48 protein-coding genes and 1 tRNA gene (1 of these 49 running past the window's edge) are annotated in these 57,671 nt (G+C 62.4%); 22 read left to right on the forward strand and 27 right to left on the reverse strand.

The annotated features are described in order from the left end of the window. From AC27VE_RS11290 to AC27VE_RS11315, 6 genes are all read right to left on the reverse strand, one after another. On the reverse strand, nt 1-3,462 hold a 3,462-nt coding region (locus AC27VE_RS11290; protein ID WP_488703876.1), incomplete at its 3' end, for a retention module-containing protein. 84 nt (nt 3,463-3,546) lie between these two features. Further along, nucleotides 3,547-4,203, reverse strand: a complete 657-nt coding sequence (locus tag AC27VE_RS11295) for a helix-turn-helix transcriptional regulator (RefSeq protein WP_315141199.1) — start codon at nt 4,201-4,203, stop codon at nt 3,547-3,549. 19 nt (nt 4,204-4,222) lie between these two features. Beyond that, nucleotides 4,223-5,644, reverse strand: coding sequence for an HlyD family type I secretion periplasmic adaptor subunit (locus AC27VE_RS11300; RefSeq protein WP_006227000.1), 1,422 nt, complete (start codon nt 5,642-5,644; stop codon nt 4,223-4,225). A gap of 7 nt (nt 5,645-5,651) precedes the next feature. After that, a complete protein-coding gene (locus tag AC27VE_RS11305; protein ID WP_488703877.1) occupies nt 5,652-7,817 on the reverse strand; it encodes a type I secretion system permease/ATPase in 2,166 nt (721 codons plus the stop codon). Further along, nucleotides 7,801-8,013, reverse strand: coding sequence for a hypothetical protein (locus tag AC27VE_RS11310; protein ID WP_006226998.1), 213 nt, complete (start codon nt 8,011-8,013; stop codon nt 7,801-7,803). Before AC27VE_RS11310 ends, AC27VE_RS11305 begins: the two co-directional genes overlap by 17 nt. 26 nt (nt 8,014-8,039) lie before the next feature. Then, complete coding sequence (locus AC27VE_RS11315) at nt 8,040-9,545, reverse strand: TolC family outer membrane protein (protein WP_488703878.1); 1,506 nt, start codon at nt 9,543-9,545, stop codon at nt 8,040-8,042. 515 nt (nt 9,546-10,060) lie between these two features. Here AC27VE_RS11315 and leuC point away from each other — a divergent pair. The 9 genes from leuC (at nt 10,061) to AC27VE_RS11360 (ending at nt 19,685) form a co-directional block, all read left to right on the forward strand. Then, on the forward strand, nt 10,061-11,464 hold the full coding sequence (leuC, locus tag AC27VE_RS11320) for a 3-isopropylmalate dehydratase large subunit (RefSeq protein WP_488703879.1): 1,404 nt from the start codon (nt 10,061-10,063) through the stop codon (nt 11,462-11,464). Nucleotides 11,465-11,490: 26 nt separating this feature from the next. Beyond that, nucleotides 11,491-12,141 (forward strand): 3-isopropylmalate dehydratase small subunit, encoded by a 651-nt coding sequence (gene leuD / locus AC27VE_RS11325; protein WP_006226995.1) that lies wholly within the window; start codon nt 11,491-11,493, stop codon nt 12,139-12,141. Nucleotides 12,142-12,172: 31 nt separating this feature from the next. Next, nucleotides 12,173-13,249 (forward strand): 3-isopropylmalate dehydrogenase, encoded by a 1,077-nt coding sequence (leuB, locus tag AC27VE_RS11330; protein ID WP_006226994.1) that lies wholly within the window; start codon nt 12,173-12,175, stop codon nt 13,247-13,249. 232 nt (nt 13,250-13,481) lie between these two features. Continuing rightward, nucleotides 13,482-14,612 (forward strand): aspartate-semialdehyde dehydrogenase, encoded by a 1,131-nt coding sequence (asd, locus tag AC27VE_RS11335; protein ID WP_006226993.1) that lies wholly within the window; start codon nt 13,482-13,484, stop codon nt 14,610-14,612. A 257-nt stretch (nt 14,613-14,869) separates the two neighbouring features. Next, nucleotides 14,870-16,768 (forward strand): type IV pilus assembly protein FimV, encoded by a 1,899-nt coding sequence (locus AC27VE_RS11340; RefSeq protein WP_488703880.1) that lies wholly within the window; start codon nt 14,870-14,872, stop codon nt 16,766-16,768. Nucleotides 16,769-16,771: 3 nt separating this feature from the next. Further along, a complete protein-coding gene (gene truA / locus AC27VE_RS11345) occupies nt 16,772-17,581 on the forward strand; it encodes a tRNA pseudouridine(38-40) synthase TruA (protein WP_488703881.1) in 810 nt (269 codons plus the stop codon). A 53-nt stretch (nt 17,582-17,634) separates the two neighbouring features. Further along, nucleotides 17,635-18,732, forward strand: a complete 1,098-nt coding sequence (locus AC27VE_RS11350; RefSeq protein ID WP_488703882.1) for a TRAP transporter substrate-binding protein — start codon at nt 17,635-17,637, stop codon at nt 18,730-18,732. Between the two features lie 66 nt (nt 18,733-18,798). Then, entirely contained in the window at nt 18,799-19,476 is a 678-nt protein-coding gene (locus AC27VE_RS11355; protein ID WP_488703883.1) for a phosphoribosylanthranilate isomerase, read from the forward strand. 132 nt (nt 19,477-19,608) lie between these two features. Then, a tRNA-Val gene (locus AC27VE_RS11360) sits at nt 19,609-19,685 on the forward strand. A gap of 446 nt (nt 19,686-20,131) precedes the next feature. Here the strand turns inward: AC27VE_RS11360 and AC27VE_RS11365 are convergent. The 5 genes from AC27VE_RS11365 to AC27VE_RS11385 form a co-directional block, all read right to left on the reverse strand. Further along, nucleotides 20,132-20,473 carry a tyrosine-type recombinase/integrase gene (locus AC27VE_RS11365; protein WP_488703884.1) on the reverse strand — a complete coding sequence of 114 codons (342 nt, stop codon included), beginning with the start codon at nt 20,471-20,473 and terminating at the stop codon, nt 20,132-20,134. Nucleotides 20,474-20,574: 101 nt separating this feature from the next. Further along, nucleotides 20,575-21,662 (reverse strand): IS3 family transposase gene (locus AC27VE_RS11370; RefSeq protein WP_488703885.1). Its coding sequence is split into 2 segments (ribosomal slippage): nt 20,575-21,410 and nt 21,410-21,662, totalling 1,089 coding nucleotides; the frame shifts between segments, so codons are not numbered across the junction. 250 nt (nt 21,663-21,912) lie between these two features. After that, nucleotides 21,913-23,082 (reverse strand): DNA adenine methylase, encoded by a 1,170-nt coding sequence (locus AC27VE_RS11375; RefSeq protein ID WP_488703886.1) that lies wholly within the window; start codon nt 23,080-23,082, stop codon nt 21,913-21,915. Next, nucleotides 23,079-24,350, reverse strand: a complete 1,272-nt coding sequence (locus AC27VE_RS11380; protein WP_488703887.1) for a hypothetical protein — start codon at nt 24,348-24,350, stop codon at nt 23,079-23,081. Before AC27VE_RS11380 ends, AC27VE_RS11375 begins: the two co-directional genes overlap by 4 nt. Continuing rightward, nucleotides 24,347-25,894 carry a DGQHR domain-containing protein gene (locus AC27VE_RS11385; protein ID WP_488703888.1) on the reverse strand — a complete coding sequence of 516 codons (1,548 nt, stop codon included), beginning with the start codon at nt 25,892-25,894 and terminating at the stop codon, nt 24,347-24,349. The genes AC27VE_RS11380 and AC27VE_RS11385 overlap by 4 nt, the downstream gene beginning before the upstream one ends. A 1,481-nt stretch (nt 25,895-27,375) precedes the next feature. Between AC27VE_RS11385 and AC27VE_RS11390 the strand changes: the two genes are divergently transcribed. The 3 genes from AC27VE_RS11390 (at nt 27,376) to AC27VE_RS11400 (ending at nt 29,698) form a co-directional block, all read left to right on the forward strand. Further along, nucleotides 27,376-28,092, forward strand: a complete 717-nt coding sequence (locus AC27VE_RS11390; RefSeq protein WP_488703889.1) for a tetratricopeptide repeat protein — start codon at nt 27,376-27,378, stop codon at nt 28,090-28,092. Between the two features lie 62 nt (nt 28,093-28,154). Next, nucleotides 28,155-28,520 carry a YbaN family protein gene (locus AC27VE_RS11395; protein WP_202803407.1) on the forward strand — a complete coding sequence of 122 codons (366 nt, stop codon included), beginning with the start codon at nt 28,155-28,157 and terminating at the stop codon, nt 28,518-28,520. Nucleotides 28,521-28,711: 191 nt separating this feature from the next. Continuing rightward, the gene (locus tag AC27VE_RS11400; RefSeq protein WP_488703890.1) at nt 28,712-29,698 is read left to right on the forward strand and encodes an alpha/beta hydrolase; all 987 of its coding nucleotides are present in this window, start codon (nt 28,712-28,714) and stop codon (nt 29,696-29,698) included. Here the strand turns inward: AC27VE_RS11400 and AC27VE_RS11405 are convergent. From AC27VE_RS11405 to AC27VE_RS11420, 4 genes are all read right to left on the reverse strand, one after another. Next, nucleotides 29,661-31,442 (reverse strand): IlvD/Edd family dehydratase, encoded by a 1,782-nt coding sequence (locus AC27VE_RS11405; RefSeq protein ID WP_427959923.1) that lies wholly within the window; start codon nt 31,440-31,442, stop codon nt 29,661-29,663. The genes AC27VE_RS11400 and AC27VE_RS11405 overlap by 38 nt on opposite strands. 30 nt (nt 31,443-31,472) lie before the next feature. Continuing rightward, nucleotides 31,473-32,489 carry a TRAP transporter substrate-binding protein gene (locus tag AC27VE_RS11410; RefSeq protein WP_280027937.1) on the reverse strand — a complete coding sequence of 339 codons (1,017 nt, stop codon included), beginning with the start codon at nt 32,487-32,489 and terminating at the stop codon, nt 31,473-31,475. Nucleotides 32,490-32,519: 30 nt separating this feature from the next. Continuing rightward, nucleotides 32,520-33,800 carry a TRAP transporter large permease gene (locus AC27VE_RS11415; RefSeq protein WP_454676523.1) on the reverse strand — a complete coding sequence of 427 codons (1,281 nt, stop codon included), beginning with the start codon at nt 33,798-33,800 and terminating at the stop codon, nt 32,520-32,522. A 64-nt stretch (nt 33,801-33,864) separates the two neighbouring features. Further along, nucleotides 33,865-34,407, reverse strand: a complete 543-nt coding sequence (locus AC27VE_RS11420) for a TRAP transporter small permease (protein WP_280027935.1) — start codon at nt 34,405-34,407, stop codon at nt 33,865-33,867. A gap of 131 nt (nt 34,408-34,538) precedes the next feature. On the opposite strand from AC27VE_RS11420, the gene gntR reads away from it, so the two are divergent. Then, the gene (gene gntR, locus AC27VE_RS11425; RefSeq protein WP_488703891.1) at nt 34,539-35,564 is read left to right on the forward strand and encodes an HTH-type transcriptional regulator GntR; all 1,026 of its coding nucleotides are present in this window, start codon (nt 34,539-34,541) and stop codon (nt 35,562-35,564) included. Nucleotides 35,565-35,573: 9 nt separating this feature from the next. Here the strand turns inward: gntR and AC27VE_RS11430 are convergent, their stop codons facing one another. From AC27VE_RS11430 to AC27VE_RS11470, 9 genes are all read right to left on the reverse strand, one after another. After that, on the reverse strand, nt 35,574-36,467 hold the full coding sequence (locus AC27VE_RS11430) for a DMT family transporter (protein WP_488703892.1): 894 nt from the start codon (nt 36,465-36,467) through the stop codon (nt 35,574-35,576). Nucleotide 36,468: 1 nt separating this feature from the next. Beyond that, complete coding sequence (locus AC27VE_RS11435) at nt 36,469-37,533, reverse strand: histone deacetylase family protein (protein ID WP_315140905.1); 1,065 nt, start codon at nt 37,531-37,533, stop codon at nt 36,469-36,471. Between the two features lie 19 nt (nt 37,534-37,552). After that, entirely contained in the window at nt 37,553-37,843 is a 291-nt protein-coding gene (locus AC27VE_RS11440) for a cupin domain-containing protein (RefSeq protein ID WP_167390146.1), read from the reverse strand. Between the two features lie 36 nt (nt 37,844-37,879). Next, the gene (locus AC27VE_RS11445) at nt 37,880-39,511 is read right to left on the reverse strand and encodes an ABC transporter ATP-binding protein (protein ID WP_488703893.1); all 1,632 of its coding nucleotides are present in this window, start codon (nt 39,509-39,511) and stop codon (nt 37,880-37,882) included. A gap of 9 nt (nt 39,512-39,520) precedes the next feature. After that, the gene (locus tag AC27VE_RS11450; protein WP_006226976.1) at nt 39,521-40,360 is read right to left on the reverse strand and encodes an ABC transporter permease; all 840 of its coding nucleotides are present in this window, start codon (nt 40,358-40,360) and stop codon (nt 39,521-39,523) included. Next, on the reverse strand, nt 40,357-41,364 hold the full coding sequence (locus tag AC27VE_RS11455) for an ABC transporter permease (protein WP_006226975.1): 1,008 nt from the start codon (nt 41,362-41,364) through the stop codon (nt 40,357-40,359). Before AC27VE_RS11455 ends, AC27VE_RS11450 begins: the two co-directional genes overlap by 4 nt. A gap of 101 nt (nt 41,365-41,465) precedes the next feature. Then, complete coding sequence (locus AC27VE_RS11460; protein ID WP_088590382.1) at nt 41,466-43,040, reverse strand: ABC transporter substrate-binding protein; 1,575 nt, start codon at nt 43,038-43,040, stop codon at nt 41,466-41,468. 187 nt (nt 43,041-43,227) lie between these two features. After that, on the reverse strand, nt 43,228-44,472 hold the full coding sequence (locus AC27VE_RS11465; protein ID WP_488703894.1) for a Zn-dependent hydrolase: 1,245 nt from the start codon (nt 44,470-44,472) through the stop codon (nt 43,228-43,230). Continuing rightward, nucleotides 44,469-45,212, reverse strand: coding sequence for a FadR/GntR family transcriptional regulator (locus AC27VE_RS11470; protein WP_488703895.1), 744 nt, complete (start codon nt 45,210-45,212; stop codon nt 44,469-44,471). The genes AC27VE_RS11465 and AC27VE_RS11470 overlap by 4 nt, the downstream gene beginning before the upstream one ends. A 357-nt stretch (nt 45,213-45,569) precedes the next feature. On the opposite strand from AC27VE_RS11470, the gene AC27VE_RS11475 reads away from it, so the two are divergent. Next, nucleotides 45,570-46,985, forward strand: a complete 1,416-nt coding sequence (locus AC27VE_RS11475) for a glycosyltransferase family 39 protein (RefSeq protein WP_488703896.1) — start codon at nt 45,570-45,572, stop codon at nt 46,983-46,985. A gap of 10 nt (nt 46,986-46,995) precedes the next feature. Here AC27VE_RS11475 and AC27VE_RS11480 read toward each other — a convergent pair whose 3' ends face one another. Then, nucleotides 46,996-47,262: a hypothetical protein gene (locus AC27VE_RS11480; RefSeq protein ID WP_088590386.1), complete on the reverse strand. Its 267-nt coding sequence runs from the start codon at nt 47,260-47,262 to the stop codon at nt 46,996-46,998. 126 nt (nt 47,263-47,388) lie between these two features. Between AC27VE_RS11480 and hemN the strand changes: the two genes are divergently transcribed. After that, the gene (hemN, locus tag AC27VE_RS11485) at nt 47,389-48,819 is read left to right on the forward strand and encodes an oxygen-independent coproporphyrinogen III oxidase (protein ID WP_488703897.1); all 1,431 of its coding nucleotides are present in this window, start codon (nt 47,389-47,391) and stop codon (nt 48,817-48,819) included. Between the two features lie 29 nt (nt 48,820-48,848). Here the strand turns inward: hemN and AC27VE_RS11490 are convergent, their stop codons facing one another. Beyond that, entirely contained in the window at nt 48,849-49,595 is a 747-nt protein-coding gene (locus AC27VE_RS11490; RefSeq protein WP_454676527.1) for a response regulator, read from the reverse strand. A 187-nt stretch (nt 49,596-49,782) separates the two neighbouring features. Between AC27VE_RS11490 and rfbD the strand changes: the two genes are divergently transcribed. The 7 genes from rfbD (at nt 49,783) to ptsP (ending at nt 57,305) form a co-directional block, all read left to right on the forward strand. Then, nucleotides 49,783-50,691 carry a dTDP-4-dehydrorhamnose reductase gene (gene rfbD, locus AC27VE_RS11495; protein WP_488703898.1) on the forward strand — a complete coding sequence of 303 codons (909 nt, stop codon included), beginning with the start codon at nt 49,783-49,785 and terminating at the stop codon, nt 50,689-50,691. A 339-nt stretch (nt 50,692-51,030) separates the two neighbouring features. After that, nucleotides 51,031-52,983 carry a threonine--tRNA ligase gene (gene thrS, locus AC27VE_RS11500; protein ID WP_088590389.1) on the forward strand — a complete coding sequence of 651 codons (1,953 nt, stop codon included), beginning with the start codon at nt 51,031-51,033 and terminating at the stop codon, nt 52,981-52,983. A gap of 20 nt (nt 52,984-53,003) precedes the next feature. After that, on the forward strand, nt 53,004-53,558 hold the full coding sequence (gene infC, locus AC27VE_RS11505) for a translation initiation factor IF-3 (protein ID WP_081534364.1): 555 nt from the start codon (nt 53,004-53,006) through the stop codon (nt 53,556-53,558). Between the two features lie 157 nt (nt 53,559-53,715). After that, nucleotides 53,716-54,687 carry a glutathione synthase gene (gene gshB / locus AC27VE_RS11510; protein ID WP_006226964.1) on the forward strand — a complete coding sequence of 324 codons (972 nt, stop codon included), beginning with the start codon at nt 53,716-53,718 and terminating at the stop codon, nt 54,685-54,687. A 17-nt stretch (nt 54,688-54,704) separates the two neighbouring features. Then, entirely contained in the window at nt 54,705-55,106 is a 402-nt protein-coding gene (locus AC27VE_RS11515; RefSeq protein ID WP_006226963.1) for a PTS sugar transporter subunit IIA, read from the forward strand. A 116-nt stretch (nt 55,107-55,222) separates the two neighbouring features. Further along, a complete protein-coding gene (locus tag AC27VE_RS11520; protein WP_006226962.1) occupies nt 55,223-55,492 on the forward strand; it encodes an HPr family phosphocarrier protein in 270 nt (89 codons plus the stop codon). Between the two features lie 55 nt (nt 55,493-55,547). Then, nucleotides 55,548-57,305, forward strand: coding sequence for a phosphoenolpyruvate--protein phosphotransferase (ptsP, locus tag AC27VE_RS11525; protein ID WP_427955774.1), 1,758 nt, complete (start codon nt 55,548-55,550; stop codon nt 57,303-57,305). 84 nt (nt 57,306-57,389) lie between these two features. Here the strand turns inward: ptsP and amt are convergent, their stop codons facing one another. Further along, nucleotides 57,390-57,671, reverse strand: partial view of an ammonium transporter gene (gene amt, locus AC27VE_RS11530; RefSeq protein ID WP_488703899.1) — the end only. It continues 957 nt past the right edge of the window; only the last 282 of its 1,239 coding nucleotides appear in the window; the start codon falls outside the window, past its right edge; the stop codon is at nt 57,390-57,392.

Raw genomic sequence — 57,671 nt, forward strand, 5'->3', positions numbered from 1 at the left:
AGGGGCGTCGGTTTGTCCTGTGACCGTGATGGTCAGTGTGGCTGTGGCGCTCGCTCCGTCCGCATCCGTTACGGTATACGTGATCGAGGTGTTGGCGGATTCGCCATTGTTCAGGTACTGGAAGTCTACACCGGGGTTGAAGGAGTACGAGCCGTCGGCGTTCAAGGTGAACGTGCCACCATGGGAGCCCGCAATAGGCTGACCGACGCTGGCGTCGTTGTCATTGACCTTCGATACCCTAATGGTGTCGCCGTCGGGATCGCGGTCGTTGGCGAGAACACCATTCTGCGCGTCGACGTTGAAGGATGAGTCCTCGTCGGTGGTGCCGGTGTCGCCGGTGGCGACTGGAGCGGGGTTCTTAACGTCCCACTCGAATGTCTGTGTGACCTTGGCGCCAGCCGTGTCGGTAGCAGTAACGACGATGTTATAGACGCCGTTGTTGCCGCCTTGCGATGCGGAGGACTCGATCTTGCCAGAGATGAGGCCGGTGACCGGATCAAGGGTCAGGCCCGGGGGGAGGCCGGTCGCGGTGTAGGTCAGCGTATCGCCCTGGTCCACGTCCTGGAACTGCTTGGCGATATCGACGGGGGTGATGGTGTCGCTGTCGTTGCTGGTCAGGTTCTCGAGCATGACATCCGGAGTCAGGATGGGACCGTCATTCGATCCGGTAACCGTGATGGTCAGCGTGGCGGTGTCAGTCGCGCCTTGTGCATCGGAAACGGTATAAGTGATCGAGGTGGTTGTCGTTTGGTCAGCGGCAAGGTGCTGGAAAGAGGTGCCGGGGTTGAACGTGTAGGTACCGTCCGAGTTCAGCGTAAATGTGCCTCCGTTGGAGCCGGCCACAACCGTCCCCACGTTGGCTTCGGCGCCGTTGACCTTCGATATGCTCAGCGCGTCGTTGTCAGGATCCGTGTCGTTGCCGAGCACGCCTTCGGCGCGATGTTCGACGACCAATACGTTGTCTTGCGTTGTGACGCCGCTGTCATCGGCGGCAACCGGCGCAGGGTTACCTACCGTCCAGACGAACGTCTGCGAGACCGTCGCTCCGGTGCTGTCGGTAGCCGTTACCGTAATGCGGTATTCGCCCTTCACGCCCGTATTGGTGTGATCTGACGCCCAGTTGGTGAACGTACCAGAGAACGTGCCGGTGGCCGAATCGAACACCAGTCCGCCGGGCACATGGTCAACCGAGTAGGTCAGGACGTCGCCGTCGTCCAGATCGCTGAAGGCGCTGGACACGTTGTAGCTGACGGTATCACCGTCCATGTCGCTCTGGTTCTGCAGCGCGACGGCAGTGGGGGCATCATTCGTGCCGGTGATTTCGACCGTCAGCGTGGCGATACTGGTGCCGCCTTCGCCGTCCGAAACCGTGTAGGTGATGTAGCTGGTAGCGATTTGGCCTGCTGGCAGATGCTGGAAGGCATCGCCGGGATTGAACGAATAGGTACCGTCGGCGTTCAGGGTGAACGTGCCGCCGCCCACGCCGGCGATGGGTTTGCCTACGTCAGCGGCAGCACCGTTGACGGCTGAGACAATCAGAGTGTCGCCGTCCGGATCGGTGTCATTGGCCAACACTCCCGCGCTGGGATCGGTGACATTCAGGACCGAGTCTTCGTCGGTCTTGCCGGCATCGTCATTGGCCGTGGGCGCTGGGTTGGTGACGTCCCAGGTGAAATCCTGCGTGACAGAAGCACCGCTCTTGTCGGTGGCGGTGACGGTGACGGTGTAGACACCGTCGTTTCCGCCCTGAGAGGCGGAGTGATCCAATGTGCCGGAAATAATACCGGTGTTCGGGTCGATGGTCAGGCCCGGGGGCAGTCCGTCGGCCCTGTAGGTGAGGGAGTCGCCGTCGTCGACATCGGAGAACTGGCCGGAGACATCGATCGGGGTAATGGCTTGCCCATCTGTGCCGCTCTGGTTGTCCAGTGTGACGTCCGGGGTCAAGATTGGGGCGTCGTTGGTACCCGTGACGGTGACGGTCAGGGTGGCCGTGCTGCTGCCGCCTTCGCCGTCCGTGACGGTGTAGGTGATCGAACTGGTGGCCGTCTGACCCGCGCCCAACGTGTTGAACGTAGAACCCGGGTTGAAGGTATACGAGCCGTCGGCGTTCAGGGTGAACGTGCCGCCGTGGGAACCGGCCACGGCAACACCAACGTTGGCGGTGACGCCGTTGACCTGCGAGACAGTCAGCGTATCGCCGTCCGGGTCCTTGTCGTTGGTCAGCACTCCGTCCTGGGCGGTGACCGTCAGCGTAGCGTCCTCGCTGGTCGTCCCGGCGTCGTTATTGGCAGTGGGAGCGGGGTTGGTCACATCCCATTCAAACGCTTGGGAGGTCGTCGCACCGGCAGGATCCGTGGCCGTGACGGTCACGGTGTAGACGCCGTTGTTTCCGCCTTGAGAGGCGGAATGGTCGATTGTGCCGCTAATGATGCCGGTGACCGGGTCGATGCTCAGTCCGGGTGGCAGGCCGGTCGCGGCGTAGGTCAGTTTGTCGCTGGTGTCCGTATCCGAGAAATGGTTCGAAACGTCGTAACGAACGTCCGTTTGAGCGTCAATGCCGGAAGTGTCGGAAATGGAGGTGGACACCGGACCGTCGTTGGTGCCGGTTATGGTCACGACAACGGTCGCTGTGGATGTGGCGCCGCTGGGATCCGTGATGGTGTACGAGATTGTGCTGGTGGTCGTTTCGCCTTGGGCCAGGTGGTCATACTCCCCTCCCGGCGTGAAGACGTAGCTGCCGTCCGGCTGGACGGTGAACGTGCCGCCATTGCTGCCGATGACGGATACGCCGCCCGGCGTCATCGGGCGGCCGCTGACGGAAACGATGGCCAGGGGATCGCCATCGGGGTCAGAGTCGTTCGTCAGCAGATTGCCGCGGACGATGGAGTTCTGGTCGCCACGGCCGGTATCGTTCAGCGCCGACGGGGCGGTATTGGTGACGGTCGGCGTGGTGGCGCCGTCGTCGCCGTCACCCGTCAGGCCAGCGCCCAGGGCGCGCGGCACGGAGTCGTCGCCTCGGCCCGGATTCGGGTAGGCCAAGTCCAGCGGCGAGGTCGTTTCAAGAATACGGGCCAGGCGGACAAAGCTGCTGCCGCCGGCATCGCCGCCGCCAGCCACGACGGCGGCGGTGGGGTCCAGTTCGTCGAACGGGTCGCGTCCGGCTTGCAGGGCAGCCAGCAGGCGGTCGGAATCGGTGCCGGTAGGCGGGGCCACCGCGGCTTCGCTCGGATCGGCCAGCGGACCGCCCATGTCGCCGTTCACGGCGACTTCACGGCTTTCTCCGATGACGATCGGCATGCCGTTTTCAACCTGAAGGGAAACCGTGGCGCCCGAGGCAGTGACGATGTCGCTGCCGGCGGGGACTTTGCTGCCTTGATGCAGTTCCGTCAAAGATCCGTCGCTATTGCGAATCCAAGCGCGACCGGAGATTTCGTTGACGACTGCGGGAGAAGAGTTGGCCATGTGGGTTCCGTTTCAGGGAGTTATCCAAGATGACCAGATACTAGATGGCGCCGCTGGGGCGGGATATTGTCCTCAAGGACAGTATCAGGAAGTAATTTTGCTCCGGGTGTCGGCGGGTGCGGAAATGCCGTGCACGAGCAGGGCCAATTGCAGACGGTCAGACACCTTCAGCTTCTCGAAAACTGCCGAAAGGTGGGCCTTGACGGTACGTTCCGTAATGCCCAGCGCCTCGGCGATCGCGGCGTTGGCCTGGCCGCTGGCGGCGTACCGGGCGACGGTTATCTCGCGTTCGGTCAAGAGGCCGCCGTCCCAGGACTGAGAATCCTGGGCGCGTTCTGTCACTAATTTCAGCAGGCGGGCGACCAGCGAACGGCCCATCCAGATGCCTCCGGACGCCACCACCTCCAGCGCTTGCGCCAGCGCGGCGGCGGGGGCATGCGTGTGGCAATAGCCATGCGCGCCGGCGCCCAGCGCTTGCGTGCCTTGCTCGTCATTGGGGCTGGGGCTGGCGACGACCAGATGCAAGCCAGCCAGGGTCGATGCCCAGACGGGATCCTGCCAGGACGGCAGTCGCGGCACGTCGGCATCCAGCACGGCCAGGGCGCGGCCTTGCTCGCGCCAGCGCTGCAAGTCGGCCAGGCCGCGCCCGCGCGCCGCCAGCCAACGCGTAGGATCCAGCGCACGCCAGTGTTGCCACAGCAGGTCGTCGTGCGTAATCAACAGGACGGGAACAGGTTTCATAAAGCCTTCCAGCTCTCCTTTAACGTTCGGTAAAGGCATTCGCCTTGGCACGCAAAATCGGTTTGAGCAGGTACTGCAGCACAGTGCGCTTACCCGTCAGGATATGAACCTCCGCCACCATCCCCGGGATGATGGGCAATAGTTTGTCGCCTACCGTGCTGCGATCCGTGCGGACGCGCACCACATAGTAGGAATTGCCTTTTTCGTCGGTCACGGTGTCCGCGCCGATCTGTTCGACTTTGCCTTCCAGGCCGCCATAAATGGCGAAGTCATAGGCCGTGAATTTCACTTCGGCCTTCTGATCGGCGTGCAGGAAACCGATATCGCGCGGCTGAATGCGGACTTCCAGCAGCAGCGTGTCGTCCTTGGGCACGATCTCGATGATGTCTTTGCCCGGCTGCACCACACCGCCCACCGTGTTGTTGAAGAGCGTCTTGATGGTGCCGGCCAGCGGGGCGCGGACTTCAGCCAGCTTCACGCGGTCGGCCAGCGCCAGCTTGCCTTGGCGCAGGGTGGACAGCTTGGTGTTGGTTTCCGACAGTTCGCTGCGCGCCTGATTGCGGATGTTCAGCTCGGATTCTTCGAGCTTGCTTTGCGCTTCCTTGATCGACGCCTGGAAACGGTCGATCTGCGCTTCGGCCCCTTTCTGTTCGCCGCAGTAGCGCGCCACGTCGCGTTGCAGGCGCAGCAGGTCCACTTCGGATACGGCGCCGCTCTTGAGCAGCGGACGCGTCACCTGCAGCTCGCGCGAAGTCAGGCCGCAGCTGGCTGACGCCTGGTCGCGCTTGGCGATCGTTTCGCGCAGGTCTTCCTGCCGTTGCTTGAGCTGTTCGCGGGCGACGTTGACGGTGGCGTTCAGCTCGGTATTGCGCGCCTGCCAGGCGTTGCGCTCCATTTCGGCCAGGCCGGGCGCTTGCTTCAGCACCTCTTCCGGGGCCACGAAGGGCTCGCCGGTGGCCAACGCCTGCAAACGGGCCGACTTGGCGAGCAGCGACAGGTATTCAGCGTTGTTCTCGCCCAGCGAAGACGCGAACCGCGTGGAATCTATCTTCAGCAAGGTCTGGCCGGCTTGTACTTCCTGACCGGGACGCACCAGGATTTCCTCGACGATGCCGCCGTCCAGGCTCTGGATGATCTGCACTTGGCGGGACGGCACCACTTTGCCTTCGCCTCGCACGACTTCGTCAATGCTGCCGGTCGCGGCCCAGACGAGCAACAGTGCGGTCGCCAGCAGCGCCACCCACAGCAGGACGCGCGAACTGCGCGCCTGCGATTCATGGATCACCCATTCAGCGTTGCCGACATAGTCAGAACGCTTTTCAACCTTGCCTTTTTCCGTGCCGTCCAGCAGACGGTCGAAAAAGAACACGAAGACGTTGCGCAGTTTGCGCCACAAGCCGCCCAACAGGCCGTGCTTGGTCTCTCCAGGATTTTTCTGCATGGCGCCCTTAACTCCCGCGTCCGACGCGTCCCTGACGCAGTGCTTCGACAACTTGCTCCTTGGGGCCGTCGGCCACGATGTGACCGTTGTCGATCACGATCAGGCGTTCGACCAGGTCCAGCAGTGCGGTGCGGTGCGTGACCAGCAGGATCGTCTTGGTCGCGCTGGCTTCGCCAAGCCGCTTGCGCAGTTGAGCTTCGCTCTGGTGGTCCATGTTGCTGCTGGGTTCGTCCAAGAGCAGGATGGGGGGATCGTTGATCAGGGCGCGAGCGACAGCCACGGATTGGCGCTGGCCGCCCGACAGCGATTCGCCGCGCTCACCGATCACCATGTCGAACCCGTTGGGGTGCAGGTTGGCGAAATCCGTGACGCCGGCCAGGTTGGCGGCGGCCAGGATGCTGGCGTCGTCCGCATAGGGCGCGCCCATGGCCAAGTTGTGCTTCAGGCTGCCGTAGAACAGCGTCGGATCTTGCGGCACGTGGCCGATCGCGCGGCGGACGTCGGCCGGGTCGATCTGGCGCACGTCCACGCCGTCCAGCAACACGGCGCCTTCGGTGGGTTGATACAGCGCCAGCGCCAGCTTCTCCAGCGTGGTCTTGCCCGAACCGATGCGGCCAATGATGCCGACCTTTTCGCCGGGTTTGAGCTTGAACGACACTTTCTTCAGCACCGGCTGCGTGCTACCGGGGTAGGTAAAGGTCACGTCGCGGAATTCCAGACCGCCGTGGAATACCGGGCGATGCAGGAATTCAGCTTCGGCGGGACGTTCGATCGGCAGCTTCATATAGTTGTCGATCGAGCCCAGCGAGGTACGGGCATTCTGATATTGCATCAGCAAACCCGCCACCTGGCCCAGCGGGGCCAGGCAACGGCCCGCGATCATGGACGCGGCGATGATGCCGCCCATGGACATGGCGGATTCCTGCGCCTGGTACACGCCGATGATCACGACGGCGATCGACACCAGTTGCTGCACGGCCTGCACGAAGCCCACCGTGGACGAAGAGATCAGCTTGAGCTTGCCCCCCGTTTGCGCGATGAATTCGGTGGCGCGTTCCCAGTTGCGTTGGATGGAACCCTGGGCGTTCAGCGTTTTGACGGCCTCCAGGCCGGTCAGCGCTTCCACCAGCGTCGCGTTGCGTTGCGAGCTGGCCTGGAATGACGCCATGGTCAGCGCTTCCATGCGCGCTTGCGCGGCCAGCGACACCAGCAGGATCAGGACGATGGCCACCAGGGGCGGCAGAATCATCCACGGCGAGATCCAGGCCAGGGCGGCCAGGAACAGCACGATGAATGGCAGGTCGACCAGCGTGGTGATAGTGGCCGACGCGATGAAATCGCGGATGGACTCAAAAGATCGCAGGTTGGCCGCGAACGATCCTACGGATACGGGCCGGCCCTCCATGCGCAAGTCCAGCACGCGTTCCATGATCTGCGCGGACAGGCGCACATCGACCCGCTTGCTGGCGCTGTCCACCACGTGCGAACGCGCGGTGGAGAGGATCATGTTGAAAATCACGACCAGGGTGATGCCGATCGCCAGGACCCACAGGGTCTCGACGGCGTTGTTGGGCACCACGCGGTCATACACGTTCATGGTGAACAACGGCATCGCCATGGCGAAGATGTTGATCAGCAGGGCGGCGATCAACGCGTCGCGGTACAGGCGGCGGTTTTCCATGATGGCGGCCCAGAACCAATGGCGCTCGCGCACTTTGGCGACTTCCGGGGCCCGCGCGTCAAACCGGAACTGCGGACGCACGAAGCAAACCAGGCCGGTGTACTGCGCGGCCAGGGCTTCGGGCGTCATTTCAACGGAGCTGCCGCCCAGTTCGGGGTGGCTGACCACATATTTGCCGTCTTCCTTTTTCAGCAGCAGGCAGGCGCGTTCGCCTTGCAGCAGCAGGATGGCGGGCAACAGGTCCTGGGAAATGCTGTCCAGCGTGCGCTTTACCACCCGCGCCGACAATTGCGCGCGCGCTGCCGCGCGGGGCAGCAGGGCAGGGGTTAGACGGTGCTCTTCCAACGGCAGACCCGAGGAAAGCGCCTGGGCGGTTGCCGTCACGCCGTGCAGGCGCGTGATTTCAACCAGGCAATCAAGCAGTGGATCATCGTGCGCCGCACGAGCGTCGGCACGCCATTCCCGAGCTGCCTTGTCAGATAACTTGTCCATCTTCGTCATCCAATAGGTCGAGGTGTTCCGAGAGGCGCGCGCGTTGCTGCTTGCGCTGTGAAAGTTTTTGCTGTGCCTGGATAGGCAGGTCCGTCATGCGCAAGGTGCCATTGGCGATCAAGGCGTCGATCAGGTCTTCCAGGACGCGGACAAAGTCCGCGTCCAACTGCGAAAATTCTTTGCCCTGGGGCGTCATATGGCCTCCTTGCGACCCAACCCCGGTCAGGGCTTGGCGTTGGGCGCGTTCAGCGGCACGAGCGTGGGCGGCAGCGTGCCTTCGTTATATTGGACGCGCACCGGAGCCAGGCGGGCAGCATCGGGAACCGTCGAATTGCAAAGCTTGATCACTTCGTCGGTTACCACAAGCTTGCCGTTTTCCTCAGGCATTTCGTTGCGCGCGGGTTGCAAAGTCAGCGCCGGCAGCAGCGTGTGCGACAGCGCCAGCCAGCGATATTGCGCAAGCTTGAGGTCGTAGATGCCGTTGGTCAATGCGCGGCGCGATTCGAACAGTTCATTTTCGGTGTCCAGCAAGTCCAGCAGCGAACGCTGGCCGATCTGGAACTGCTGGGCGTAGGCATCGCGCACCTTGGTGGTAGCCACTTCGTGGTCACGCAGGAAAGGCAGCTTCTGGCTCAGGCTGACAATGTTGTTCCAGGCCACGGCCAGATCTTGCTGCACGTTGCGGCAGGTGTAGTCGCGGATATCCCGCGCGGCATAGGACTGCGCGGCGGTTTGGCGCACGCGGGCGGAATCGGCGCCGCCGCGGTACAGGTTATAGCTCATCACGACCTGGACGCTGGAGCTTTGGATGTCGCGGCTTTGCGGCGTGGGGTCGTTCTGGTCGCGGCCCGTGGAGGCCACGAATTCAAACTTCGGCGAAAACGCACCCTTGGAAGACGACACGCCCGCTTCGGCGGCCTGCAGCCCGGCTTGCTTGGACAGGAAGCTGGGATTGCGGCGCAGCGAATCATTGAAGTTGCCAGGCTTGACCGGCAGTTTGTCGCCCACTTCGGGCGTCGGTTGCATGGATTCGGGCGGGAAGGCGCCGGTTACACGCTGGAAGCGTTGCTGCACATCAAGCAGGTTGGCGCTTTCCGTCATCAGGTTGGTCTGGGCCAGCGACAGGCGACCGCCCGCCTGTTCCAGATCGACCCGGCGTCCTACACCGGATTCCGTGCGTTCGCCGATTTGTTTCAGCGTCTGCTCGTGCAGCGAATAGTTCTGCCGGGCCAGCAATTCCATGTCGCGGTAGCGCTGCAGGTCGATATAGGCTTGAACGGCGGCAAAAGCCGTGGAGTCGCTGGTGGCAAGGACGTCGTAAAAGCGTGCCAGCTTGTCAAAACCGGCTTGTTTGACGTCGTTGCTGGTGCGGAAACCGTCAAATATCAATTGGCGCAATTCGACGTTGTACCCAGGGCGGCTCCAGTTCTGCGAACCTACGCCCGGCACGTTGTTCCGGTATTCCCGGCCCACGTAACCTTGCGCATTGATCTGCGGGAAAAACGCCCCACGGGCCACCGACTGGCCTTCCAGCGAAGCTTGGAAGTCGTGGTACTTGGCCTGGATCTCGGGATTGCTGAGCAGCGTTTGTTCAACGATCTGGTTCAGCGTCACTGCGGGTTGGCCGTCGGCAGGGGCGGCGGCGGGCGCTGCGGTCTGCGCAAAGGCAGCGGGAACAAAGGCCAGGGCAATTATCGAAGTCGTGCTTTTGAGCAAAAACGAAGCCATAGTGATTATTCGCGAGTCAGGTTGGATTGAATGGCCGCCATGTTGTATGCAAATGTCATATTCTTCGAGTCAAGATTTGTAAAGTCTTGCTGGATGCAACGGGTGGGCCATGAGATTTCTTCGCGCAACATCACCTAAAAGCACTGAATTTGCACGAACTTCACGACATATACCTGCCCCTTTTTTCATTAATACGCTTTATTGCGCATTATTTCGAATAAGGGTCAGGCATAGTGAAACTGGATTATATCGTTTTGATAATTTTGTATCTATTTTCTTTAACTAAAGTTTGAAGCGTGATTAATTTCCCACAGTGTTTGACACGCGCGAACGTCGGATTGAAGGGACAGATTCCGTAACGAACATGGTAGTGCTGGTACTAGTATGTATGGTGCAGTTGTACTAGGTTCAGACCCTGGGCATAATTCCTACATGCCGCAGTGGCCGGCGCGGGAGCGATTTGCTTTTCAACCGCGCGAGGCACGAGCCGGATTGTCTATTTGCAGAGCGCATCCATGGCCCAAACCCTTTACGACAAACTCTGGGACGCCCACATCGTCCACCAGGAATCAGACGGCACCTGTCTGCTCTATATCGACCGCCATCTGCTGCACGAAGTCACCAGCCCGCAGGCGTTCGAGGGCTTGGCGATTGCCGGGCGCAAACCGTGGCGCACGGGCGCCAACCTGGCGGTCGCGGATCACAACGTCCCGACGATCAATCGCGCCCAGGGTATCGAGGACCCGGTATCCCGCCTGCAAGTGGACACGCTGGACACCAATTGCGATAAGTACGGCATTACCGAATTCCGCATGAATGACCTGCGCCAGGGCATCGTGCACGTGATCGGACCCGAGCAGGGCGCGACCTTGCCTGGCATGACCGTCGTCTGTGGCGACTCGCACACCAGCACGCACGGCGCGCTGGGTGCGCTGGCCTTTGGTATCGGCACGTCGGAAGTCGAGCACGTGCTGGCGACCCAGACGCTCTTGATGAAGAAAGCCAAGAGCATGCTGATCAAGGTGGAAGGCGAATTGCCCTTCGGCTGTACGGCCAAGGACGTCGTCCTGCACATCATCGGCATCATCGGCACGGCCGGCGGCACCGGCCACGCCATCGAATTCGCCGGCAGCACCATCCGCGCGCTGTCCGTGGAAGGCCGCATGACGGTCTGCAACATGGCGATTGAGGCCGGCGCCCGCTCGGGCATGGTGGCGGTGGACGACAAGACCGTCGAATACTTCCGTGGCCGGCCCTTTGCCCCTGTGGGCGTGGTGTGGGACCAGGCCGTCAAATACTGGCGCACCCTGCACACGGACGAAGGCGCCAAGTTCGACACCGTGGTCGAAGTCAACGCACGCGACATCAAGCCGCAAGTCACCTGGGGCACCTCGCCTGAAATGGTGTTGCCGGTGGACTCCCGCGTGCCGGACCCCGACCGCGAAAAGGACGATGTGCGCCGCAGCGGCATGGAACGCGCCCTGGAGTACATGGGCCTGAAGCCGAATACTCCGCTGACCGATATCCGTGTGGATCGCGTGTTCATCGGCTCGTGCACCAACTCGCGCATCGAAGATTTGCGCGCGGCCGCCGTCGTGGCGCGCGGCAAGCGCGTGGCCTCGAACGTGCGCCAGGCGATGGTGGTGCCGGGGTCGGGCCTCGTCAAACAGCAAGCCGAACGCGAAGGCCTGGACAAGATCTTCATCGAAGCTGGCTTTGAATGGCGCGAGCCCGGTTGCTCGATGTGCCTGGCCATGAACGCCGACCGCCTGGAACCTGGCGAACGTTGCGCCTCCACGTCCAACCGCAATTTCGAAGGACGGCAGGGCCAGGGCGGCCGCACGCATCTCGTCAGCCCGGCCATGGCCGCCGCCGCTGCCGTGGCCGGCCATTTCGTCGACGTCCGCACGTTCCGTTAAGCGAATCAGCCCCGAGTACCGACATCATGCAAGCATTTACCACTCACGAAGGCCTGGTGGCTCCGCTCGATCGCGAAAACGTCGACACGGACCTCATCATTCCCAAGCAATTCCTCAAGTCCATCCAGCGCACGGGTTTCGGCCCGAACCTCTTTGACGAGCTGCGCTACCTGGATCACGGCGAACCCGGCATGGACAACAGCAAGCGTCCGCTGAACCCGGATTTCGTGCTGAACCAACCGCGTTACCAGGGCGCCTCGGTGCTGCTGGCGCGCAAGAACTTCGGTTGCGGCTCCAGCCGCGAACACGCGCCCTGGGCGCTGACGCAGTATGGCTTTCGCGCCATCATCGCGCCGTCCTACGCCGATATCTTCTTCAACAACAGCTTCAAGAACGGCCTGCTGCCGATCGTGCTGTCCGAATTGGAAGTGGCGCGCTTGTTCGACGAAGTCAAAGCCTTCCCGAACTACAAGCTGAACATCGATCTGGACCGCCAGGTCGTGATTGCCCCGGACGGCCGCGCGATGGGCTTCGACATCGAACCCTTCCGCAAGTATTGCCTGCTGAACGGTTTCGACGACATCGGCCTGACCTTGCGCCATGCCGACAAGATCCGCGCCTTCGAGGCCGAGCGCCTGGCCCGCCACCCCTGGCTGGAAAGCCGTCCCATCGCCTGAATCCCATTCTGACCACAGGATCGTTTCTTAAATGACCCACCACATTGCAGTCTTGCCGGGTGACGGCATCGGCCCGGAAATCGTTGAACAGGCCGTGCGCGTCCTGAATGCGCTGGACGTGTCCTTCGACATCAAGCAGGCCCCCGTGGGCGGCGCCGCGTTCGACCAGTTCGAGCACCCGCTGCCGCCGGCCACGCTGAACCTGGCCAAGGAATCGGACGCCGTGCTGTTCGGCGCCGTGGGCGACTGGAAGTACGACAGCCTGCCGCGCGAATTCCGTCCTGAGCAAGCCATCCTGGGCCTGCGCAAGGCGCTGGGCCTGTTCGCCAACCTGCGTCCCGCCATCCTGTATCCCGAGCTGGCCAGCGCCTCGTCCCTCAAGCCCGAGATCGTGTCCGGCCTGGACATCCTGATCATTCGCGAACTGACCGGCGACATCTATTTCGGCACGCCGCGCGGCGTGCGTTCGTCGCCCGACGGCGCCTTCACGGGCGAACGCGAAGGCTACGACACGATGCGCTACGCCGAATCCGAAGTGCGCCGCATCGCGCGCATCGGCTTCGAATCGGCCCGCAAGCGCAACAAGAAGCTGTGCAGCGTGGACAAGGCCAACGTGCTGGAAACCTCGCAGTTCTGGCGCGATATCGTCATTGAGGTGGCGCGCGAATATCCCGACGTCGAGCTGTCGCACATGTACGTCGACAACGCCGCGATGCAGCTGGTGCGCAACCCGCGCCAATTCGACGTCATCGTCACGGGCAACCTCTTCGGCGACATCCTGTCGGACGAAGCCGCCATGCTGACGGGCTCGATCGGCATGCTGCCGTCCGCCTCGCTGAATGCCGGCGGCCAAGGCTTGTACGAACCCAGCCACGGCTCCGCGCCTGACATCGCCGGCCAAGGCATCGCCAACCCGCTGGCAACGATCCTGTCGGCGGCCATGCTGCTGCGCTACTCGCTGAATCTGGCGCCGCAGGCCGACCGCATCGAAGCCGCCGTGCGCCGCGTGCTGGCTGACGGCTTGCGCACCGCCGACATCTTCGAGCCGGGCACGACGAAAGTCGGCACGGCAGGCATGGGCGACGCGGTACTCAAAGCCCTGGCCTGATTTGCCTGGCAAGGGGCGCGCCCTTGCGGCGCAGCCCCTCGGTTTCCAAGGGCCGCCCGCAAGGCGGCCCTTTTTGTCGTGTTGCGACGGCGCTGCGAAAGGCGGGCCCGCATCTTGCGGCCCCTATTTTTTAAAGCTGCGCTGCAACATCAATGCGTGCATTCTGATAAATTGTTGAATTGCACGTTTTTTCTACCCCAGACCTTGTCTCCACCTTTATAGAGCGATTGAAATGAATCAAGCAGTAGGCCTTGTCGGCTGGCGCGGAATGGTCGGCTCGGTGCTCATGCAACGCATGCGCGACGAGAACGACTTCGCACTGATCGAACCGGTGTTCTTTTCCACCAGCAACGCTGGCGGCGCCGCGCCCACTTGGGCCGAAGGCGCAGGTCCGTTGCAAAATGCCTACGATATTGATGCTCTGAAAAAACTGCCGATCATCGTGACGGCGCAAGGTGGCGATTACACGTCCGAGGTCTACCCGAAGCTGCGTGGCGCGGGCTGGAATGGCATTTGGATCGATGCGGCCAGCACCCTGCGCATGGCCGACGACGCCATCATCGTGCTGGACCCGGTCAATCGCCCGGTGATCGACGCGGCGCTCAAGCGCGGCGTGCGCAACTTCATCGGCGGCAACTGCACTGTCAGCTGCATGCTGATGGGCCTGGCCGGCCTGTTCAACAACGACCTGGTGGAATGGATGACCACCATGACGTACCAGGCTGCATCCGGTGGCGGTGCGCAGCACATGCGCGAACTGCTGACCCAGTTCGGTGAAATCAACCAGGCGGTCAAGCCCCTGCTGAACGACCCCGCGTCTGCCATCCTGGAAATCGACCGCGGCGTGCTGGCCAAGCAGAAGGATCCGGCGCTGCCCCACGAACATTTCGGCGTGCCGCTGGGCGGCAACCTGATTCCCTGGATCGACAAGGACCTGGGCGACGGGATGTCGAAGGAAGAGTGGAAGGGCGAAGTCGAGACCAACAAGATCCTGGGCCGCGGCGCCGCTTTCGGTACGGCTCCGACCCCGATCGACGGCCTGTGCGTGCGCATCGGTGCGATGCGCTGCCACAGCCAGGCGCTGACCATCAAGCTCAAGCGCGATGTGCCGCTGGACGAAATCGAAGCGCTGATCGCCCAAGGCACGCAATGGGCCAAGGTCATTCCGAATACCAAGGAAGCAACCGTTTCCGCACTGACCCCGGTTGCCGTGACCGGCACGCTGGATATTCCGGTGGGCCGTCTGCGCAAGCTGTCGATGGGTTCCCAGTACCTGGGCGCCTTCACGGTGGGCGACCAACTGCTGTGGGGCGCCGCCGAGCCGCTGCGCCGCATGCTGCGCATCGCGCTAGCCGAAGCCTGATGCCGTTTCGGGCGCCCTGTTTGGGTGCCTGATCTTACGGTTTGGCAAACAAGGGCACCTGCGGGTGCCCTTGATGTTTATGCAATCGTCAAAGCAGTGTGGTGGATGTGCCCGCGAGCCAACGCCAATGCGCCTTTCAGGTTTGTGAAATGCGCGTCATCCATTACACTTTTCCGGTGAATTGAGGCCTGTTCTCACTTAACTGGTGCGAACGGGCTCTAGCCCGTAATTCGACTACAAGAACGGAATTCCAGCTTATGACCCAGCGTTCGCGCCATGTGAAGCATGCCCGCCGTTTGAAAACCCTTCAATGGGCGGTCGCCCTGGCGATAGGGTCGAGCATGTGCAGTTCGGCGCTGGCCATGCGCGTGGGGCATTCGCGTGTCGTGTCCGTGCCGGGTGCGCCCTTGCAGGCCGTAGTGGGGTTGCAGGAACTGACCCCCGACGAAGTGGCTTCACTGAAGGTGAAGGTAGCCGACGAAGCCGCCTGGGAACGCGCGGGCCTGAAGCCGCCGGTGCCACTGGCCAGCATGGTGGTCAGGGTTGAAGACGGGCTGGACGGCACGCGCAAGAATCTGCGGGTGCGCGGCACGCAGCCTCCGGCAAGCGGGGCAGTGGACTTGCTGCTGGATATCAGTTCCAGTTCCGGGCAGCGTCAGGTGCAGGTCAGCGTGCTGGTGCCCTTGCGCGGCACCGGCGCCGATGTGACGCCGGCCGCGGTCGGCACAACGGCGCGCGCGGGCGGCACGGCGGGTTCCGTCAATGTGAAGTCGGGCGACAACCTTTTCGCCATCGCTCAACGCAACGCGGTGCCCAACGCGTCGGTCTATCAGATGCTGGTTGCGCTGTGGCGCGCCAACCCCGAGGCGTTCATCCAGAACAATATGAATCTGGTGCGCGCCGGGCAAAAACTGAATATCCCGGATGCGGCAACGGTCCGAGCGATTGATCCCGCGGAAGCGCGCCGTATTTTCAATGAACATGCCGAGGCGTTTGCCAAGTACCGTGCACGGCTTGGCGCTGCTGCGGGTGCCAATCCTTCGGTGGTGAAGGGCCAGGACGCGGCATCGGGCACCGTCGCCCGACCGGGCGACACGGGCGTGGCCAGCGCCGCGCCCACGCAAGACCGCGTCCGCCTGTCCACCGGCCAAGCGCAGGACAGCGCCTCCGCGCAAGCGGAAGCGCAAGCCGATGCTCGGACCTCGTCCGAGCGCGCCATGAAAGACGTGGAAAGCCGGGTGAGTCAGCTGCAGACCAATGTGGACGACCTGAACAAGGCCGTCGCCCAGCAGGGTGCTGCCGGGGCCGGTGGCGCAGCGGGTGCTGCTGGTGCTTCGGGCGCCGCAGGCACTTCGGGTGCCGCAGGTACTCCGGGCGCGGCAGGTGCCTCAGGTGCCGCAGGTACTCCGGGTGCCGCAGGTGCTTCGGGCGCCGCAGGTACTTCGGGCGCCGCAGGTACTCCGGGCGCAGCAGGTACTCCGGGCGCGGCGGGTGCTTCAGGTGCCGCAGGTACTTCGGGTGCCGCAGGTACCTCGGGCGCGGCAGGTGCTTCGGGTGCAGCCGGTACCTCGGGCGCAGCCGGTACCCCGGGTGCAGCAGGGACCTCGGGCGCAGCAGGTGCCCCGGGTGCAGCGAGTACTCCGGGCGCAGCGGGTACTCCGGGCGCAGCAGGTACTCCTGGCGCCGCAGGTGCCCCGGGTGCAGCGAGTACTCCGGGCGCAGCAGGTACTCCGGGCGCAGCAGGTGCCCCGGGCGCAGCCGGTACTTCGGGCGCAGCCGGTACTCCTGGCGCCGCAGGTACCCCGGGTGCAGCAGGCGCGCCAGGCGCAGCCGGCACACCCGGTGCGTCCTCTGCCGACAAAGCGGTGGGCACTGCTCCTACCAACGCCAAAGACCTGACTTCCGGCATGCCCAGCTGGCTTGCCGATAATCTGCTCGTCATCGTCACCGCCGTGCTGGCGCTGATCGCATTCGCCATCGCCTGGCTGCTGCGCCGTGCCGGCGCCCGGCGCGGGGACGACGACGAGGAAACGTACGCCTATAACGAGCCTGCGCTGGACACGGCAGCGCTGAACCGCAAGCTCGATACGATCAATCTCGACCTGGACGAACCGCCCACGGACGAACCGCGCCGAGTCAGCGGTCCACGGGTTTGAATAATGTCTAGAGTTGCATTGGGGCTGGCGTATGACGGCTCCGCTTGGCAGGGTTGGCAGACGCAGCCGCACCGGCAGACGGTGCAGGACACGCTGGAATCCGCCCTGGCCAGTTTTTGTGGTGTGGAAGGTGTCGTTCCCACAATTTGCGCCGGCCGCACCGATACCGGCGTGCATGGTGCGATGCAGGTGGTCCATCTGGACACGACGCTGGACCGCCGCATGGAATCCTGGGTGCGGGGCGTGAACGCGTTTCTGCCTTCCACTGTCTCGGTGCAGTGGGCGCAGTCGGTGTCCGACGAATTCCATGCGCGATTCTCCGCGCGCGCCCGCACCTACGTCTATTTGCTGTGGCGCGGCCGGGTTCGGCCGGCGCTATGGGCGGGCAGGGCGGGCTGGTGCTTTCAGCCGCTGGATGTGGCGGCCATGCAGGCCGCCGCGAATGCGCTGCTGGGCGAACACGATTTCTCCAGCTTCCGGTCTTCGCAATGCCAGGCCAAGCATCCGGTGCGCCACATGCACCGGCTGGACATCGAAGAGCGCGGGCCCTTCCTGGTGTTCACTTTGAAGGCCAATGCGTTCCTGCATCACATGGTGCGCAACATCATGGGCGCGTTGTTGCAGATCGGGCAGGGCAGGGAATCCGTGGACTGGATGGCGCAGTTGTTGTCCTGGCGCGACCGCAAGCTCGGCGCGCCCACGTTTTCGCCGGATGGCCTGTATTTGTCCGCGATTGATTACCCGGCTGAATTTGGCCTGGAAGAGTTGGACGGCGGGTCGTTGTTGCTGTCGCCGTTCACGCAAACCTATTAGGAAAGCGCCGTAACCCAAGGCGCGTTTCCCGCGCCCATTTGGAGGTCTTTGCCATGCAACGCCGCGCGTTTTTGAAGCAAACTGCCTTGGGTGCCGCCGCAGGCAGCGCTGCGTTGGCGGCTCCGGCCTTCGCGCAGGAGGCGCCCACCGTGTCGTGGCGGCTGGCGTCCAGCTTCCCGAACGAATCGCCCACGCTGTTTGCGGGCGCGGAGGACGTCGCGCGGTATGTGGCTGAAGTCACCGACGGGCGCTTCAACATCGAGATCTTCCCCGCCGGCGATCTGGTGCAGCCCGGCCAGGTGTTGGAAGCCGTGCAGCACCGTGTGGTGGACTGCGGCCATACCGCGTCGACCCGGTACTTCGACATGGATCCCGCGCTGTGTTTCGACGCCGGTGTGCCGTTCGGCCTGAATACCCGGCAGATGAATGCCTGGATGACGCAAGGCGAAGGCCTGGCGCTGACGCGCGTGCTTTTCGATAAATACAACATCTTGAATTTCCCCTGTGGTTACACCGGGGCGCAGATGGGTGGCTGGTTCCGCGGCGAGGTCAAGACCGTGGATGACCTGCGCGGCTTGAAGGTCAAGGCGGGCGGGTTCGCCCGGCACGTGCTGTCGCGCCTGGGTGCGACGCCGGTCGAGGTGGCGGTCTCGGATACCTATGCCGCGCTGGAAGACGGAACGGTAGACGCCGTGGCGTGGATTGGCCCCCATGACGACGAAAGCCTGGCGCTCTATAAAGTCGCCCGGAACTATTACTTTCCGGGATGGTGGGCGGGCACCGTGCAACTGTCGCTGTACGTGAATCAGGATGCGTACGACGAATTGCCCAAGCCGTATCAATCCGCGCTGGCGCTGGCCTGCCGGATGGCCACAGGCAACATGATCGCCAAGTACGACGCCGGCAACCCGGATGCCCTGCGCCGGCTGGTGTCGCGCGGCGCGCAACTGAAGGCGTTTCCCAAGCCCGTTCTGCAAGCGTGCTACGAGGCCTCGCTGGCCGCCTATAAAGAGATGGGCGCCAAGGACCCGATGTTCAAGAAGCTGTACGAAAGCATGACGGCCTTCCGGGACAAGGAGGTGCCGTGGTTCCGCGTGGCCGAAGGCAGTTTCGATAATCTGATCGCCACGCTGGGCCAGCCGGGCGCCTGAACGCACGCGGCGCGCCGGATATACTGGACCGGCACGTCGCGTTGGGCGACATAAGTGATGAGTTTCATGCGCACACGCATCAAGATCTGCGGATTGACCCGCGAACAAGACATCGAAGCCGCCGTGTGGGCGGGCGTCGATGCGATCGGTTTTGTCTTCTACGCCAAGAGCAAGCGCTGCCTGACGCCGACGCGGGCCGCGCAACTGCGCCGCACGGTGCCGGCATTCGTGGACGTCGTGGCGCTGTTCGTGAACCCGAACCCCGCTGACGTGCAGGCCGTGCTGGATCAGGTCGGCCCCGAACTGCTGCAGTTCCATGGTGACGAGACGCCGCAGGATTGCGGCCGCTACGGCCATCGCTTCCTGCGCGCGTTCCGCGCGGGCGCGCCGGGCCTGGACACAGCGGAAAATCTGGCTGCCAGCTGCCGCGCCTATGGCGAGGCGGCGGGGTGGCTGTTCGACAGCTACAGCGCCGGATACGGAGGCAGCGGCCACGGATTCGACTATGCCTTGCTGGATGAAGTGCGTGCCGATCCGGTGTCGCGGCCGTTGATCCTGTCGGGCGGATTGAACGGCGAAAACGTCGGCCAGGCCATCGAGTTGGTACGGCCCTGGGGGGTCGATGTCAGTAGTGGCGTCGAAGTCGAGCAAGGAATAAAAAGTTCTGATAGAATCTCGTTCTTCGTTGATGCAGCACATGCAGCGGACACGAAATTGAAGGGAAAAAGTAGTGCAGGCGGGTGAGGTTTTGGCGGTGGTTTCAAGCACCAGCGCCCATGCTTAAAAGCAAAACTTCAAACGCAATGAAAACAGCAAAAAGTTCTTCAAGACGATTTGCACAGTTCAAAAAAGCACTATATAATTCTTCTTCTTTGCAGGCGGTTAGCTCAGTTGGTTAGAGCGCCACGTTGACATCGTGGAGGTCGTTGGTTCGAACCCAATACCGCCTACCAGAATTCCTGCAAAGCAGTGCTAGACACTGTTAAGCAATGCCTAGAAAGCCGCGTAAGTCTTTGACTTCGCGGCTTTTTCGCATTCTGCGCCGCTAGCTACCACCAATTGCCGTCAAGGGGTGCCAGCAGATTTAAGGGTAGGAATAAGGGTAGGGCCGAATCGAATAAGGGTAGGCCCCTAATTCCTCATTTCCCGGCGTCGGACGCGCAGTTATCAAGATAATCCGACCACCACTGCATTAACTGCCGGCGCTCATCCAAATACTCCGCATGGTTATATGCGCGGCGAACCATATTGCGTTCCTTATGCGCGAGCTGGCGCTCGATTACTTCCGCTCGCGCCGCTACGCTCGTTCCTTATGGTCGACGCCAGGCCGCGAAAGCCATGGCCCGTTTGTTCTCCCTCAACCCCAGGATCTTGAGCGCCTTGTTTATGGTCTCGGAGCTCATCGCGTGTTGGCGGGGTCGCGCAGCCCGGGAAACAGCAGCCGATAGCGCCCTGTGTACGGACCCAGTTCTGCCAGCAGCGCCAGCACCTGGCGCGATAGCGGGATGACGTGGTTGGCGCCTGTTTCTTTGGTGATCAACGTACCTTTCATCCGGCTCGCCGGAATTCGCCACAGTGCGTCTTCGGTGTCGAACTCGCTCCATACCGCCCAGCGCAGCTCGTTGGTTCGCGGAAAGGTGTGCATCATGATCTGGATGGCAATGCGTGTTTCGGGCCGACCGTGATAGTTCCGCATTCGCGCGATCAATTTGCCCAGACTAGCCTCATCGACATGCGGCAAGTGCTTCACCGGTGCCCGCGGATCAAGAAAGCGCTTTAGGCCTTGGGTGAGGTCAATTGGGGTAATCCCCCCATATTTAGCGATTGGCAGAAGTAGGAACGCTACGCGGCCATGGCTAACCGCTGTTTTGGGGTAAATCCGCCGAGAGCCATATTTGGGCGCTCGTGATTGTAGGACCACATCCACTGCGTGGCGACACGCTGTACGTGGTCCAGATCTTCCCAGTGATACTGGGACAGCCACTCGTAGCGCACGGTCCTGTCGAACCGTTCGACGTAGGCATTCTGTTGTGGCTTGCCTGGCTGGATATATTCGAGCTTTATGCCCCATGCCCCGGCCCAATCGACAATTGCCGCGCTCAGGTATTCGGGCCCGTTATCGCACCGAATGGCCAAAGGCTTTCCCCGCCAGCCGATGATCTGCTTGAGCGCGCGGATCACGCGCTCGGACGGCAGCGAGAAGTCAACCTCAATGCCCAGCGCTTCGCGGTTGAAGTCGTCGATCACGTTGAACACGCGGATGCTGCGCCCATCGGCAAGCTGGTCATGCATGAAGTCCATCGACCATACCTGGTTCACGTTGGTCGGCACGATCAGTGGCTCGGGCGTCTGCCGAATCCGCCGTTTGCGCGGCTTGATCCGCAGGTTCAATTCGAGCTCTCGATAGATCCGGTACACACGCTTATGGTTCCAGCCGAAGTCTCGAGCATTGCACAGATACAGGAAGCACAGACCAAAGCCCCAGTTGCGGTGGTTGTCTGTCAGACATAGCAGCCAGTTGGCGACCTCCTCGTTCTCGGCATCCATCTTGGCGACGTACCGATAACAAGTCTGACTGACTCTGAAGACCTCGCGGGCCATCCGAATCGATACGCCGCGATCCTGCACGGCACGTTGGGCGATCTCGCGGCGGCGAGATGACCTCACCACTTTTTTTCTAGCGCCTCCGTCACGATCTGGGCCTTGAGCTTCTCCTCGACGTACATCTTGCGCAGCCGGGCGTTCTCGGCCGCCAGCTCCTTCATGCGCGCCATCAGCGATACGTCCCTGCCGCCATACTTGGAACGCCACTTGTAGAACGTAGCCGAGCTGATGCCCAGTTCTCGGCACAGCTCGGGAACGGCAAGACCAGCCTCCACGCGCTTGATGGCTTCAATGATCTGGCTATCCGTAAATCTCGGCTTCTTCATGCGGTAGAACTCCTCAACGAGAAAATTCTACTTCTGACCTCATCGCTTTTGCGGGGGGATTACCTCAGCTTAGGCCAAGCGCGCGATACCTTTAGGATCGTAGAGGCGTCGGGTTAGCGGTCTCCCGAAAGGGGCGTGTAGAAGCTTTCGCGATAGGCGCGCATCGTTCGCTACCTGCGTCATTCCTACGGGGTGCGCGATGTCACGCAGTGCATTGGTGATGAGTGCCGCCATGGCGCCGCAGGGCAAGTTAGATTCTAAAACAGACGATACTCTCTGTGCAGGCCTTGCGTCCACCGCGGTTTGAACTCGAACCCCCAAGAGTACTAAATGTGGAGCTCACCTCAACTACTTCAATAGAGGAGAATTTCTCCTTTCCTTCGTTAATAAAATCCAAAATATTGAGGCCGTTGCTCGCGCCTTCTGTTGGAAATGTTAATACAAGGCCGACGCTTTTTCTAGCGCACGCTTCAATAAGAGCTTTTGCTGCCTCTTTTGCTCCACCTCTTCTGCTGAATGCGGAGGCGGGCCTATCCGCCAATGGAGGGTACCGTCCGGCACCTGAAGCTGTAATTGGTAACCCTCTAGTCAACGTCTCAAGTACATGATAGAACCGACTGTAATGTACGTCTGAATAGGGCGGGTCAGCAAATACAAGGTCACCCTCATTTAGGCGATCTATGCAAGACAGATAGTCTCCCTGGATTGCACTGCCTTTAACGCGAGCGTGCATCATCGATATGGACGTAACTGATCCTCGAACGATATTCCACACATTTCGACTCCACGCTTCGATAATAAACTCCGCCGCTGTGGTTGTCGGCTGAAACGGTTGGGCAGTATGGCCGGGTGCTGCCGCGCAGAGGCTCGCCGCCTCGATTAATGAGGCCATGGCAACTGATTCAAAATTTGAATTTTTAGGTATTGTCTGCCGCAATGCGTCCAGCTCCAAAGCTTGTAATGGTGAGAAATAATACCCACCATACGCTAAGCTCATTGGAAAATTCCCGCCATTTTTTTCTAAGAGTGGTGGCAGGACTGAATGACAAAATGCCCTAGATCGCTTGACTGCCGCGATCATGTGTGCGTTTGTTAGGTCATCAGGCTTGATGGACCTTTCCGCATTCGGAAACTGAGAAGTGATTTTCTCGACAATATTTTTTGCTGATCTGAACCACTTTCTGGTCAATGATTGATAATCGATCGCCCCTGTGCGTTCCACGACAGCGGCCGCTCGCGCCACAGCGAATGCCTGCAAATCACCCGATAGAATCGATTTTTCCGTCGTTTGGGCTAAATGCCAAGAAACTGCAGCGGATCCACAAAAGGGATCCGCAATATGCGTCGACCATGCGCTTTCTTGCTTTAGAACTTCGCTCAATATCGGGAGGAGCTTGCCTTTATGCCCCATATACTTCATGCGAACAAACTCCAAGCAATGCATGCGTCAGGACGACATAGAAGAGGGAATCTCGACATATTCTCTCCAGTCCATATTGAGGACGGGAGAGGCAGAGATTGTGAAAAATCATTTACTGCATCTCGATAGTCGATTTCGATCTCGTCCGGCTCAATTGAGTCGGCAGAAGACCAAATTCCGGCGTGCTCAAGCCAATGGCGTAGCCACGAACGAATGTCATTTGGAGTACTAGGCGCAGAAAGATTAGACTGAAGGGCGAGTAGGGCAATCCGGAGTAGCAGGAAGGAGCGGCAAAGCACGTTGGCTGCGCCAATGTCTGGGGACGCGGCAAGTTCAAATGGGCGCGAGGGGTAAAGGGATGGTTCCAGGCGTCTTAACACCTCATCCATCGGAGCCCCGGAATTGGCCGAAATATGCTCAGCAATTTTATTTCTGGTGGTCTCAGCTGGTGCAGGATGTTTGTTCTTGACTTCGGCTTCAACAAATTGTGAACATAGCGCGCCGTCAAACCCGAGTCCGCTGCCTTCGGCGAGAAATAGTCGCCACAAGTCGCGTACCAACTCAACATCATCGGCTTGCATCTGAGTTAAAGGTAGGCCGATCCATGTAGCCTCATAGCTGGCAGTGTTTCGAGCAGTGTGATCTTCCGAAATTTTAACCAAATCTGCACCCCACGTTTTAAGGGGCTGGTCCGGTCTGGTGAAATTTACCGCGCGTATAACGCGGCTCAGCGGTACTAATGGGTGCAGTTTAATAGCATTTGAAAGCAACGCTTGGGCGTCTTGGCGATTTACCCATTCAGCCCACAATGCCCATGCGGCATCATGTGTTTTAGGGTTTTGGTCGCTATTCGTCTTTTTGTTGCCGTCCTTGTCTAAGTAATAGTAGTTTCCCCATTTCAGACGCATACCAGACCAAGCGAAAAGAGACATTGCTGCCCGAAGCTCAGCGTAGTAAGAAAAGTGCGTCGACGCACCGTTGGCGTGGGCCAAATAGGCAGAGGTCGAGGCCGCTGCATAGCGAAATGCTTCCACTAAGTGGACTACCTGTTCTGCAGCGAGTGTTGCTTGGGCATTATCCTTTTTTTTAGCTGCGAGAAGTAAGTCCTGCCGACTCTGGATAGGCCCTAACATACCAAAGCCAGCTAGGGTGCCTTTGCCGTGCGAAGCGTTGCAAACATCCGACGCCCACATTTCGACCTTTGATTTTACTTTGGCCGGCGTTTTTTTAGGGGTAGGGTTACTCTTACCGTGAAATTTTCTGCTCATCGCCCAAGTAACTCCGCAGCGGTGGAGGCGGCCGTAGATACACGAACGTCGGCAGACCTCTGCAAGCTTTCGAGGCATCGATTGCGAAGTTGGACATATCCACTACTTCCCCGGTAAGCGCTTTGCTGTAGCTTTTCGTTATCGGACAGGCCAGGGGCGGACGACGTTCGCCAGTCGATATTCTTGATAACGTTCTCAGCTATTTCCGTCAAAAACGAGTTCGCCTTTCGGAATTTCTTGAATTCTTTGAGTGCGAAAGAAACATCGTCATCCTCGGGGGAATCGGAGACATTTTCTGATTCCCATGTTTCCAAATCGATCTCGGCATAACTCACCTGGAACGCAGCATTGAATACTACCAGTAGGGTGCGTACCCCTTGGTCAGTCGCCAATAAAGTGTTCGGACCGGCGAATGCCGGGTGCAGACGTTGCTCGCCTTCTTTAGGATGCCAAGTGGTTCGAGCTAAGGCTTTAACCCAGTGTGCTGTCGAGTTTTCCACTGCCTGGCTAATTTGATTCCAACAAGCGATGAGAAATGCAGCCTGCTGCGACCTTTTCCACGGGAGAACTCGCTCCGGCGTCGTTTTCGTTCCCATCGAACCAAACAGGCCCCCGATTTGAAAGTCGTCTCCCCAACGACGAACAAAACTCACCATCAGGGCGCGAATGAATGCAGCGTTCGAGACGTGGCCGTCTACGCGTTGTCCATGAAGCTCGATGCGATATCGCCATGGGCTGAGGGGGTGCCTCCAAAGCACTTCGGTGAGCTCTTGCGCTCGGTGTTCTTGATAAACTTTTATCCCTTCTCCACTTTGTAACCAACTTTGATTTCGTAATTCTGGATAAAGATCGTAAGCTAAGCTCGGGTTTATTTTTTTAGGTTCAACATTAATGACCCAAAATAGATACGCCTGCCACGACGGCGTTAAGCCATCAAAGAATATAACGGGAACTTCATAGTTATCTAGGTCGAGCTCATCAGACAATTCATCAACGGCAAAGAGACGATGCTGCCCGTCAATGATTTCCAATGGCTCGAGCGAAGTGGCTGGTAATTTGAAGTCGGCATTCAGAGCCTCTGCAGGAAAATTGAGGAAGAAATTTCCACTATCTTCTTCGAGATAGACCTCGGTGCCCTTTTTGATACCCCTGTCTTCTCCAGCTCGCCGTCTGGTTTCTTTTGCGCCAACCACGTTGACCAATATTGCCGTCGGAAGCCAACCCGGATGTATCAGTTTCCGGTTCTCACTCACGTCTAGTTGGCGTTCATTGGAAATGGGGTAGCCATAGCGGAGGTAGCGGGCAATGTTTCGCGACCGCTGTGGTTGATGTGCGCGTTGATAGCCGCCGCCTTGCCCACCGTCCTTTCTATCAGCGACTTGGCGTTTACTGACCCCAGCCAGCCGGCGAAGAGTCGTTAACGATACCGAGGCCACAAAGAAATGAGGTGAGGGTTGCGGCAGGTGATCCGACCACTCAGCGTCGTTCCAGCTCTCAAGCCATTGGCGGATCCGCAAAACAGGTAAGCGAGTGCGTTGCGTCATTTTTTCTGTGAAGGATAGATTTGGATTAGCCCCGCAATGATAGTACTTTGTAACGATTCGTGCGACTAAAGTTACCATCGTCGTGGCGGCCCAGCATAACGTTGCAGCGGATGTTGTGATTGAGCAACCTAGCGACAGGGAGTTGGCACCGCAGGTCATGCCGATTCCCTACGGAAACATGACCTAATGGCGTAATACGAGCCACACCTTACACGAAGGAAGGCCTGCAGCAACACGTCCAACAGATTGGGGCATCATAGGTCCGTTAGGCTAAAGCTCATACGCGGATAAAGTGCTTTGAGAAAAAAGATTTTGGGTAACGATTTGGTGCTTCGCGCTTGCGATCGTAGGTCCGGATTCTACCTTTGAAATCTAGGGGAGGCGGGGAGGGATTTAGTGCTAATGGCACTTGATCGAACAATAAGAATAAGAGGGGCACTAGAACGAGAAAGATTCCATTAGGCTGAAGCTCTCATTGCGTGTTGCTTGATTTGTCTCACATTTCTAGCTTTAATCTCTCGCGTTGAAGACTAGATGGCATAGTCCAAAGAGTTTAAGGCAGAAACTAGATTGTCACAAATCTCAGCCCTAATTGGCGCGAATGCACGGATTGCCTTGATCATTGATCGCGGATCTATGATGGTGCATGCAAATAAGTTGAGTGGATGTCCGCTCTGTTGTATGCGGATCAGAGATTAATAAGGGCCAACACCATATTCTTGCGAACATACGCAGATGCTGCTTGGGCTGCGCGCAAGGCAATTCGTCCGTTTGGTCTGCGTGACTTTTGCCTGAGTCCGTGGAGCATCAAAGAGTAGCGGTCGGTGTCTCAAACTGATTGATAAATAAAGAACTAGGCTTTTCTTATACAGGGGAGCCGGTGGCGTCAGTGGGGAATTTCCCCTCCGACGGGCATTAGGGGTGGCGTCGCCGGAAAGCGTTTCGAACTATTCGGGTAGGATGTTTGGGGGAGGATAAGGTGCCCATACCGTCAATTCGGTGATCGTGGGAGTAGTCGCGCGATCGCTCCGTCTCCTTCTATCGATGATCAAGAAACGGAATATAAGGGTAAGAATGAGAGTAAGGGTGCTGGCACGCTTTGGTCACTTCCTTATGATTCAATTACCTACGCAGAGATTCCGCTTCCAATACCGCCTACCAGAATTCCTGCAAAGCAGTGCCAAGCGCTGTCTTAAAAGCCGCGAAAGTCCTAGACTTCGCGGCTTTTTGCATTGGCGCGCGGAATGTAAACCGTGGCTGTTGTTTGGGTATGGGTTTTCTAGCGTGAATATTCCGCGAGCATCTATGCGTTGAAAGTATTTCCGATCGCAGTCGCTGCAATTCGGAATGGGGAACGACCCATATTATTTTCATGCGGCATAAAGGCGTATCAATGCGCGCGATTCCCTGCAAAAAACGCGCCCGTCCCGATGCCGGAATTTATCTGATATGGTCCGGATAGACTCCACTCCAGCCAAACCATGCATAACTCCCTGAAGGCGATGCTCTTGATCCCCGGCCTGCTGTTGGCCGCCTGCGCGGTCAAGCCGCCGCCGGAAAAGGCGGCGCAGCCGCGTATCGATGAATTGCCGATGTATGGCGGTATGGATCGGGCGGCGGCGGCCGAACTGCAGGCAAGCGACAAGAAGCTCATTGCCGACGCCACCCAGGCATTCGGTTCTGCCGACCAGGCTTCGAAAGCCTGGGTTTCGCAGGGATATCGTTTTTATCAGGCAGATCAACTTGGCATGGCCATGCGCCGCTTCAATCAGGCGTGGCTGCTGAACCCAGATAATCCCGAGGTGTATACGGGCTTTGCGGCGGTTCTGCATGATCAAGGTAAGTATTGCCAAGCCATGAGCATGATGGATCAGGCGATCAGCCATGATCCCCCCACGTTCCAGGGCATATACGCGGATGCCGGGCGCATTGCGGCCCGTTGCGCGGCGGAGGACAAGACGTTGCCGCCCGAGGCCCGGGTGGCGGCAACCGCCCGGTCAGACGCGTGGTACCGCAAAGGCGAAGCCGTCGAGCCCAACAAGGGCTACTTGTATTCGTCTTGGGCAACGGCCTATTACTGGCGGGGGCAATACGACCAGGCTTGGGCGATGGTCGTCAAGGCGCGCGCGGCCGGCGGCTCGCCGGGACCAAAGTTCATGGACATGTTGCGCGCAAAAATGCCCGAACCCCGGACGTAGCCCTTGGGCTGCGTCAATCACCCCGGTCCAAGCCCGGCATTTGCGATATTCTGCTGACCATCATGATGAAAGCTCTGTGGTTGGCGTTGGGCTGCGTGATGTTGGCATTGGGCGTCATCGGCGCATTTCTGCCGGTCATGCCGACGACGATTTTCCTGATTCTTGCCGTGGGCTGCTTTTCGCGGTCCTCTCCGCGGCTGGAAAAGTGGCTGCTGGATAGTCCTACCTATGGACCGGCGTTGCGCACCTGGCGCGAACAGGGCGCGGTGTCGCGCAAGGGCAAGACCTATGCCTGCCTGGGCATGGCCGCCGGCTACGCGTTGTTCTGGTGGAGTGCCCATCCGTCCTGGCCACTGGCCGTGGGCGTCGGCTTGTTTTTCATCGCCAGCGCAGCGTATGTGCTGAGCCGTCCGGCGCCCAAATCCTGATCCCTATTTAGCGCATATTCAGGCGATTGAGACGCGGCTGAAAGACGGGCGCAAGGCGTAACGCGCCGAAACCGTTGCGTCGGAATTCCAATGCCGGAATCCACGGCTTCTCTGATGTAATTGGCCGCAGCAAGGCTGTTCAAGTTGCCGCGCGTCGTTCCTGTCGCGCCATCAGCCGGCAAGGATCATTCATGGTGAACAAGCGTCGGGAACTTCTATTTGCCGCAATGTCCGGTGCGGCTTTCGGGTGGGCGAGCCCTTCGTCCGCCCTGGCGGCGGGTCAATCCACTGCCCAGGACACCCTGGATCTTTGGCCCGGCAATCGGGCCCCTGAAGGCCACGGGCCCGATGGGCCGGAAAAGGTCAGCGCCAAGGGCTCGGTCACACAGGTGTCCCGGCCGCGCCTGATCGTCTATCGGCCGGCGCAGCCCAATGGCAGCGCCGCTTTGGTGATCGCCGGGGGCGGGTATGCACACATCGAACGCGGCACTGAAAGCACGCCGACCTGCCTGTGGCTGCAGGCCCAAGGCGTGACCGCGTTTGAACTGGTCTACCGGTTGCCGGGCGAGCATTGGCCGGCTGAAGCGCCGCTGCAGGATGGCCAACGCGCCATGCGCCTGATCCGTTCGGTGGCGGGGCGATACGGCTTGGATACGGGGCGCATCGGGGTGATCGGGTTTTCGGCGGGCGGACACTTGGCCGGCTTCACGGCGGCCACGGCAGCCGTGGCACGATACGCCCCGGTGGACGCGGCGGACAGCCTGTCATCCCGGCCCGATTTTGCGGGGCTTATCTACCCGGTGCTGACTTTCATGCCGCCATTCGACCATACGCATGCGCGCCGGGAAATCGTAGGCGAACATCCGACGGCAGCACAGAGCGCGGCGTTTTCAGTGGACCATTTGGTGACGGCGCAAATGCCGCCTGTCTTCTTGGCGCAGGCACAGGACGATCCGATTTCGCCCGTGGACAACAGCTTGCTGATGTTCAATGCGCTGCGCGCGGCGGGCGTGCCGACCGAGATGCATATTTTTCCCCAAGGCAAGCACGGTTGGGGCTTGGGCAAGCCCGGCACGCGCGTGCACGCGTGGCCGGGCCTGTTTACCGAATGGGCTGCATTCAACGGATTTTTCGGTCTCCTCAGTGCGAATGCCGGGGATCGCCCCGCGTCTCGATGACCTTCAGGTAAAGCGTCGCCGGTTCCAGGCAGCCTCCCGTCGACAACTGGCCGACCAGCTGCCGATACAGCGCTTGCCACGGGGTTTGTGAAGGCGGCGCCTGGTAGCCGGGTTCCTGTTTCCGTCTGGCCATTTCCGCATCGTCCACCAAGGCGATGACGCTGCGCTGATTCAGGTCGACGCGGATCTTGTCGCCCGTGCGCAGCAACGCCAGGCCGCCGCCGACCGCGGCTTCGGGCGACATGTTCAGGATGGAGGGGCTGGCCGAAGTACCGCTTTGCCGGCCGTCGCCCAGGCAGGGCAGGGAATCGATGCCGCGTTTGATCAGGTGCGAGGGCGGCGCCATGTTGACGACCTCGGCGCTGCCGGGGTAACCCACTGTGCCGGCGCCGCGGATCACCAGGATGCAATGCTCGTCGATGTTCAACGCGGGGTCTTCGATGCGGGCATGGTAGTCCTCGGGCCCTTCGAACACGATGGCGCGGGCTTCGAAAGCATTCTCCGATCCCGGCTCGGACAGGTAGGCGCGGCGGAACGCTTCGCCCACGACAGACATCTTGATGATGGCGCTGTCGAAGAAATTTCCGGACAGCACGATGAAGCCCGCGCGGTGTTTCAGGGGCGCGGCGCAGCTGCGGATGACGTCGGCGTCGTGGGTCTTGGCGGCTGCGGCGATGTCGCCAATGGTCTTGCCGGACACCGTGGGGCAGTCGGCGTGCAGGCGCCCTGCGACCAGCAATTCATGCATGACGGCGGGCACACCGCCCGCACGGTGGAAGCCTTCGCCCAGGTATTCGCCGGCCGGTACGCAGTTGACCAGCAAGGGCACGTCTTCGCCCAGCCGTTGCCAGTCGTCCAGGCTCAGGTCGATGCCGGCATGCCGGGCCATTGCGATCAGATGCGGCGGGCAGTTGGTGGAGGCGCCCAGCGCGGACGCCACGACGATGGCGTTCTCGAAGGCTTCCCGGGTCAGGATGTGGGAAGGGCGCAGGTCTTCACGCACCATGTCGCAGATGCGCAAGCCTGTGGCGTAGGCCATTTGGGCGCGTTCGCGGTAGGGCGCGGGGATGCTGGCGCAGGTGGGCAGCGACATGCCCAACGCTTCGGCCAGTGAATTCATCGACAGCGCCGTGCCCATGGTGTTGCAGTGGCCGACAGAAGGCGAGGATGCGGTGGCCAGCGTCATGAAGCCTTCGTAGTCCAGCTTGCCGGCCGCCATCAGGTTGCGCGCGTGCCAGATGACGGTGCCGGAGCCCACGCGCTGGCCGTCGTGCCAGCCGTCCAGCATAGGGCCGCCCGACAGAACGATGGCGGGCAGGTCGACGGTGGCGGCGGCCATCAGACAGGCGGGAGTGGTCTTGTCGCAGCCGGTCGTCAGCACCACTCCGTCCAAGGGGTAACCGTGCAGGATCTCGACCAGGCCCAGATAGGCCAGGTTGCGGTCCAGCGCGGCCGTGGGCCGCCGGCCTTGTTCGGCCAGCGGATGCACGGGGAACTCCATCGGGATGCCGCCCGCGTCCCGGATGCCCGCCTTGATGCGCTCGGCCAGCGCCAGGTGATGGCGGTTGCAGGGCGCCAGGTCGCTGCCTGTCTGGGCGATGCCGATGATCGGCCGTCCGGATTGCAGCTCTTGCCGCGTCAGGCCGTAGTTAAGATAGCGCTCGACGTAGATCGCCGTCATATCGGCGTGTGCGGGGTCGTCGAACCATTTCTGGCTACGCAACTTGCGGGGTGTCTGGGACATGGGGGCTCGCTTCGCTTCGGTTGGATGGCGCTAGTTGCGCGCCTTCTGGATCTCGTCATTGAGCTGCTTGATGAGCTCGGGGCCGAGTTCCTGCGTGTACTTGTCCACGACGGGCTGCACCTTCTGCCGCATGCGGGCCACTTCCTCGGGGCTGATCGTATTGATCTTCATGCCGGCCTGTTCAAGCGTCGTCATGGCCTTGGCGGAATCGGCCCGGCTGTCCTTGCGTTCGAAGTCGCGCGATGCGGCGGCGGCCTGGCGGATCAGCTTCTGCTCGTCGGGCGACAGCGTGTCCCACCATTTCTTGGAAGCCAGCACGACCCAGGGGGTGTAGACGTGGCGCGAGATCGTCAGATAGGGCTGCACTTCGTAGAACTTGCTGCTCTGGATGGTGGTGATCGGGTTTTCCTGGCCATCGACCGTACGGGTTTCCAGCGCGGTGAACAGTTCGGAAAACGGCATGGGGACGGCGTTTGCGCCCAGCGTGTTGAAGACGCCAAGTGCGATCTGGTTCTGCATGACGCGTAGCTTGATGCCTTGCATGTCTTCGGCGCGGTTGATGGGGCGCTTGGAATTCGTCATGTTGCGAAAGCCGTTCTCCCAATAGACCAGGCCGACCAGCCCGCGGGCTTCAAGCTTTTTCAGCAGGTCCTGGCCCAATTGCCCGTCCAGCACCGCATCGGCTTCCTTTTCGCTGTTGAACAGGAAGGGCAGGTCGAATACGCCGAATTCCTTGACCATGCCGGCCAGCGGGGCGGTGGAACCCACCATCATTTCCTGGGCGCCGCCGGCCAGCGCGCCTTGCATCTGTTCGTCGGACCCCAAGTTGGCCGACCCGAAGGTCTTCATCTTGAGTTTTCCGCCGCTGACTTTCTCCAGTTCCTGCGCCAAAAAGCGCGCGGCGCGGCCCTGGACGCTTTCTTCGTTCAGGCCATAGCCGAAGCGGATCAGGCGGGGCTTGACGTCCGCCGCGGCGGCCACGCCCGCAACCGCGCAGGACAGCGCGGTCGCCAGCACAAGTAGACGGGTTTTGAATCGGGTGATCATGGTGTTCCTCCTTGGGGTTTCTCTATGCCGTTAGTGCATCCAACGTGCGGGTACGGTGATCAGTTCAGGGAAGATCACCAGCAGGACCAGCAAGAGCGTGTAGGCGACCACGTAACGCCACACGCCCCTGCAGATGGTTTCCATATTGATGCGGGCCACGCCGCAGACCACGTTGAGCACCGTGCCCACCGGCGGGGTCAGCAGCCCCACGCTGCCCACCATGACGAACATGACGCCGAAGTAGACGGGGTCGATGCCTGCCTTGACGACGACGGGCATCAGCACCGGGCCCAGGATCAGGATGGTGGGCGTCAGGTCCATGACCGTGCCCACCAGCGTCAACAGGATCAGCAGGGCGAACATCAGGAGCTTGGGCTGGTCCATCACCGGTTCCAGCAGGGCAATCAAGTCCTGCGGCATGTCGGCCAGGGTGATCATGTAGGACGAGACCATGGCAGCCGCCACCAGGAACATGACGACGGCCGTGGTGCGCGCGGCGTTGACGAACAGCCGGCCCAGGTCGCGCACGCCGATCTCGCGGTAGACGAACAGGCTGACCAGCAACGCATAGACCGCGGCCACTACTGCAGCTTCCGTGGGCGTGAAGATGCCGCCGCGCAAGCCGCCGATGATGATCACAGGCAGCATCAGGGCCCACAGCGAGTCGCGAAACGCCCTCAGGCGGTTGCGCCACGGCACGCGCGGTGACGGTTTGATGCTGCCGTGCTTGCGCGCCACCCAGGCCCAGACGGCGATCAGCGTCAGGCCCATCATCAGCCCGGGGGCGATGCCCGCGAAGAACAGCTTGGTGATCGACACGTTGGTCGCCACGCCGAAAATGATGAACGAGATCGAAGGCGGGATGATGGGCGCGATGATGCCGCCGGCGGCGATCAGCCCCGAGGCCTGGCCAGCGTCGTAGCCTTTTTCGCGCAGCATGGGGATCAACAGCGACCCGAGTGCGGCGGCGTCGGCGACGGCCGAGCCCGACAGCGAGGCCAGCAGCACGCTGGCGAAGATGGCGACATAGCCCAGCCCGCCCTGGATATGGCCGACGAATGCGTTGGCCAGGTTGACGATGCGGCGCGAAATGCCGCCCGCATTCATCAGTTCGCCCGCCAGCATGAAGAGCGGCACCGCCATCAGGGTGAAGCTGTTGGCGCCTGACAGCATGTTCTGCGCCAGGATCTGGGTGTCGAAGAAGTCCAGCTGGAACATCATGGCCAGCGCGCTGAGCAGCAAGGCGAACGCGATCGGCATGCCCAGGGCGATCAGCCCCAGCAGCACAAGCAGGAAGACGGTCAGGATCATTGCGGGTGTCCGGGCGGGATGGGGGGAAGGGGCGGCGCCGTGTCAGGCCAGCGGAGGCTTGGCGTCAGACCAACGGGTCTTCAGGGCTGGATTCCGCCGGCAAGGGGCCCCCGGCCAGCACCCGGACCAGGTCGATCACCGTCAGGATGCCCATGACCGCCGCCGCGTACAGCGCCGCCGAGTTGAATACCGCCAGGCGCATGCCCGTGACGGGCAGCACGGTGTCCATGCCGATGACGGTCTGCACCCAGCTGCCTTCGGCCATCAGCCAAAGCACCCACAGGACCAGCAGTTGGCAGAACACGTGGGACACGCGGCGCGCGGCCGGCCCGAAGCGTTCCACCAGCATGGTCACACCGATGTGCTGGTGCTCGCGCAGCGCGATCACCGAGCCCAGAAAGATCATCCAGACGAACGCCAGCCGGGAGACTTCGTCGGAGGCGTTGATGCCGGAATTGAACAGGTAGCGCAGGGCCACATTGCCGAACAGCAGCACGACCATCACGACCAGACAGGCCACCATCAGCCAGGTCTGCAAGGCGAAACACCAGTCGGCGGCGCGGGCCAGAGGCGTGCCGCCCGGCCGGCCCGAAGGGCTAGCTTGCATTGTTGTCTCCTATCCGTTTCCCGGAATTTTCTGGATTATGCTTTCGATGATGTTAGCGCTAACATTTTCGGTTTGGCAACCCCCCGTTTTTTGCGTCAGACTACGCGCTTCCGACACCACCGCGAGGGCCAATGTCCGTCCGTAAACCCCGAAGCACCCGCGCCGGGCGCGTCACCATGCAGGATGTCGCCCGCCGGGTGGGCGTCAGCGCCATTACCGTGTCGCGCGCGTTGCGCACGCCGGACAAGGTGGCGGAAGCGCTGCGCCTTCGCATCGCCCGGGTTTGCCAGGAACTGGGCTACGTGCCCAACCACGCCGCCAGCGCACTGGCGTCGGCGCGTTCGCAAACTATCGTGGCGCTGATCCCGTCGCTGAGCAATGTGGTGTTCGTGGACATCATCACGGGGATCAAGGACGTGCTGGACCGCCACGGCTATCACATGCTGATCGGCGTGACGGGATATTCGCCCGACGAAGAGGAGGCGCTGCTGCAGAAGTACCTGCAGCATTCGCCGGACGGGCTGATCCTGACCGGCATCGACCACAATCCCGGCGTGTGGGACCTGCTGCGCGCGCAGCAGATCCCGACGGTGCACACGATCGAAACCCTGCCGGCCGGCAAAGACATGAGCGTCGGCTTTTCGCAGTTCGATTCCGGGTACGCGGCGGCCCGCCATTTGCTCGAGCGCGGCCATCGCCGCGTCGGCATCGTCGGCGCGCAGCTGGATCCGCGGTCGCTGCGCCGTTGCGAAGGCGCGCGGCAGGCTCTGCGGGATGCGGGCTGCCATGACCCGGCGCTTGAAATCATGACGCCCGAAAGATCGTCCATCAGCCTGGGGGCGTCGCTGCTGCAAGACCTGCACGACCGCCATCCCGATTGCGATGCGGTCTTTTTCTGCAATGACGACCTGGCGCAGGGCGCAGTGTTCCAGTGCGGGCGCCTGGGCGTGAATGTGCCGGGCCAGATGGCCATCATTGGCTTCCACGATCTGGCCGGCACGGCCTGGACGACGCCGCCCCTGTCAACGATCGCCACGCCGCGTTACGAGATCGGCGCGGCGGCCGCAGGCTTGCTGATGCGGCATCTGGCGGGCGACGAGGTCGCCGAGCGCCACGTGGACCTGGGCTTTACGTTGGTGCAGCGGGAAACCAGCTAAGCCCCGTGTTCACGTCGCGCGGCGCATGGCCAGGAAGATGCCGGCGGCCATGATAAGCGCCATGCCCGCCAGGGCCAGGCTGTCTGGCGGGCGCTGGAACCAGAAGGTGCTGAACAGCACCGCCAGCAGCAATTGGAAGTAGTTCAGCGGGGCCAGCGTGGCCGCCGACACGCGTTGGAACGCGGCAATCAGCAGGATTTGCGCCAGGCCGCTGCATGCACCCAGGGCGATGATAAGCAGCGCATCGGTCAGGTCCGGCCACGGGTCGGGCAGGAAGAACGGGGCGGGCAGCGCGGTGACAACCAGGCAGATAATCGCGGTGTACGCGTATTGCACCGGACCGGAGACCTTGCCCGACAGCTTGCGCGTCAGCACCTGGAAGATGGCATAGCTGACGGCGGACACCGCCATCAGCACGGTACCCAGCAGCGGCAAGTCCGAACCGGGCCGCACGATCAGCAACATACCCGCGAACCCGGCCGCCACCGCTGCCCACTGCACGGGACGCACGCGTTCGCCAAGCAGCCAGGGCGACAGCGCCACCATGATCAATGGCGACGTGAAGTAGATGGCCGTGGCTTCGGACAGCGGCATCCAGATCAGCGCAGTCATGAAGCACGAGGCGACGGTCGCCAGCATCACGCCGCGCAGCACCAGCAAGGGCTTTTCCGGCGCATCGCGCAGGCGCATGCCGCGGCCGTGCCGGAAAAGCATCGCCATCGCCAGGAAGATCACCGCCAGATACCGCATCACATTCAGGAAGGGCGCGGGGTAGCGCTCCAGCATGTGCTTGGATCCGGCGTCGAAGGTGGCGAACGCCACCAGCGCGGCGAAGAACAACAGGATGCCGGCGTTGCGGGTAGAGGAAGAGGCGGGCAGGACGGCGGTGGGGGTGGAGGACATGTCAGGGGGCGGCGTGTCCCATGCCTTGCAGGAACGCGTCCAACGCCGGGCCGATTGCCTGCACCATGTAGCCGCCTTCCTGCACGACGACGGTGGGCACGCCCAGGCTGGCGACGCGCGCGCCGATGTCGCGGTAGGCGTCGATGTCCAGCTTCAGCACGCTGATGGGGTCGTCTTTATACGTGTCGAAGCCCAAGGCCAGCACCAGCGCTTCGGGCGCGTAGCCGCCCAACGCCGTCAATGCCGTGTCCAGCGCAGCCAGGAAGGGATCGTTGCCTGAACCGTGCGGCAGCGGCAGGTTCAGGTTGTAGCCTTCACCCTGGCCTTGCCCGCGCTCTTCCGCATAGCCCGTGTAGAACGGGTAGTAGGCGCTGGGGTCGGCATGCAACGATACGGTCATCACATCCGACCGGTGATAGAAGATGTTCTGGGTGCCGTCGCCATGGTGCGCGTCCACATCCAGCACAGCCACTTTGGACCAGGTCTGCAGTAGGCGGCTGGCCGCGGCGGCGCTGCTGTTCAGGTAGCAGAAGCCGCCGGCGCGGTCGCGGTGCGCATGATGGCCCGAGGGGCGGCACAGGGCATAGGCCATGCCGCCGGTGCTGGCCACGTGATCGGCGGCGGCCACCGCGCTGTGGGTGGATCGCAGCGCCGACCGCCAGGTCTGCGGGCCGATGGGGCAGGACAGGTCGCTCAGGTAGTAGCCCGTCTGCGCCACGATGGATGGCGACGGGCAGGGGCCGCGGCCTGCCTGCTCGATGCGGCCGTTGTAGTACGGCGACAGGTTGGGCAGGACTTCCGGGCCCGGGTCCACGCCGGGCGCCTTGAGCGACTGCCAGCGGGCGTAGGCCGTTTCCAGGTAGTTCAGGTAGTCGGCGCTGTGAATGCTTTCCAATGGCTTGCGGCCGTAGTCGGCAGGTGCTTCGACCTTGATTCCCCGGGACGCCAGCGCGCCTTGCAGGCTTTCAGCCCGCGACGGCAGGTCGGTGGGCGCGCTCAGGCGGCCCAACCGCATGAACTGCTGCGGGGTGTGCAGCAATTGCTCTTCCGAAAAAAACGCCTTCATGATGGTCCTCGCTGACGCGTCAAGCCTGCTTGATTTCGATCTCGACGAAAACGAATTCGGTGTCACTGGGATTGATGACGTTGTGCTCGACGCCAACGGGGCGATAGTAGGCGATGCCGGTAGTGAGCTGGCTGGTGATCTGGCCGTCTGGCGTGTCCAGCAGCAGCGGGCCCGTGGTTTGCGGTACCACCACGTAGTTCATGCCGTGGCGGTGCCAGCCGGTTTCCCCGCCCGGCGGAAAGCGCCATTCGGTGACGGTGACCATGTCGTTGTCGATCTGCACGGTGGGGACGGCGGCGGGGCGTTGCACGGTGGTATCTCCTGGTGTTGTCATCGGTTCGGGGAATCAGGCCATTGTCGCCTGGGTCGGGTCCCAGTGCTGGCCGGGCACCGCGGCGATCAATTGCCGCGTGTAGGCGTGTTGCGGATTGTCGAAGATCTGGGCGGGCGAACCGTACTCCACCACCTTGCCGCGGTGCATGACCAGCACGGAATTGCAGATCTGGGCCGCGACGCGCAGATCGTGGGTGATGAACACCAGCGCAATCTTCAGGCGTTGCTGCAGATCGTGCAGCAGTTGCAGCACCTGGGCCTGCACGGACACGTCCAGCGCCGATACGGATTCATCGGCCACCAGCACCTTGGGTTCAAGCGCCAGCGCGCGGGCAATGCCGATGCGCTGCCGCTGGCCGCCCGAGAACTGGTTGGGATAGCGGTCGAACGCGGACGGGTCCAGGCCCACCAGCGACAGCAGTTCGCGCACGCGGGCTTCGGCTTGCGCCCGAGGCACGCCGTTGGCGACAGGCCCGTCGCTGATGATGCGCCCGACCGTATGGCGGGGGTTGAGCGATGCGAACGGGTCCTGGAAGATCATCTGGATGTCGTGGCGCATGGGCCTGAAGCGCGACTCCGACATCGTGGCAATGTCTTGCCCGTTGAAGATCAGCTGGCCGCCGTTGATGCCCACCAGCTTCAGCAGGCATTTGCCGATGGTGGATTTGCCCGATCCGGATTCGCCCACGATGCCGAGCGTCTCGCCGCGGCGCACGGCAAAGCTCACGCCATCCACCGCGTGCACTTCGCGCTTGCCGCCCAGCCAGCCATGGCCGATCACGTAGGTCTTCTTCAGGTCCTTCACTTCCAGCACGGGTTTGTCGTCCGCGGGGGCGACGCGTTCTTCGCCGCGCCGGTGCGGCACGGCCGAGATCAGGCGCTGGGTATAGGGGTGGCGTGGGCGGTTCAGCACGTCGTCGGCGGGGCCCTGTTCCACCAGCACGCCTTTTTCCATGACGGCGACGCGGTGGGCGATTTCGGCCACCACGCCGAAGTCATGCGTGACGAACATCACGCCCATGCCTTTTTCCTTCTGGATGCGGGCGATCAGCGCCAGGATCTGCGCCTGGGTGGTGACGTCCAGCGCGGTCGTTGGCTCGTCGGCGATCAGCAGCGCCGGCTCCAGCGCCAACGCCATCGCGATCATCACGCGTTGCCGCTGGCCGCCGGACAGGCGGAACGGATAGACGTGATAAAGCGTGGTTGGATCCGGCAAGCCCACGAAGGCCAGCAGCTCCAGCGTGCGCTTCAAGCGTTCGGCGCCCGGGTAGGCGTTGTGCACGCGCATGACTTCGCTGATCTGGTCGCCCACGGTCATCAGTGGGTTCAGGGCCGACAGGGGCTCCTGGAAGATCATCGCCATGTCTTTGCCGCGCATGGCCTGCAGGGTGGCTTCGTCTTGCTGCAGCAGGTCTTTGCCGCGGAACAGGATGCGGCCTTGCTGCGGCGTCAGGTAGTCGGGCAAGAGACCCATGATGGCGTTGGCGCTCATGGACTTGCCCGAACCGGACTCCCCGACGATGCACAGGATCTCGCCGGCTCGGATGTCGTAGGAGACGTCCTGGACGGCAAACGGGCGGTCGCCGCCGCGGGGCAGGGCGATGCTGAGGTTCTGGATGGACAACAGGGGCGTGGCTTCGGTCATGTCGGCCTCCTATTCGCCGCGCTTGCGCAGCTGCGGGTTGAGGGCGTCGTTCAAGCCTTCGCCGATCAGGTTGATGGCCAGCACGGTCAGCAGGATCGCCACGCCGGGCCAGACGCTCATCCACCACGCTTCGCGGATCATCGTGCGCGCGGCGCCGATCATGAAGCCCCAGCTCATCAGGTTGCGGTCGCCCAGCCCCAGGAAGGACAGCGACGACTCCGTCAGGATGGCGGTCGCCACCATGAACGACGCCGACACGATGATGGGCGACATGGCGTTGGGCAGGATCTGCGTGCTGACGATGCGCGCGGGCGTCTGGCCGATGACGATAGCCGCCTGCACGAACTCGCGCTGCTTCAGCGTCATGAATTCCGACCGCACCAGGCGTGCGGCCGGGGGCCAAGACACGATGGCGATCGCACCCATGATGGAATAGACAGACGGGCTCAGGATGGCCACCAGCACCACCGCCATGGCCAGTTGCGGAATGGTCTGGAAGAATTCGGTGAAACGCATCAGCGCATCGTCGACGCGGCCGCCGCAATAGCCCGCGACCGACCCTACCAGAATCCCGAAGAGCAGGGCTACGGCCGTCGACAGCAGGCCCACCATCAGCGACACCCGGGCGCCCCAGACCAGGCCGGCCGTGATGTCGCGGCCCAGCATGTCGGTGCCGAAGGGATAGTCGGCGTTGGTGAAGGGGGGGATCAGCGGGTCCGCCACCATCATCCAGGGGGATTCCTCGTACAGCAGGGGGGCGGCCAGCGCCACGACGACCACGATCAGCATGATGATCAGGCCGGCCACCGCGCCGTAGTTGCGCATGTACCGTTGGGCGAATGACTTCATGCGGCGGCTCCTTGCTGCGCACCGGCGCCGATGCGGGGGTCGATCAGGCGGTACAGCACGTCGGTCAGCAGGTTGAACACCACCACCATGATGGAAGTGACGAGAAAAATGCCCAGCAGCAGCTGGTAGTCGCGTTGCAGCAGGGCATCGAACATCAGGCGGCCGATGCCGGGCCAGGCGAACACGGTTTCGGTCAGCACCGCGCCACCGGCCATCTGGCCCAGCTGGATGCCGGCGAAGGTGATGACGGGCAGCAGCGCGTTGCGCAGCACATGGGTGCGGATCACGCGGCTCGGGCTGACACCCTTGGCGCGTGCCGTCTTCACGAAATCCATCCCGATGACTTCCAGCATCGATGCGCGCGTCAGGCGCACATACACGGCCATGAAGAAGCAGCCCAGGGTGATCGTGGGCAGGACCAAGTGCTGGGCGATGTCCGCCGCGCGCGCCAGGCCGGTCAGCCCGGAACCTACGGTTTCCATGCCGAAGGCGGGCAACCAGCCCAGCACGACCGAAAACAGCAGGATGCCCATCAGCGACAACCAGAACAGCGGCGTGGCGTACAGCAACAGCGCGCCGGTCATGACCGAGCTGTCGATCCAGCGGCGCTTGTTGCGATAGCGGGCCTTGGCGGCGACCACGCCCAGGAACACGCCCAGCACAATGGAGAATACGAAGGCGCAGGACATCAGCAGGAAAGTCGCCGGCAGGCGCTCCACGATCAGGTCCAGCACGGGCACGTGGTTGCGGTAGGAAAAGCCCAGGTCCAGCTGGACCACGCCCTTCAGGTACAGCATCAGTTGCGTCAGGATCGGCTTGTCCAAACCGAAGGCCACGCGCAACTGGTCCACATAGGCGGCGTCGCCCGCGCCGGCCTGGCCGGCCAGCACGGCGGCAGGATCGCCAGGCGCCAGGCGGATCAGGAAAAAATTGATGATCACCACGCCCAGCACGACCACCAGGGCCTTGCCGATGCGGGAAACAAGGAAAGACAGGAATTTCATGCTCTGGGTCCTCTCTGGACGGGCGCGGGCTGCCTGGGCAACGCCCTTCGCGCGGCCGGGCTCTGCCGCCGCGGGGGTTCCGCGGCGGCGTCTTGCTGCGCTTACTTCTCGATGTACACGTCGTCGAACGACTCGTTAAGCCCGATGGCGGTCTTGACCAGGTTCTTCACGTTGGCGCGATACAGGGTGGGGAATTCCATGTCCACCAGGAAGCCGTTGGCCACATCGTTGACCAGCGTCGTCTGCAGCTTGGTGTAGAGCTCCTGGCGCTTGGCCGGATCGACTTCAGAGGCCGCGGCCTCCCACTGCTTGTCGGTCTCGGGGTTGCTGTAGCCCTGCACGTTGGCGAACGGCGAACCCTTGACGATGTTCGACGTGATGTACAGGCGCTGCACGCCCAGCGCGGGGTCGCCGTACTGGTAGGTGAAGGTCGTCGTCATGTCGAAATCCCAGTTGCCCGTGCGACTCGCCCAGCCGCCTGCGTCCGTCGATTCCAGATTGACCTTGAAGCCCAATTGCTCCAGCGCCTGCTTGGTGTATTCGCCCAGCCGGTCCCACGTGGATCCGTACGGGAAGCTCAGCTGGCGGATCGTGTAGTCCTCCGGCTTGATGCCCGATTCCTTGATCAGCGCGCGCGCCTTCTTCATGTCGAACGGCATGGGTGGCATGTTCTTGTCATAGAACATCTCGGTCGTCACGAAGGGGCTCGTCGACACCTTGCCCAGGCCGAAGAAAATGTTGTTGACGACCATGTTGCGGTTCATCGCCGCCATGACCGCCTGGCGAACCTTCAGGTTGTCGAATGGCGGCTTGCGCATGTTGAAGATCAAATAGGCCTGCGGCGAGAACATCTCCCAGCCGGCCGTGGTGTATTCCACCTTGGGCAAGGCGCGCAGGCGCTTGATGTCGACGTTGTCCACGTCGCCGCCACGGAGCACGTCCACGCTGCCGCGCTCGAACGCCACCGCGCGCGAGGCCGCATCGGGAATCACGTTGAACACCAGTTCGTCCAGGTACGGCATGCCCGGCTTCCAGTAGTCGGGGTTGCGCGTCAGCTTGATGTATTCGCCGCGCTTCCATTCCTTGAACATGAAGGGGCCCGTGCCCACCGGCTTCTGGTTCGCCGGGTTGGTCATGTAGTCGGTGCCGGCGTAGAGGTGCTTCGGCATCATCGGCGCAAAGCCGGGTTCGAACATCAGCATGAACGCGGGGAAAGGCGTCTTCAGTTTGACGACGACAGTCTTCGCGTCGGGCGCCTGAACCGACTCGACGAACTTGTTCAGGATGACACGGGCGCGCGCATGCGTCTTGGGCAGCATGTCTGCCAGCGAGAACACGACGTCTTCAGACGTGAACGGCTTGCCGTCATGCCACTTGACGTTGTCTTGCAGATGGAAGGTGTAGGTCAGGCCGTCGGCCGCCGCTTCCCAGGATTTGGCCAGGCCCGGCTGCGGCTTCAAGTCGGTGGAGTAGGTCAGCAGGCTTTCGTAGATCTTGCCCGCGACGAATTGCGTGGGGCCCTGCTGGTTGATGGCCGTGACGATCACGGGCGGCTCCGGCTGAACGATCATGTTCAAGGTACCGCCCTTGGTCTGGGCCAGGGCTTGCGTGGCGGGCAGCGCGGCCGCAAGGACCAATGCGCCGATGCTGAGGGAGAACCATTTCTTCGATTTCACTGCGAGCCTCCGGGCTGGAAAGGGACTGACAGGTGACCGCCGTTGCGCGGCGGATGCCGGGCAAATAACAAGCAAACCTCGTGCCACCTGCATTTCTCAGGGGTACTACGGGTGAAGCCGCTACAACCGTGCTTCATACAGGTGCTGGGTAAGGCGGCCGCGCACCATTGCGGCGAAATCGGCGGTGCTAGCGCGCGGCGTTGGCGCGCGCCACCATGGCGTCAAGCAGGACGTTGCAGCCGGCTTCCAGGTGTTCGGGCTGCGCGTCTTCAATCTCGTTGTGGCTGATGCCGTCCTTGCAAGGCACGAAGATCATCGCCGTGGGCGCCACCGCGGCCATGTAGACGGCGTCGTGTCCCGCGCCCGTCACGATGTTCATAGCGGGCAGGCTGCGACGGGCAGCGCCCTGGCGCACCTTGTCCACCAGATCGGGGTCAAAGGGAGTGGGGCGGAAGTACTGCACGTCTTTCAGGTCGACCTGCACGCCGTGCGCCACGGCGATGTCGTCGCAGACGCGGCGCCATTCCTGGTCCATGCGCGTCAGCGTCGCTTCATCTTCGTGGCGCAAGTCTGCCGTGAACCGGACCTGGCCGGGGATGACGTTGCGCGAGCCCGGATGCGCGTGGATTTCGCCGACGGTGCCGCGCCCGTGCGGCTGGTGCGCGTTCGCGATGTTGATCACGGCCTGCACCAGGAAGCTGGCGGCGAACAGGGCGTCGCGGCGGATCGCCATCGGGGTGGGCCCCGCATGCATTTCCATGCCCGTCACTGTGATGTCGTACCAGCGCAGGCCCAATGAGCCCGTTACCACGCCGACGACTTTCTCTTCGTGCTCCAGGATTGGGCCCTGCTCGATATGCGCTTCGAAGTACGCGTCGACCGGCCGTCCGCCAACGGGATCGGCGCCCGCGTAGCCGATGGCCTGCAATTCGTCGCGCACGGAAATTCCTTGCGCATCGCGGGCCGACAGCGCTGTTTCCAGCGGGAACTTGCCCGCGAATACGCCCGAACCCATCATGACGGGCACGAAGCGCGAGCCTTCCTCGTTGGTCCAAATGGCCAATTCCAGCGGCCCTTCGGTGTCGACGCCCGCATCGTTCAAGGTGCGCATGACTTCAAGGCCCGCCAGCACCCCGTAACAGCCGTCGAACTTGCCGCCCGTGGGCTGCGTGTCGATGTGGCTGCCCGTCATGACAGGCGCAAGATCGTTGTTGCGCCCGGCGCGGCGCGCGAAGATGTTGCCCACCTGGTCCACTCGCACGCTGAGGCCCGCGTCGCACATCCATCCCGTCACCAGGTCGCGGCCCTGGCCATCCAGGGCGGTCAATGCCAGGCGGCAGTTGCCACCCTTGGGCGTGGCGCCGATCTGCGCCAGATCCATCAATGATTGCCACAGCCGCTTGCCGTTGATGGAAAGGGAAGACGATGTCATGGATTGCCTCGAAGGTCGGTGAATGAATCGAAGTCTTCGCGCAGGCGCGCCAGGATGCCCAGCAGGTGCGTGTGCATGGCGTGGCGCGCACGGATCGGATCCCGCGCCACGATGGCGTTCAGGATGCGCTGATGTTCGGTATGGGCCGCCGCCCACGCCTGCGTGGTGACGAAGTAGTCCTGCATGCGGCTGTACACCGGACTGGCCTGGCTCAGGTTCCATAGATGGGCCACTGCGGAAGCCAGCGCCGCATTGCCACATGCCGCGGCGATGGCGCTGTGGAATTCGCGGTCGTGGCGGCCGGGCGAGTCGGTCAAGGACATGTCCGCATGCGCATCGCGGATGACGGCGATCTGTGCGGGCGTCGCCTGGTGCGCGGCTAGCGCAGCGCAATCCGGTTCGATCAGCATGCGGGCTTCAAGCAGGTCGAAGGGGCCGATGTCGTCGCGATCGGCGGTGCCGGCAGGGGACGGGCCGCCGGGCGACGGGAACCCGGCGCCGTCGGGGGCGATGGTGACGAACACCCCCGACCCGACGCGCACTTCCACATAGCCCTCGATTTCCAGCGCGATCAAAGCTTCGCGGATCGACGCCCTGCTGACTTGCAATTGTTCCGCCAATTCGCGTTCGGACGGCAGGCGCGCGCCGCGGGGGAAATCGCCCGCCCGGATGCGGCCGGCGATCTGGTCGGCGATCATGCGGTACAGACGGGTGGCGGCGACGGCCTGGAACGAACTCATGACGGGTTTGGCGATCAAAATGGCCTAGTGGTCAGGCCACCAATATAGGCATGTCGATATTGAAATAGAAGGGAAATCTTGAAGATTCAGGGAAAACGATCAGAGGGAATACACGTCTTCCTATCAAGTGGTCAGGCCAGTTAGGGAGCTGCCTGGCGGCCGGCGCCGCTTTACAGTTTTTGAACAATTGGCGAACAAAACCCCCGGCCTTGCCGCGTCGCGCAAATCCATAATTCCCCCGCCCAATGTCGGGCGAGCAAGGTGGTCCACCGGACGGTGGCGGGGGAGATGCGGGTGGGGATGCGTGCAGTGCGGTCGGCCCGGAGGGAGCGGTGGGGGATAGTGGCGGGGCTGCTGGTGTTCGCCTTGTTGTGGCTGCCGCTGCTTGACCGGGGAGCGCTGGCGCCGCCGACCGACAACATCGAGCAATTGACCTGGGTGCGCAGCCTGGAATGGGGCTACTACAAGCATCCGCCGTTGCCGACGTGGTTGCTGTGGCCATTTGTCCGCGTGCTGGGGTGGTCGGCGTGGGCGACGTATTTTGCGGGGGCGCTGTGCACCTTGGGGGCCTTTGCCTTGCTCTGGTGCCTGCTGCGCGAACTGCGTGGCCGCGCCCATGCGATGGTTGCCTTGCTGGCCGGCCTGTGCGTCACCTTCTACAACGGACGGCTGTACTTCTATAACCACGAGATCGTGCTGATCCCGTTGGCGGTGGGCTGCGCGGTGGCTTGCTGGAAGGCCTACGCCACGCGCCGCATCGGCTGGTGGATCGTGTTGGGCGTCTGCCTGGGACTGGGCGCTTTGGCTAAATACCAGATCGTGGTGGCGGGCGTGGCTGTACTGGTCTTCTGGCTAAGCCAACGGGGCTGGCGCGATCCGATGCAGGTGTTCGGCCTGCAGGTGGCCGGGTTGACGGCCTTAGCCGTGTTTTCGCCCCATCTGATCTGGTTGGCGGCAAACGATTTCGAATCCTTGGGCTATGCCATGACCTCATCGCTGGCGGCCAGCTTGTCCTGGCCGGCCCGCGCGCAAGAAGTGGCGCGGTGGTGGGGCGATCAGATGCTCAACCGGGCCATGCCCGCGTGGGTGCTGCTGGGGGTGTTCTGGATGCTGGCGCGGCGCAGGCGGTCAGTGCGCGCCGCCGACGTCGCGGTGCCGGCCCCGACACCGCGCGACCCGGGCCGTGCGCTGTTGCTCGCCTTCGGCTTCACGCCGCTCGTCTTCGTCAGTGTGATGACACTGGCCACTGGTTCCCACATCCAGCTGCATTGGGGAACGCCGTATCTGCTGTTTGCGGTGCCGGCCGTGATGGAACTGCTGCGGGGTCGCGTGGGGTGGCGGCGTGTCAGGCCGCGTGAAGCCTTGGTGGCTTTCATGCTGATCCAGTTGGCGTTGATGGCGCGGATGGAATTGACCTCGCCCTTGGGGGCGGGGCTGGCGCGGCGGCCGGCGGATTGGCGGTATTTCGATTCCCAGGCGCTGGCGGAGACCCTGCACGAACGGGCGACGCTTGCCTTGGGCGGACCGGTACGGGTGATATCGGGGCCGCCGGCCGAAGCCGGCGCGCTGGCGTTGCGCTTGCCCGAACAGCCGCTGGTGCTGATCGACGGGCAGGCGCGCCACAGCCCCTGGGTACCAGCCGGGCTGGCGGCTGCATGCGGCGCGCTAGAGCTGAGCCTGAACACGCGCCCCGAGGGCTTTGATCCAGTTGGCGTCGATTTTCCCGGTTTGTACTGGCGGGTGCTGCCATCGGCAGCGGCCTGCGGCGCATAGGGGCAGGGCGCTACTGCGGGTCGGCGTCGGGTTCTGGCGTTTGCGTGAAGGCGCGCACCAGGCGGGCAATGCCGTCCAGTTCGTCGTGTGCACCCACGACCCATTCCGGCTTTTCGAACGGGCTGTCAGACGGCGTCTTATCCAGGTTGGCTTTCAGGTCGTCCAGCAGTTCCAGCGCCATGTCGGTCGCCTGGGGGCTGCTGCGGGTGGAAAGGGCGATGGCAATCGCCAACGCCTGGCGCATGGCCAGCAAGCGGCCTTCCAGTTCAGTGCCCATGAGGTGTGTCCTTGTTCTGCATCGTGATTGACGCATTTTAAGGGCCAGACCGCCCGCGCAGGTGCCGGTGGCGCAGTTTGCGCAAGATCAAGGTGGGCAGGGCGCCACAGGCGAATAATTCAGGGTATGCAAGCCGCCCTACGCCCACTCGTTTCAGAACCTCCGGCCACCGCCGCCGCCGAGCCCTTTTTCCCGCCCCAGTTGCTGGCAAGGCTGGACAAGAACGGGCCGCGATACACCTCTTACCCTACGGCTGATCGCTATCACGCCGGATTCGGCAAGCAGGATTACCGGCAGGCGCTGCAGCAGCGGCGCGCAACCAGCCCGGACGAGCCCCTGTCGTTGTACGTCCACATCCCGTTCTGCGACTCGGTCTGCTACTACTGTGCCTGTAACAAGGTGGTGACGCGTCACCACGAACGCGCCGCCCGCTATCTGGACGCGCTGGCGCAAGACATCGCGTTGCACGTCCGGGAACTCGGTGCGGGTGTTCCGGTGTCGCAACTGCATTTTGGCGGCGGCACCCCGACCTTCCTGTCCGACGATGAACTGACCCGCCTGATGCAAGACCTGCGGGCGGGCTTCCGGTTTGAAGCGGACGCCGAGATTTCCATCGAAGTCGATCCACGCACGGCCACGCCCGCGCGTTTGGCCCATTTGCGCCAACTGGGCTTTAACCGGCTGAGTTTTGGAGTGCAGGACTTCGACCAACGGGTGCAGGTGGCGGTGCACCGCGTGCAGTCTTTCGAGGACGTGCGGGCGCTGATGCAAAGCGCCAGAACCCTGGGCTACGACTCGGTCAACGTGGACTTGATCTACGGGCTGCCCTTGCAGACCACCGAATCGTTCGCGCGCACAATCACGCAAGTGGTGACGCTGCGGCCCGACCGCATCGCGCTGTACGCCTATGCGCATCTGCCGGAACGCTTCAAGCCGCAGCGCCGCATCAATGAAGCCGATCTGCCCGACCGCGCCACGCGCGTCGGCCTGCTCAGCTCGGCCATCGACGGCTTTTTGCAGCAGGGCTACACGTACATCGGCATGGATCATTTCGCGTTGAACACGGACGCGCTGGCGATTGCCAAGCAGCGGGGCGAACTGCACCGGAATTTCCAGGGCTACAGCACGCAGCCCGACCGCGATCTGGTGGCGCTGGGCGTATCGGCCATCGGCCGCATCGGCAACACCTATAGCCAAAACGCCAAAGTGCTTGACGAGTACTACGCCGCCATTGAATCCGGTGATTTCGCGGTCGAGCGGGGGCTGGCGCTCAATGCCGACGACCTGGTCCGGCGCGAGGTCATCATGGACATCATGTGCCAGGGCCGCGTGGATTTCGCGCGGATCGAAGCGCGCCATGGCTTGCGCTTTGGCGACTACTTCGGCCGCGAATTGCTGCAAATGGCCAATCTGGCGGAATTGGGCCTGGTGAATCTGCGTTCCACCGAGGTCCAGGTAACCGGCCTGGGCTGGTATTTCGTGCGCGCGGTCGCCATGGCTTTCGATGGCTATCTGCGCAGCGTCACCACCAGCGCCAGCTATTCCCGCATCATCTGACCAAGGCGGGGGGCCGCGCAGCTCCGGGGTCATTCGGCGAACTTCTCGCGCAGGTACAGCGCCAGCGACAGGTCGTCTGCAAGCCGCAGTTTGCGCATGGCGCGGCGCTTGTGGGTGCTGACCGTCTTTTTGCTGCGCATGAGCCGGACCGCGATCTGCGTTACCGACAGCCCCTGGCGGATATGGCGCAGGATTTCGACTTCGGACGTGGTCAACAGCGCATGCGGGTGCGTGGGCTGAAGGGGGCGGACCTTGCCTTCAACCACTGTCAGGAAGGGATCCCTGCCGTTCAGCACGCCGCGGATCATGTCCGCCAGGAAAGCCATGCCCCACTGCTTGGCCAGGTAGCCATTGGCGCCCGCGCGGAATGCGGCGTATTGGGTTTCGTGAAGGTTGCCGGCTGAAAACGTGATGATCGCCAGGTTGGGGTGGTAGCGGCGCAGGCGCCGCAGGTAGTTGACGCCGTCCCAGGGCTCCTGGGGCAGGTAGAAATCGATCAGGGCGACGTCACAGGGCGCATGGCCCAGTTTTTCCAATAGGGCGCGCGCTGACGTTTCCCGATGCACGACCCGGAATCCCGGCCGGCTTTCCAGGTGGGCGGCAACGCCCAGCGTCACGACGGGGTGGTCATCCAGCACGGCGACCCGGATGGAGGGGGGAGGGCGCGACAGCAGCAGATGCCGGCGTGCGCCCGGAGGGCGATCATCGGCGTCGCCGCCGCGCGCGGGGACTGAGAAGAATGACGCCACGCTTCCAGGCGTTGAAACAGGTTTCATCGATGCCCCATAGGCCGGTAAAAGGGAACGCTGGTGGTGGTTTCATCCGGTTGTGGGCGAAATCCTAAGCACGCGTCGCGGGTTGTCTGAAATTTGCGAAGGCAGATTACGTTTCCCTACGGTTGTTCGGATGGGAAACGCGCCAAAATCAGACTGTTGCACCCTTGGCCTGACAAAGAGCGTACGTATGCCCAAGAAGATTCTGGTTTTAGGTCGGGATGGCCAGTTGGGCTTTGAACTCAGGCGCAGCCTTGCGCCCCTGGGCAACGTGGCAGCGGTGGGCAGGAGCGAGTGCGACTTGACCTACCCCCTGCAGTTGGCGCGAGTGGTGCGCCGGGAAAAGCCTGACGTCATCGTCAATGCCGCCGCGCTGACCTCGGTTGAACGCGCCGAGGAGGACGTGGTGCGCGCCATGCGGATCAACGCCGAAGCGGCGGGCGAGCTTGCCGCGTTGGCCGCAAGCCGGGGCGCGCTTATCGTCCATTACTCCTCCGATTACGTGTTCGACGGCGAGAAGCAGGATCCCTACGTCGAGACCGACGTGCCGGCGCCGCTGAACGCCTATGGCCGCAGCAAGCTGGCGGGTGAGCGCGCCGTCCAGGCCATGAACGCGGATCATCTGGTGTTCCGCACGTCGTGGATCTATGGCGTGTTCGGCAACAGCTTCCTGAAATCCATGCTGATGGCGCTGCGCCAGCCTGAGCCGTTGCGCGTCGTCAGCGATCAGCGCGGCGCGCCGACAGGCGCCGCGTTCATCGCCGACGTGACGGCGCTGGCGGTAGCGCGCTACCTGGGCGGGATGGCGGGGTTCCCGTTCGGGCTGTACCACCTGGCGGCCGGGGGCCAGGCCACCTGGCACGAATACGCCTGCTACGTGGCCGAGCAAGCCCGGATCGCAGGGCTGCCCGTCACGCTGGTGCCGGCCGATATCCAGCCGGTCCCGTCCAGCCAGTACCCGTCCACGCCGCGCAGGCCCTTGAACTCTTGCCTGGATACCGGCCTGCTGGCGCAGCGATTCGGGATACACGCGCCGCCGTGGCAGGAGGGCGTCCGGCACGCGCTGGCAGCCATGGCGGGCAGCCGCAACCTGGTGTGACAGGGCGGTTTGTCTCGCTTACGCCACGGAAAGGACACAAATGGTGCTACAATCGGCAACGATAAACGCAACTGACCCGTTGATCCCGATTGCGCAACACTTGCTCCGCGCCGCCTCGGGCGCGTACCAACAGGCTTAGAACCATGTTTTTCCCGCTGGCACGAACTACGACCCGGAACTTTCGCCCTATGTCGCGTTAGTTTTTCGTGCGTCGGGTTTCACCGTGTCAGGTCAGCGGTAGGACTCAGCAAGACAACCACTAGAACGCGGCTCTCAGGCCGCGTTTTTCGTTTCCGATTTTCGAATTTTTAGTTCCCAGAACCCCAGGAAGCACTCCCGATGGTACAGATCACATTGCCCGATGGTTCGCAGCGCCAATATCCGGGGCCGGTAACGGTTGCCGAAGTGGCGCAATCGATCGGTACGGGCTTGGCCAAGGCCGCCTTGGGCGGCCGCGTGACGGTTGAAGGCGCGGAATCCAAGCTGGTCGACACCAGCTTCCGCATCGAAGGCGATGCGCGCCTGGCGATCGTGACTGCCAAGGACGCCGACGGCCTGGACTTGATCCGTCACTCCACGGCCCACTTGCTGGCCTATGCCGTCAAGTCCCTGTTCCCCGACGCCCAAGTCACCATCGGCCCCGTGATCGACAACGGCTTCTACTACGATTTCTCGTACAAGCGCCCGTTCACGCCTGAAGACCTGGCCGCCATCGAAAAGAAGATGGCTGAACTGGCCAAGAAGGACGAAGTCGTGACGCGCGAAGAATGGTCGCGCGACGACGCCGTCGAATTCTTCAAGGGCATCGGCGAAACGTACAAGGCCGAGATCATCGCTTCGATTCCTTCGAACGAGCCGCTCAGCCTGTACCGCGAAGGCGACTTCATCGACCTGTGCCGCGGCCCCCACGTGCCGTCCACGGGCAAGCTGAAAGTCTTCAAGCTGATGAAGGTGGCCGGCGCCTACTGGCGCGGCGACAGCAAGAACGAGATGCTCCAGCGCATCTACGGCACCGCCTGGGCGACCAAGGAAGACCAGGAAGCCTACCTGCATATGCTGGAAGAGGCCGAACGCCGCGACCACCGCAAGATTGGCCGCGAACTCGACCTGTTCCACTTCCAGGACGAAGCGCCTGGCCTGATCTTCTGGCACCCCAAGGGCTGGGCCCTGTGGCAGCAGGTCGAGCAATACATGCGCGCCGTCTACAACAACAACGGCTACCAGGAAGTCAAGGCACCGCAGATCCTGGACCTGTCGTTGTGGAAGAAGACGGGCCACTGGGACAACTATCGTGAAAACATGTTCACGACCGAGTCCGAAAACCGCGTTTACGGCCTGAAGCCGATGAACTGCCCGGGCCACGTGCAGATCTTCAATTCCGGCCTGCATTCCTACCGCGAACTGCCGCTGCGCTATGGCGAATTCGGCCAATGCCACCGCAACGAACCCTCGGGGTCGCTGCACGGCATGATGCGCGTGCGCGGATTCACGCAGGACGACGGGCACATTTTCTGTACCGAAGAACAGCTCCAGGACGAATGCGCCGACTTCACGGCCCTGCTGCAGAAGGTCTACCGCGACTTCGGCTTTACCGAAGTGCTGTATAAGGTTGCTACGCGTCCTGAAAAACGCATCGGCTCGGACGAGGTCTGGGATACGGCCGAACAGGCGCTGATGGAAAGCCTGCGCCGCACCGGCTGCGAATTCGAGATTTCGCCCGGAGAAGGCGCGTTTTACGGCCCGAAGGTGGAATACACCCTGAAGGACGCCATCGGTCGTCACTGGCAATGCGGTACGATCCAGGTCGACTTCTCCATGCCTGTGCGCCTGGGCGCCGAGTACGTGGACCAGAATGACCAGCGCCGTCCGCCGGTCATGCTGCACCGTGCCATCCTGGGTTCGCTCGAGCGTTTTATCGGCATGCTGATCGAAAACCATGCCGGCGCGATGCCTCCCTGGCTGGCTCCGGTGCAGGCTGTCGTATGCTGCATTTCCGAACCTTCGGCCGATTATGCGGCTGAAATCACACAAAGCCTGAAAAAACAAGGCTTTAGAGTAGAGTCCGATTTGCGTGGTGAAAAAATCACTCGTAAAATTCGGGAGCACAGCCTGCAAAAGGTGCCGTACATTCTTGTCGTCGGCGACAAGGAGAAGCAAAACGGCACCGTAGCCGTACGCGGTCTGGGCGGATTGGACCTTGGCGCAATCGCATACGACGAGTTCGTCGCGCGCTTGACCGAGGATGTGTCCACCCGTCGCGACGTCAATCAACCTGATAGCAGTGCTGCTTAACATTTCTAGGAGCTTTCAACATCGCCACTGAAAAAGCCAATCGCATCAACGGTGAAATCCGCGTCCCCGAGGTGCGCCTGATAGGTCTGGAAGGAGAACAGCTGGGCATCGTCAAGATCGCCGACGCGTTCCGTCTTTCCGAGCAAAGCGACGTGGATCTGGTGGAAATCGCGCCGAACGCCGAACCGCCGGTCTGCCGTTTGATGGACTACGGTAAGTTCAAGTACCAAGAGCAGAAGCGCCAAGCCGAAGCTCGTTCCAAGCAGAAGGTCATTCAGGTCAAGGAAGTCAAATTCCGTCCGGCCACCGACGAGGGCGACTACCAGGTCAAGCTGCGCAACCTGCGCCGCTTCCTCGAAGAGGGCGACAAGGCCAAGGTGACGCTGCGTTTCCGGGGCCGCGAAATGGCTCACCAGGAACTCGGTATGCGGGTGCTTGAACGTGTGCGCGACGATCTGCTGGAACTTGCCCAGGTCGAAGCCATGCCGAAGCTCGAAGGCCGTCAGATGGTCATGGTGCTGGCGCCCAAGAAGAAGGCAGTGCCCGCTGCGGGCAAGCCTGAATCGGCCGCCTGAGTTCCAGCCGCAGCCTTCTCTAGAGGGCTAGGCCGCTCCGCTTCCGACCCGCCGTCCGTCCTGTGACCGGCGGGTTCGCTTATTGGGCGGCTCTGCGCTACGATGTCATAAAGCCGCCTTCCCACTAGGGAAGGCGGCGTACGTTCGGGGTGTCGCGATGCATGTTTTGTTCGTTTTGGATCCCTTGCCGCTGCTAAAGGCGTACAAGGACAGTTCTGTCGCCATGATGCGTGCCCTGGTGGCGCGCGGCCATACGCTTAGCGTGGCCATGCAGGGCGACCTTTACATCGAGGCGGGCATCGTCAAGGCCGTCACCACGCCGATCGCGCTGGTGGCCGACGCCGACCTGCACGGCCATGACTGGTGGACGGAATCCGCCGCCCAGGATCTGCCGTTGGCGGACTTCGGGGCAGTCGTCATGCGCAAAGACCCGCCTTTCGACATGGAATACGTGTATTCGACGCACCTGCTCGAATATGCCGAGGCGCAAGGCGCCCGCGTGTTCAACAGCGGCGCGGCCATCCGTAACCATCCCGAAAAGCTGGCCATCACCGAGATCAGCGAGTTCACCGCGCCCACGCTGGTGACCCGCAACATGGCTCGCCTGAAGGCATTCCACGACACGCATCACGACGTGATCGTCAAGCCGCTGGACGGCATGGGCGGCACGGGCGTATTCCGCCTGCAGCCCAAGGATCCCAACCTGAACGCCATCCTGGAAACGCTGACCGACAACGGCGCGCGCACCATCATGGCCCAGCGTTACATCCCCGACATCGTCAAGGGCGACAAGCGCATTCTGCTGATCGGCGGCGAACCGGTGCCGTACTCGCTGGCCCGCATCCCGCTGGCCGGCGAAACGCGCGGCAACCTGGCCGCAGGCGGCCGAGGCGTCGCGCAGGAATTGTCCGCGCGCGACCGCGAAATCGCCGAAGCCGTGGCCCCCAAGCTTGCCGCCCGCGGCCTGCTGCTGGTCGGCCTGGACGTCATTGGCGACTACGTCACCGAAGTCAACGTCACCAGCCCCACCTGTTTCGTAGAGATTGCCGAACAGACCGGCTTCGATGTCGCAGGCATGTTCGTCCAGGCGCTTGAAAAAGCCGTGGCGACCACTGCCGTGGCGGCCTGATCTCTCTGGAATCCGTCATGACCACGGGTATTGTTATCGTCGTGCACGCGCCTTTGGGCGCGGCGATGCGCGAATGCGCCAGCCACGTCATGGGCAACCTTGACGGCATGCTGGCCATTCACGATATCCAGCCCGAAGACCGGCCGGATGATCTGGCGCCGGACGTCTTGAAAGACATCCTGGGGCAGGATCACGGCGCCGGCGTGCTGGTGCTGACGGACCTGATCGGCGCCACGCCCGCCAATATCTCCAAGCGGGCGGTGGCCGACGCCCAGGCGCAAGGCATTCAATGCTGCGTGCTGGCGGGCCTGAATACCCCCATGCTGCTGCGGGCGCTGACCTATCGCAACCTGCCATTGGCGGAAACCCGTGAGAAGGCCTTGGCCGGCGGGGTGCAGGGTGTCTTGCGGGTAGACTGACGGGCGGGAATTTGCCCTATTATGTCGGCTGATAATTCACGCCGAGAAGCAGTTGGCGGTTTGGCGTGTTGCTGTGATCAACACCGCGGCGTTCATCCGCGGTCATAATATTTCCTATGCCTACTACAGACATCGTCATCAGCAATAAATTGGGTTTGCATGCGCGGGCGGCCGCCAAGCTGACGCAACTTGCCAGTAAGTTCTCAAGCGAGATCTTCATATCGCGTGGCGCACAGCGTGTGAACGCCAAAAGCATCATGGGCGTCATGATGCTGGCGGCCGGGCTGGGCGTGACGGTCAAGCTGGAGGCTTCGGGCGGCGACGCCGAGCAAGCCCTTTCCGAAATCGAAACTCTGTTCGACAGCAAATTCGGTGAGCAGGAATAGAACCCCCTCTGAAACAGCCGGCCTGAGCGCTGCCCGGGCCGGCTCGTCCACGACCCTGGACCCCGCATACGACGGATCTGGCGCTGCCAGGCCCGTCGTTTGTCTTTACGGCAAGGGGGTTGCCAAGGGATACGCCATCGGGCGGGCCGTCGTCATGGGCGCCGCGGCGCTGGAAGTGGCGCACTACCGGATATCGCCGGAAGACGTGCCCACGGAAAGTGCCCGACTGACCGACGCCCTGGCCTCGGCGCAGCACGAACTGCGGCAACTGGCCGACACCTTGCCGGCCGATGCGCCGCGCGAGCTGGGCGCCATGTTGAACGTGCACAGCCTGCTGCTGGGCGATCCGTTGCTGGCCGAGCAGACGCTGGCCCTGATTGCCGAGCGCCACTACAACGCCGAATGGGCGTTGACCACGCAAGGCCAGATCCTGGGCCAGCAGTTCGACGCCATGGAAGACGAATACCTGCGTGAGCGCGGGGCGGACGTCCGCCAGGTGATTGAGCGCGTGCTGCACGTGCTGGCGGGCACCTCCGCCATCTTGCCCGACATGTCCCACATGGGCGGCGATGATGCGCTGGTGGTCGTGGCGCACGATATTTCGCCTGCAGACATGCTGCGCTTGCGCGGCGGCCGCTTCGCGGCTTTCGTGACCGATCTGGGCGGCCCGACCTCGCATACGGCCATCGTGGCGCGCAGTATGGGCGTGCCCGCCGTCGTTGCCATGGGCAATGTGCGCGAGCTGGTCCGTGACGGCGACATGCTGATCATCGATGGCGCCGCGGGTGCCGTGGTCGTCAACCCGTCGGACCGCATCCTTCAAGAGTACCGTCGCCGCCAGGCCGTGTACGCCGACGAGCGGGCCGAGCTTGGCCTCTTGCGCGACGAACCCTCGGTCACGCTGGACGGCATCGACGTCGTCCTGCACGCGAACATCGAACTGCCCGAAGAGGCCGCGCTGGCGCTCGCCTCCGGCGCGGACGGCATCGGCCTGTTCCGCAGCGAATTCCTGTTCATGGGGCGTCCGGACCTGCCCGGCGAAGAAGAGCAGTACGAAGCCTATTCGTCGGTCGTGAAAGTCATGGCTGGCCGGCCCGTCACCATCCGCACGCTGGATATCGGGTCGGACAAGACGCTGGATGGCGAGGCCACGGTCGCCACCAATCCCGCGTTGGGCCAGCGGGCGATCCGTTATTGCCTGGCGCGCCCGGAAATGTTCGCGACGCAGCTGCGCGCCATTCTGCGGGCCTCGGCTCACGGGCCGGTGCGCCTGCTGATCCCGATGATCGCCCACATGCACGAAGTGGTGGCGACCAAGGCAGCGATCGAATCCGCGCGGCGCGAGCTGGATGCGCGTGGCCAGGCGTATGCGCCGCATATGGAATTGGGCGCCATGGTCGAAGTGCCCGCCATCGCAATCGCGATCGAGCCCTTCGTCCAGGCGCTGGATTTTCTGTCGATCGGAACGAACGACCTGATCCAATACACCCTGGCGATCGATCGCGGCGACCACGATGTGGCCACGCTCTACGATCCGCTACATCCTGCCGTGCTGCGCCTGGTGGCCAACACCATCAATGCCGGCGAGCGTGCCGGCAAACCAGTGGCGGTCTGCGGCGAAATGGCGGGCGATTCACGCATGACCCGGCTGTTGCTGGGCTTGGGCCTGACCGAGTTTTCGATGCACCCGCAACAGCTGCTGGACGTCAAGCGCGAGGTGCGCCGGGCGCATTCCAATGCCTTGCGGATCAAAGTGGCCACCGCGCTGAACCGCGCCTTGCCCGTGGATCTGGACGCACTGGATCCCGCCTGAATCACGCTTCGGCAACGCAAAGTCAGTGAAATAAAAAAAGCCCGGAACCGCAAGGTCCGGGCTTTTTCTCTTCCTTCAGGTGAATCAGCTGTGGTACGCCGATTCGCCGTGGCTCGTGACGTCCAGGCCTTCGCGTTCCTGGTCTTCCGGCACACGCAAACCGCACAGGGCGTTGGCGATCTTGTAGGCAATCCAGGCCACCACGCCGGACCAGACGATGGTCAGCAGCACGCCTTCCAGCTGAACCCACAGTTGGTGGGCGATCATGCCGGGCTCGGCCAGGCCGGGGCCGCCGAGGATTTGCGCGTTGAACACGCCGGTCAGCAGGGCGCCGACGATACCGCCCACGCCGTGCACGCCGAACAC

This window comes from Achromobacter sp. 18P8.1.1, from assembly GCF_057799415.1.

Coding starts and splice junctions, on each gene's coding strand:
- rfbD (WP_488703898.1), top strand. CDS start 49,783: ATGCCCAAGAAGATTCTGGTTTTAGGTCGGGATGGCCAGTTGGGCTTT.
- AC27VE_RS11435 (WP_315140905.1), bottom strand. CDS start 37,533: ATGAAGGCGTTTTTTTCGGAAGAGCAATTGCTGCACACCCCGCAGCAG.
- gntR (WP_488703891.1), top strand. CDS start 34,539: ATGTCCGTCCGTAAACCCCGAAGCACCCGCGCCGGGCGCGTCACCATG.
- AC27VE_RS11405 (WP_427959923.1), bottom strand. CDS start 31,442: ATGTCCCAGACACCCCGCAAGTTGCGTAGCCAGAAATGGTTCGACGAC.
- hemN (WP_488703897.1), top strand. CDS start 47,389: ATGCAAGCCGCCCTACGCCCACTCGTTTCAGAACCTCCGGCCACCGCC.
- AC27VE_RS11355 (WP_488703883.1), top strand. CDS start 18,799: ATGCGCACACGCATCAAGATCTGCGGATTGACCCGCGAACAAGACATC.
- AC27VE_RS11410 (WP_280027937.1), bottom strand. CDS start 32,489: ATGATCACCCGATTCAAAACCCGTCTACTTGTGCTGGCGACCGCGCTG.
- AC27VE_RS11520 (WP_006226962.1), top strand. CDS start 55,223: ATGCCTACTACAGACATCGTCATCAGCAATAAATTGGGTTTGCATGCG.
- AC27VE_RS11490 (WP_454676527.1), bottom strand. CDS start 49,595: ATGAAACCTGTTTCAACGCCTGGAAGCGTGGCGTCATTCTTCTCAGTC.
- AC27VE_RS11450 (WP_006226976.1), bottom strand. CDS start 40,360: ATGAAGTCATTCGCCCAACGGTACATGCGCAACTACGGCGCGGTGGCC.
- truA (WP_488703881.1), top strand. CDS start 16,772: ATGTCTAGAGTTGCATTGGGGCTGGCGTATGACGGCTCCGCTTGGCAG.
- AC27VE_RS11295 (WP_315141199.1), bottom strand. CDS start 4,203: ATGAAACCTGTTCCCGTCCTGTTGATTACGCACGACGACCTGCTGTGG.
- AC27VE_RS11340 (WP_488703880.1), top strand. CDS start 14,870: ATGACCCAGCGTTCGCGCCATGTGAAGCATGCCCGCCGTTTGAAAACC.
- AC27VE_RS11390 (WP_488703889.1), top strand. CDS start 27,376: ATGCATAACTCCCTGAAGGCGATGCTCTTGATCCCCGGCCTGCTGTTG.
- asd (WP_006226993.1), top strand. CDS start 13,482: ATGAATCAAGCAGTAGGCCTTGTCGGCTGGCGCGGAATGGTCGGCTCG.
- AC27VE_RS11395 (WP_202803407.1), top strand. CDS start 28,155: ATGATGAAAGCTCTGTGGTTGGCGTTGGGCTGCGTGATGTTGGCATTG.
- AC27VE_RS11375 (WP_488703886.1), bottom strand. CDS start 23,082: ATGAAGTATATGGGGCATAAAGGCAAGCTCCTCCCGATATTGAGCGAA.
- AC27VE_RS11385 (WP_488703888.1), bottom strand. CDS start 25,894: ATGACGCAACGCACTCGCTTACCTGTTTTGCGGATCCGCCAATGGCTT.
- leuD (WP_006226995.1), top strand. CDS start 11,491: ATGCAAGCATTTACCACTCACGAAGGCCTGGTGGCTCCGCTCGATCGC.
- AC27VE_RS11430 (WP_488703892.1), bottom strand. CDS start 36,467: ATGTCCTCCACCCCCACCGCCGTCCTGCCCGCCTCTTCCTCTACCCGC.
- thrS (WP_088590389.1), top strand. CDS start 51,031: ATGGTACAGATCACATTGCCCGATGGTTCGCAGCGCCAATATCCGGGG.
- AC27VE_RS11400 (WP_488703890.1), top strand. CDS start 28,712: ATGGTGAACAAGCGTCGGGAACTTCTATTTGCCGCAATGTCCGGTGCG.
- AC27VE_RS11350 (WP_488703882.1), top strand. CDS start 17,635: ATGCAACGCCGCGCGTTTTTGAAGCAAACTGCCTTGGGTGCCGCCGCA.
- AC27VE_RS11515 (WP_006226963.1), top strand. CDS start 54,705: ATGACCACGGGTATTGTTATCGTCGTGCACGCGCCTTTGGGCGCGGCG.
- AC27VE_RS11315 (WP_488703878.1), bottom strand. CDS start 9,545: ATGGCTTCGTTTTTGCTCAAAAGCACGACTTCGATAATTGCCCTGGCC.
- AC27VE_RS11310 (WP_006226998.1), bottom strand. CDS start 8,013: ATGACGCCCCAGGGCAAAGAATTTTCGCAGTTGGACGCGGACTTTGTC.
- AC27VE_RS11445 (WP_488703893.1), bottom strand. CDS start 39,511: ATGACCGAAGCCACGCCCCTGTTGTCCATCCAGAACCTCAGCATCGCC.
- AC27VE_RS11470 (WP_488703895.1), bottom strand. CDS start 45,212: ATGAGTTCGTTCCAGGCCGTCGCCGCCACCCGTCTGTACCGCATGATC.
- AC27VE_RS11480 (WP_088590386.1), bottom strand. CDS start 47,262: ATGGGCACTGAACTGGAAGGCCGCTTGCTGGCCATGCGCCAGGCGTTG.
- AC27VE_RS11300 (WP_006227000.1), bottom strand. CDS start 5,644: ATGCAGAAAAATCCTGGAGAGACCAAGCACGGCCTGTTGGGCGGCTTG.
- AC27VE_RS11420 (WP_280027935.1), bottom strand. CDS start 34,407: ATGCAAGCTAGCCCTTCGGGCCGGCCGGGCGGCACGCCTCTGGCCCGC.
- AC27VE_RS11305 (WP_488703877.1), bottom strand. CDS start 7,817: ATGGACAAGTTATCTGACAAGGCAGCTCGGGAATGGCGTGCCGACGCT.
- leuB (WP_006226994.1), top strand. CDS start 12,173: ATGACCCACCACATTGCAGTCTTGCCGGGTGACGGCATCGGCCCGGAA.
- AC27VE_RS11415 (WP_454676523.1), bottom strand. CDS start 33,800: ATGATCCTGACCGTCTTCCTGCTTGTGCTGCTGGGGCTGATCGCCCTG.
- AC27VE_RS11455 (WP_006226975.1), bottom strand. CDS start 41,364: ATGAAATTCCTGTCTTTCCTTGTTTCCCGCATCGGCAAGGCCCTGGTG.
- AC27VE_RS11465 (WP_488703894.1), bottom strand. CDS start 44,472: ATGACATCGTCTTCCCTTTCCATCAACGGCAAGCGGCTGTGGCAATCA.
- leuC (WP_488703879.1), top strand. CDS start 10,061: ATGGCCCAAACCCTTTACGACAAACTCTGGGACGCCCACATCGTCCAC.
- AC27VE_RS11380 (WP_488703887.1), bottom strand. CDS start 24,350: ATGAGCAGAAAATTTCACGGTAAGAGTAACCCTACCCCTAAAAAAACG.
- gshB (WP_006226964.1), top strand. CDS start 53,716: ATGCATGTTTTGTTCGTTTTGGATCCCTTGCCGCTGCTAAAGGCGTAC.